44 protein-coding genes and 3 pseudogenes (1 of these 47 only partly in view) are annotated in these 57,671 nt (G+C 59.6%); 23 read left to right on the forward strand and 24 right to left on the reverse strand.

Going from position 1 to position 57,671, the window contains the following annotated elements:
- Positions 1–408: 408 nt before the first annotated feature.
- Positions 409–849: an RES family NAD+ phosphorylase gene (locus tag ACYAS9_RS09175; protein ID WP_463567989.1), complete on the reverse strand. Its 441-nt coding sequence runs from the start codon at positions 847–849 to the stop codon at positions 409–411.
- Positions 846–1,286: a type II RES/Xre toxin-antitoxin system antitoxin gene (gene parS, locus ACYAS9_RS09180; RefSeq protein WP_463567990.1), complete on the reverse strand. Its 441-nt coding sequence runs from the start codon at positions 1,284–1,286 to the stop codon at positions 846–848. Before parS ends, ACYAS9_RS09175 begins: the two co-directional genes overlap by 4 nt.
- 180 nt (positions 1,287–1,466) lie before the next feature.
- On the opposite strand from parS, the gene ACYAS9_RS09185 reads away from it, so the two are divergent.
- From ACYAS9_RS09185 to ACYAS9_RS09195, 3 genes are read left to right on the forward strand one after another with little or no spacing between them, the layout of a single operon-like run.
- Positions 1,467–2,858, forward strand: a complete 1,392-nt coding sequence (locus ACYAS9_RS09185) for an MBOAT family O-acyltransferase (protein WP_463567991.1) — start codon at positions 1,467–1,469, stop codon at positions 2,856–2,858.
- Positions 2,845–4,020 (forward strand): SGNH/GDSL hydrolase family protein, encoded by a 1,176-nt coding sequence (locus tag ACYAS9_RS09190; protein ID WP_463567992.1) that lies wholly within the window; start codon positions 2,845–2,847, stop codon positions 4,018–4,020. Before ACYAS9_RS09185 ends, ACYAS9_RS09190 begins: the two co-directional genes overlap by 14 nt.
- A complete protein-coding gene (locus ACYAS9_RS09195) occupies positions 3,989–5,224 on the forward strand; it encodes an SGNH/GDSL hydrolase family protein (RefSeq protein ID WP_463567993.1) in 1,236 nt (411 codons plus the stop codon). The genes ACYAS9_RS09190 and ACYAS9_RS09195 overlap by 32 nt, the downstream gene beginning before the upstream one ends.
- A 128-nt stretch (positions 5,225–5,352) precedes the next feature.
- On the opposite strand, the gene ACYAS9_RS09200 is transcribed toward ACYAS9_RS09195, so the two are convergent.
- Together ACYAS9_RS09200 and tynA are read right to left on the reverse strand one after the other, a co-directional pair.
- The gene (locus tag ACYAS9_RS09200) at positions 5,353–5,733 is read right to left on the reverse strand and encodes a lysozyme inhibitor LprI family protein (protein ID WP_463567994.1); all 381 of its coding nucleotides are present in this window, start codon (positions 5,731–5,733) and stop codon (positions 5,353–5,355) included.
- A gap of 639 nt (positions 5,734–6,372) precedes the next feature.
- A complete protein-coding gene (gene tynA / locus ACYAS9_RS09205) occupies positions 6,373–8,646 on the reverse strand; it encodes a primary-amine oxidase (protein ID WP_463567995.1) in 2,274 nt (757 codons plus the stop codon).
- Between the two features lie 384 nt (positions 8,647–9,030).
- Here tynA and ACYAS9_RS09210 point away from each other — a divergent pair, with 384 nt between their 5' ends.
- Positions 9,031–9,957, forward strand: coding sequence for a helix-turn-helix domain-containing protein (locus tag ACYAS9_RS09210; protein ID WP_463567996.1), 927 nt, complete (start codon positions 9,031–9,033; stop codon positions 9,955–9,957).
- An 86-nt stretch (positions 9,958–10,043) separates the two neighbouring features.
- Positions 10,044–10,961, forward strand: coding sequence for a transcriptional regulator FeaR (feaR, locus tag ACYAS9_RS09215; RefSeq protein ID WP_463567997.1), 918 nt, complete (start codon positions 10,044–10,046; stop codon positions 10,959–10,961).
- Positions 10,962–11,037: 76 nt separating this feature from the next.
- Here the strand turns inward: feaR and vapC are convergent, their stop codons facing one another.
- From vapC to wecB, 9 genes are all read right to left on the reverse strand, one after another.
- Positions 11,038–11,448 (reverse strand): type II toxin-antitoxin system tRNA(fMet)-specific endonuclease VapC, encoded by a 411-nt coding sequence (gene vapC, locus ACYAS9_RS09220; protein ID WP_463567998.1) that lies wholly within the window; start codon positions 11,446–11,448, stop codon positions 11,038–11,040.
- A complete protein-coding gene (gene vapB, locus ACYAS9_RS09225; protein WP_463567999.1) occupies positions 11,448–11,678 on the reverse strand; it encodes a type II toxin-antitoxin system VapB family antitoxin in 231 nt (76 codons plus the stop codon). Before vapB ends, vapC begins: the two co-directional genes overlap by 1 nt.
- Positions 11,679–11,838: 160 nt before the next feature.
- Positions 11,839–12,681, reverse strand: a complete 843-nt coding sequence (locus tag ACYAS9_RS09230) for an alpha-amylase family protein (protein WP_463568029.1) — start codon at positions 12,679–12,681, stop codon at positions 11,839–11,841.
- A gap of 17 nt (positions 12,682–12,698) precedes the next feature.
- Complete coding sequence (locus ACYAS9_RS09235; protein WP_463568000.1) at positions 12,699–13,673, reverse strand: alginate O-acetyltransferase AlgX-related protein; 975 nt, start codon at positions 13,671–13,673, stop codon at positions 12,699–12,701.
- Positions 13,670–14,320: an alginate O-acetyltransferase AlgF gene (locus ACYAS9_RS09240; RefSeq protein WP_463568001.1), complete on the reverse strand. Its 651-nt coding sequence runs from the start codon at positions 14,318–14,320 to the stop codon at positions 13,670–13,672. The genes ACYAS9_RS09235 and ACYAS9_RS09240 overlap by 4 nt, the downstream gene beginning before the upstream one ends.
- Positions 14,321–14,329: 9 nt before the next feature.
- A complete protein-coding gene (locus tag ACYAS9_RS09245; RefSeq protein ID WP_463568002.1) occupies positions 14,330–16,921 on the reverse strand; it encodes an NfrA family protein in 2,592 nt (863 codons plus the stop codon).
- Positions 16,918–19,026, reverse strand: coding sequence for a glycosyl transferase family protein (locus ACYAS9_RS09250; protein ID WP_463568003.1), 2,109 nt, complete (start codon positions 19,024–19,026; stop codon positions 16,918–16,920). The genes ACYAS9_RS09245 and ACYAS9_RS09250 overlap by 4 nt, the downstream gene beginning before the upstream one ends.
- Positions 19,027–19,039: 13 nt before the next feature.
- Entirely contained in the window at positions 19,040–21,229 is a 2,190-nt protein-coding gene (locus tag ACYAS9_RS09255; protein ID WP_463568030.1) for a hypothetical protein, read from the reverse strand.
- Positions 21,230–21,327: 98 nt separating this feature from the next.
- Positions 21,328–22,575, reverse strand: a complete 1,248-nt coding sequence (gene wecB, locus ACYAS9_RS09260) for a non-hydrolyzing UDP-N-acetylglucosamine 2-epimerase (protein ID WP_463568031.1) — start codon at positions 22,573–22,575, stop codon at positions 21,328–21,330.
- 901 nt (positions 22,576–23,476) lie between these two features.
- Here wecB and ACYAS9_RS09265 point away from each other — a divergent pair.
- A complete protein-coding gene (locus ACYAS9_RS09265; RefSeq protein WP_463568004.1) occupies positions 23,477–24,496 on the forward strand; it encodes a response regulator in 1,020 nt (339 codons plus the stop codon).
- A gap of 4 nt (positions 24,497–24,500) precedes the next feature.
- Positions 24,501–25,451, forward strand: a complete 951-nt coding sequence (locus tag ACYAS9_RS09270) for a sensor domain-containing diguanylate cyclase (protein ID WP_463568005.1) — start codon at positions 24,501–24,503, stop codon at positions 25,449–25,451.
- A gap of 61 nt (positions 25,452–25,512) precedes the next feature.
- Here ACYAS9_RS09270 and ACYAS9_RS09275 read toward each other — a convergent pair whose 3' ends face one another.
- Entirely contained in the window at positions 25,513–26,541 is a 1,029-nt protein-coding gene (locus tag ACYAS9_RS09275) for a YrzE family protein (RefSeq protein ID WP_463568006.1), read from the reverse strand.
- Positions 26,542–26,783: 242 nt separating this feature from the next.
- Here ACYAS9_RS09275 and ACYAS9_RS09280 point away from each other — a divergent pair, with 242 nt between their 5' ends.
- Entirely contained in the window at positions 26,784–28,040 is a 1,257-nt protein-coding gene (locus ACYAS9_RS09280) for a 3-phosphoshikimate 1-carboxyvinyltransferase (protein WP_463568007.1), read from the forward strand.
- Positions 28,041–28,362: 322 nt separating this feature from the next.
- Positions 28,363–28,587, forward strand: a complete 225-nt coding sequence (gene relB, locus ACYAS9_RS09285; protein ID WP_463568008.1) for a type II toxin-antitoxin system RelB family antitoxin — start codon at positions 28,363–28,365, stop codon at positions 28,585–28,587.
- A gap of 77 nt (positions 28,588–28,664) precedes the next feature.
- Here relB and ACYAS9_RS09290 read toward each other — a convergent pair whose 3' ends face one another.
- Positions 28,665–29,525: a replication initiation protein gene (locus ACYAS9_RS09290; RefSeq protein WP_463568009.1), complete on the reverse strand. Its 861-nt coding sequence runs from the start codon at positions 29,523–29,525 to the stop codon at positions 28,665–28,667.
- Between the two features lie 602 nt (positions 29,526–30,127).
- Between ACYAS9_RS09290 and ACYAS9_RS09295 the strand changes: the two genes are divergently transcribed.
- Complete coding sequence (locus ACYAS9_RS09295; protein ID WP_463568010.1) at positions 30,128–30,490, forward strand: hypothetical protein; 363 nt, start codon at positions 30,128–30,130, stop codon at positions 30,488–30,490.
- A 30-nt stretch (positions 30,491–30,520) separates the two neighbouring features.
- On the opposite strand, the gene ACYAS9_RS09300 is transcribed toward ACYAS9_RS09295, so the two are convergent.
- The 3 genes from ACYAS9_RS09300 to ACYAS9_RS09310 all read right to left on the reverse strand — a co-directional run bounded on the left by ACYAS9_RS09300 (position 30,521) and on the right by ACYAS9_RS09310 (position 33,172).
- Positions 30,521–31,405, reverse strand: a complete 885-nt coding sequence (locus ACYAS9_RS09300) for a glucurono-1,5-lactonase (RefSeq protein WP_463568011.1) — start codon at positions 31,403–31,405, stop codon at positions 30,521–30,523.
- Between the two features lies 1 nt (position 31,406).
- Positions 31,407–32,228, reverse strand: a complete 822-nt coding sequence (locus tag ACYAS9_RS09305; protein WP_463568012.1) for an NAD-dependent epimerase/dehydratase family protein — start codon at positions 32,226–32,228, stop codon at positions 31,407–31,409.
- A gap of 155 nt (positions 32,229–32,383) precedes the next feature.
- Positions 32,384–33,172: a substrate-binding domain-containing protein gene (locus ACYAS9_RS09310; protein ID WP_463568013.1), complete on the reverse strand. Its 789-nt coding sequence runs from the start codon at positions 33,170–33,172 to the stop codon at positions 32,384–32,386.
- A gap of 411 nt (positions 33,173–33,583) precedes the next feature.
- On the opposite strand from ACYAS9_RS09310, the gene ACYAS9_RS09315 reads away from it, so the two are divergent.
- From ACYAS9_RS09315 to ACYAS9_RS09335, 5 genes and pseudogenes are all read left to right on the forward strand, one after another.
- Positions 33,584–34,216 carry a hypothetical protein gene (locus ACYAS9_RS09315; protein ID WP_463568014.1) on the forward strand — a complete coding sequence of 211 codons (633 nt, stop codon included), beginning with the start codon at positions 33,584–33,586 and terminating at the stop codon, positions 34,214–34,216.
- Between the two features lie 466 nt (positions 34,217–34,682).
- The gene (locus ACYAS9_RS09320) at positions 34,683–35,606 is read left to right on the forward strand and encodes a type II toxin-antitoxin system RelE/ParE family toxin (RefSeq protein ID WP_463568015.1); all 924 of its coding nucleotides are present in this window, start codon (positions 34,683–34,685) and stop codon (positions 35,604–35,606) included.
- 24 nt (positions 35,607–35,630) lie between these two features.
- A complete protein-coding gene (locus ACYAS9_RS09325) occupies positions 35,631–36,593 on the forward strand; it encodes an alpha/beta hydrolase (RefSeq protein WP_463568016.1) in 963 nt (320 codons plus the stop codon).
- Positions 36,594–37,234: 641 nt separating this feature from the next.
- Positions 37,235–38,209, forward strand: a pseudogene (locus tag ACYAS9_RS09330) (methyl-accepting chemotaxis protein); the annotation flags it as partial.
- A complete protein-coding gene (locus tag ACYAS9_RS09335; protein WP_463568032.1) occupies positions 38,204–39,067 on the forward strand; it encodes a methyl-accepting chemotaxis protein in 864 nt (287 codons plus the stop codon). The pseudogene ACYAS9_RS09330 and the gene ACYAS9_RS09335, both read left to right, overlap by 6 nt.
- 141 nt (positions 39,068–39,208) lie before the next feature.
- Here the strand turns inward: ACYAS9_RS09335 and ACYAS9_RS09340 are convergent, their stop codons facing one another.
- Positions 39,209–39,709, reverse strand: a complete 501-nt coding sequence (locus ACYAS9_RS09340; RefSeq protein ID WP_463568017.1) for a GAF domain-containing protein — start codon at positions 39,707–39,709, stop codon at positions 39,209–39,211.
- A gap of 480 nt (positions 39,710–40,189) precedes the next feature.
- A pseudogene (locus tag ACYAS9_RS09345) lies at positions 40,190–41,956 on the reverse strand (HAMP domain-containing methyl-accepting chemotaxis protein); the annotation flags it as partial.
- 424 nt (positions 41,957–42,380) lie between these two features.
- On the opposite strand from ACYAS9_RS09345, the pseudogene ACYAS9_RS09350 reads away from it, so the two are divergent.
- From ACYAS9_RS09350 to ACYAS9_RS09360, 3 genes and pseudogenes are all read left to right on the forward strand, one after another.
- Positions 42,381–43,358: pseudogene (locus tag ACYAS9_RS09350) on the forward strand (cache domain-containing protein); the annotation flags it as partial.
- 180 nt (positions 43,359–43,538) lie between these two features.
- Complete coding sequence (locus tag ACYAS9_RS09355) at positions 43,539–44,264, forward strand: methyl-accepting chemotaxis protein (protein WP_463568033.1); 726 nt, start codon at positions 43,539–43,541, stop codon at positions 44,262–44,264.
- 249 nt (positions 44,265–44,513) lie between these two features.
- On the forward strand, positions 44,514–45,719 hold the full coding sequence (locus tag ACYAS9_RS09360) for a tyrosine-type recombinase/integrase (protein ID WP_463568018.1): 1,206 nt from the start codon (positions 44,514–44,516) through the stop codon (positions 45,717–45,719).
- On the opposite strand, the gene ACYAS9_RS09365 is transcribed toward ACYAS9_RS09360, so the two are convergent.
- From ACYAS9_RS09365 to ACYAS9_RS09375, 3 genes are all read right to left on the reverse strand, one after another.
- Complete coding sequence (locus ACYAS9_RS09365; protein WP_463568019.1) at positions 45,691–46,722, reverse strand: DNA replication terminus site-binding protein; 1,032 nt, start codon at positions 46,720–46,722, stop codon at positions 45,691–45,693. The two genes, ACYAS9_RS09360 and ACYAS9_RS09365, sit on opposite strands and share 29 nt — an antisense overlap.
- A 262-nt stretch (positions 46,723–46,984) precedes the next feature.
- Positions 46,985–47,284: a hypothetical protein gene (locus ACYAS9_RS09370; protein ID WP_463568020.1), complete on the reverse strand. Its 300-nt coding sequence runs from the start codon at positions 47,282–47,284 to the stop codon at positions 46,985–46,987.
- A complete protein-coding gene (locus ACYAS9_RS09375; protein ID WP_056835692.1) occupies positions 47,281–47,913 on the reverse strand; it encodes an AAA family ATPase in 633 nt (210 codons plus the stop codon). Before ACYAS9_RS09375 ends, ACYAS9_RS09370 begins: the two co-directional genes overlap by 4 nt.
- A 1,217-nt stretch (positions 47,914–49,130) precedes the next feature.
- Between ACYAS9_RS09375 and ACYAS9_RS09380 the strand changes: the two genes are divergently transcribed.
- The 5 genes from ACYAS9_RS09380 to ACYAS9_RS09400 all read left to right on the forward strand — a co-directional run bounded on the left by ACYAS9_RS09380 (position 49,131) and on the right by ACYAS9_RS09400 (position 56,661).
- Entirely contained in the window at positions 49,131–49,877 is a 747-nt protein-coding gene (locus tag ACYAS9_RS09380) for a replication initiation protein (RefSeq protein ID WP_463568021.1), read from the forward strand.
- 509 nt (positions 49,878–50,386) lie between these two features.
- Positions 50,387–51,997, forward strand: coding sequence for an alpha/beta fold hydrolase (locus tag ACYAS9_RS09385; protein ID WP_463568022.1), 1,611 nt, complete (start codon positions 50,387–50,389; stop codon positions 51,995–51,997).
- A 245-nt stretch (positions 51,998–52,242) separates the two neighbouring features.
- Positions 52,243–53,997, forward strand: coding sequence for a type I secretion system permease/ATPase (locus ACYAS9_RS09390; RefSeq protein WP_463568023.1), 1,755 nt, complete (start codon positions 52,243–52,245; stop codon positions 53,995–53,997).
- Between the two features lie 7 nt (positions 53,998–54,004).
- On the forward strand, positions 54,005–55,339 hold the full coding sequence (locus ACYAS9_RS09395) for an HlyD family type I secretion periplasmic adaptor subunit (RefSeq protein ID WP_463568024.1): 1,335 nt from the start codon (positions 54,005–54,007) through the stop codon (positions 55,337–55,339).
- The gene (locus ACYAS9_RS09400; protein WP_463568025.1) at positions 55,336–56,661 is read left to right on the forward strand and encodes a TolC family outer membrane protein; all 1,326 of its coding nucleotides are present in this window, start codon (positions 55,336–55,338) and stop codon (positions 56,659–56,661) included. The genes ACYAS9_RS09395 and ACYAS9_RS09400 overlap by 4 nt, the downstream gene beginning before the upstream one ends.
- 907 nt (positions 56,662–57,568) lie before the next feature.
- Here the strand turns inward: ACYAS9_RS09400 and ACYAS9_RS09405 are convergent.
- A protein-coding gene (locus ACYAS9_RS09405) for an O-linked N-acetylglucosamine transferase, SPINDLY family protein (RefSeq protein ID WP_463568026.1) crosses the window boundary here: on the reverse strand, positions 57,569–57,671 show its final stretch. It continues 1,724 nt past the right edge of the window; 103 of the gene's 1,827 nt are visible here — the last part of the coding sequence; its start codon lies off the right edge, out of view — the gene reads right to left on this strand; its stop codon occupies positions 57,569–57,571.

A 57,671-nucleotide genomic window follows, 5' to 3' on the forward strand; every position in this document is an offset into this window, starting at 1 on the left:
TTATCTCTTGGCTTGTCGCGGTTTTATCTCTTGGTTTCGCGCGATTCTGTCTCGTAGCTCTGAATATTTATCGTGGTTTTATCTCTTGGCTTTTGCATGAATCGAGTGCCGGCTTGTTTTTTTCAGAAGATTAAGCTGCTTTTTGTCTCTTGGCTGTTCGCCATTTTCGACGGTTTTATCTATTGGCTATCGGACCAGGCCTGTGGATAAGCAGGCTTTAATTGATCAAAAAATGATCATCTTTTAATTGCGCGTGTTTTATCTCTTGGCTCCGGAGTAAACGTCCGCCCAACTCACCTTACGTATGTCTGCCCGGCATCCACTGATGCGGTAGCAGCTGCTCGATCTCACTGGCCCTGTCGCCACTGGTGCTGGCGTTAAGTACGTATTTTTTATATAGCTAGATATCTAGCTATATATATTGATGGCCGTCTCAACCACCGCTGCAAACCCCGGATGACGGGGGTTCAGCAGGTAATTGACCTCATGCGGCACCAGCACGCTGGGCACGGCCAAGGCCAGGCTTTGACCGGACTCAAGCCAGTGATCGCCCAGCCAGGCGGTGGTCGCCGGGGCCGGTTCCCGACGCCAGTCTTCGGGCAGGCTGGCGGGTGGCAGGTTGATAATCTGCTCTTGGGCCAACTGCAGTTCGATCATCACAAAGTGACGCATGACCGCGCTGTCGTTCAGGTGCGTAAGCATTTCGAGGCGGGCCAGTGCCTGGCTGCCGGCGCAGTACACGCACGCTCGGCCCTTGCTGTTCCAGCGCCCGCCATGACGGCTGGCGAGTTCGCCATCGAAGGCTTGTTCCAGCCAGCGGCGTTTGACCAGGCGATAGGCGCTGATCACACCATCACTCCGTGTTCCAGGCGACCAATCAGGTCCAGCACGGCCTGGGATTCGGCCGAGGTGATCAGCATGTCCAGCGGGCAGCGCTGGTCCAGGCCCGATACGGGGTGGATCAGCCAGCGTCGCACGGTTTCCACGCGGCCCTCGAACAGGTCCATGGCGGCGGCGTAGATCGAGGCCAGACGAAACAGCCGGTCGCTTTCTTCGACATTGAAGCGCCGTGCTTTCAGGCGCCGCTGCAGAGTGGCCGGGGCGATGGCCAGGTAATCGGCCAGTGTCGAGCGGTTGATGGCGATGGCGTCGGCCAGATGATCGAACACCGCGTAAGGCAGGCCTTCGCGCAGGGCGTTATGCAACTGCACACCACGCGGTGAAAGATTTAGACGCTGCCAGAAATCTTCGGCTGCACTGGCTGTCCGAGGGGAGTCGAGAAGCATGGGGGAATTCCGTTTTACCCAAATGTTCGAGGCGCTGTGTAGCACAGATGAATAGATATCTGATCGATTGGTTACATATTCCTATCCATTTGAATACATCCTGTTACATATACCCCGGCTCTGACATAATCGCGCCGCATCGCCCAGCCCGCTTGATCTTTGAAGTAACGGACTACGTTGATGAGCTATTTTTCGATCGAATTCGGTCTGTGTTTCCTGCCTTTCTTTATCCTTTATTGGTGCCTGTGCGCCAGCCCGCGCGTGCAGAATGCGCTGCTGCTGGTGGCCAGCTACGGCATTCTCGCCACCTTCAGCATGAATTTTCTCTACGTGCTGTGGGGCTACACCCTGGTGGTGTGTGGCCTGGGGCATTTGAGTGCGCGCTGGCCTGGACGCTGGTTGACCCGCGGGTTGATCCTGGCGGTCGTACTGGGCTGTTTCTACGTCTTCAAGTACCAGGATTTTGTGGCCAGTACGGTACAGGCTGCAGGCCTGCCCATTGAGTGGCCGGTGTTGCAGCTATTGCTGCCGGTGGGGCTGTCGTTCTACGTGTTTCACTCGGTCAGTTACCTGGTGTCGATCAACCGTGGCGAGCTCAAGCCCGTTGCCTTGCCGGACCTGGCCTTGTACCTGGCGTTTTTCCCGAGCCTGATTGCCGGGCCGGTCAACCGCGCCTTGCACTTCATGCCGCAGATTCGCCCCACCGGGCTGCGTCAGGTACTGGACCCGTACCGCGCCCTGGGTCTGATCGGGCTGGCGGCAGTCAAGCTGTTTCTGCTCAGCTCGTGGCTGGCCAACGAGTGGGTCGACCCGGTGTTCGATACGCCATCGGCCAGTTCGGCCGAGCAGATTCTGCTGGCGGTCTACGGCTACTCGTTGCAGATCTACTTCAACTTCAGCGGCTACACCAACCTGGTGACCGGCATCGCGCTGCTGTTGGGGTTTCGTCTGCCGGAGAACTTCAACTACCCGTACCTGGCGCACAACCTCAAGGAATTCTGGGCGCGCTGGCACATCAGCCTGTCGCGCTTTATCCGCGACTACATCTACATCCCGCTGGGCGGCAACCGTCATGGGCTATGGCCGGGCATGGCCTACATGATGATCGCTATGCTGATCTCCGGGCTCTGGCATGGCGCCAGTGTCAATTTCATTGTCTGGGGCGCGCTGCACGGCGTGGGCCTGGCGATCTACAAGCTGTGGGCGACCTGGGGGCCGGGCGAGTCGGATACGCCAGTCGCGCGCCTGTTGGCCCGGTTGTTGACCTTCCATTACGTGGCGCTGGCGTGGATTTTCTTTCGCAGTGCGACCCTGGACGATGCCATCGAGATGCTCAAGGGCCTGGGCGGTTTGTCGCTGCAAGGGCTCGACAGCGAGGCCGGGATTGGCGTGCTGCTGTGCCTGGTGATGCTGGTGCTGTACCCGGCCTGGGTGAGTTTCTTGCGTGAGTTGTTTGCCGCCAGCCAGCGGATTCCGGCGGTGCTATATCCGGTGGTGCTGGGGCTGTTCATTTCCGTGATTATTTTTGCTTCGCCTGCCGGCGTGCCAGGTTTTATCTATGCCAGCTTCTGACACCATTACGGCCGGGCGCAGCCTGCGCGGTGCCTTGAAAACGCTGGTGATGCTGCTGGTGGTCATCGGCATTCTGAGCTGGCTGAATCAGGATTCCATGCGCTTGTATTGCCAGCAGAAATACCACAGCGGCTGCGAGTTGCCGGGGCTGGGCGAACTGCCGGCGTGGCGCCTGGGGGCGGACATTACCCGGGCGCTGGGGCAGGGCCGCGAGGCGTTCATTGCCGGGCTTTCGAGCAGCGATACAGTCGCCGACAAAGACGCCGAGTCGCCGCTGCCGGGCCTGCCGGTCGTGCAATTGCCGCCGACGGTCGAGGCCGTCACGGTCATTGCCGGAACCCGTGAAACGCCGGGTTTTGTCGCGCCCGTCGACGGCGCCGCCTTGCCTGCCGAGCCGCCCAAGCCCGTTCCGGCGCCCCCCGCGCAGGTGTCACCGCCTGTCCCTGCTCAAGCGCAGGCCGTGGTGATCCAGCCGCCCAGACTGCGGCCAACCGGTGCGCAACAGGTGGTGCTGGAGCCGGGCGATGAGGTGTTCTTCGTCGGTGACTCGCTGATGCAGGGCGTGGCGCCGCACCTGGCCAATACACTGCTCAAGCGCTACAACATCAAGAGCATCAACCTCAGCAAGCAAAGTACGGGGCTGGCTTATCCTGGTTTCTTCAACTGGCCGCAGACGGTGCATGACACACTGGAGGCGCACCGCAACATTCGTCTGATGGTGATATTCCTGGGCCCCAACGATCCGTGGGACATGCCCGAGTCGCGCGGCAAGCCGTTTCTGCGCTTCAAGAGCGAGGCCTGGGAGGCGCTGTACCGTCAGCGCGTGCGCTCGATCTTCGAGCAGGCGCGGCAGTTCGGTACACAAGTCATCTGGGTCGGACCGCCGAACATGAACGGCCCCAAACTCTCCACCGCCATGCAGTACCTGCGCGAGCTGTACCGCAGTGAGGCGCAGCAGTACCAGCAGATCTACCTGTCGGCCAACGATGTGTTTGGCTATCAGGCAGAAGAGTTCTCGTTTTACATGACCGATGACGCCGGCAAGAAGAGCAAGATCCGTGTGGATGACGGTATCCATTTCACGACATCCGGCCAGAAGCTGATCGCCAACAAGGTGCTCACCCTGATCGATGTCCACCAACCTGGCCTATCGGAGCGTTGAGTTGAAGCACGCCATTTGTTTGCTGCTGTTGGGCCTGTCGCTGGGCACCAGCGTGGCCCGGGCCGAAGTGCCCGAAGCGCCCAAGCGCATCGTCACCAAGGCGTGGACGCCGCTGCTGCCGGCCAACCGTCAGGACCCGAACCTGGCGCTGTTGGTCAACAAGCTCAAAGCCTCGAAGAGCAAGCTGGTCAATATCGTCCAGCTGGGCGATTCGCACACCGCAGCCGACTTGTTCAGCGGCGAAATGCGCCGGTTGTTTCAGCAAGACTACGGCAACGGCGGCATCGGCTTCATTGCCGCCACGCCGGTGCCCGGCACCCGTTATGACCAGGTGATTATCACCACCGGCAAACGCGAGTGGGAGCTGGTGTCCAGCCGCAACCAGCAAAGCTCGCAATTCCCGCTTGGGGGCTATTTGTCGATGCCGATCAGCAGCCGCCCGAGCGTACGCCTGGCCAGCCGCGAGCCCGATGAACAGCGTTACAGCCTGTCGACGCTGTACCAGGCCAATCGCAGCACGATTCTGCAGGCCCGCGACAGCATCACCCAGGCCAAGGCGCTGCCGGCCACGCAAGGCCAATGGCGCTTCAGCCAGCCGATCAACAACGTGCGCCTGCCGGTGGACCTGAGCTTTGCCAGCAACAGCGGGCTGGCCGTCGGCGGCTGGTTGCTGCAATCGCAACGCAATGCCGGAGTGCAGTACTCGGCACTGGGCATCAATGGCGCGACCTTCGATGTGGTCGACAAATGGCAGGCCGGCTGGCTGGACACCCTCAAGGCCCTGCGCCCGGACCTGTTGATCCTGGCCTACGGCACCAACGAGGCCTATGACGACAGCCTCGACATTGCGCTGTACGAACAACGCCTCAGAGAACGTCTGCAAATGCTGCGCAAGGCGCTGCCCGGCACCGTGCTGCTGGTCACCGGAGCCTCGGACTCGGTGCGCAACAAACGTGCGGCGCGCTGTGAAGACAAACAAGCCAATAACCTGCGCCCGGTGATCCAGACTCAACGCCGGGTGGCGGCACAGAGCGGTGCGCTGTTCTGGGACTGGCAGGCGTTCATGGGCGGCAACTGCTCGATCGAACGCTGGTTCGCCCGCGATCTGGCACGACCGGACCTGGTGCACCTGACCGCCGATGGCTACCGGCAGAGTGCGCAGGGGTTGTATGGGTATTTGAAAGGGGTGTTGGGGCGGCGTTGAGGGGGCTCAGCCTGGATAATCATTACCTGTAAATATAGCTATCTATATATCTAGCTATATTTACAGGTGTCTGGTTTTGCTCAGATCAACACCAGAACCCTTTGCCGGATGAGCCCACCACTGCCGAATCACATGCCCGCAATCGCTTCCAGTTCATCGGCGCGGCGCGCCGTGGCGTCAAGTACGCAGCTGCTGCTGTTGATGCGGTCCATCGTGCCGCCCGTCTGTTGCGCATAGAACATGCAGTTGGCGTCGCGGTACTTGAGCCACTGGCGCTGGGCATCGAGCAGCAGGCCTTTTTGCGGTTCCTGCAGGGTCGCCATGGCGGCTTTGTATTGCGCATTCAGGCGGCCATCGTGGCGTTTGATCTCGGCACCGATGCACTCGACCATCGAGCTGGTCACACCGCCTGCGGTGTCGATGCAACGGTCGTAGGTGGTGCTGTATTGCGGCTCCTTGGCGTGGACGGGCAAGGCCAGGACGGCGAGCAGCAGAAGAGAGCGGCGCATGGGATAGGTCCTTCTAGCGGGCAGGATGATCGGGCAGTCGCCAGCATACTGGCTTACGTCTGACCTTGCTTCCTGAGGATCTATCCCGGCACCGCAGATAGGGCATCTGACAGCGAATTGTAGGAGCGACCCTGGTCGCGACTGAGTGCGCAGCGCTCACAGAAATCGTTGAAACGCTGCCAATCTACGACGGCTAACGCGGCCGATCGCGAGGGTCCGGCATTCCGGCAAGCTCGCGAAGGCTAGGGTGCAGTCACCCTCGAATGTGCTGATTTCACTGGCCCTTTCGCGAGCTGCGCTCACTCCTACGCAATGTGTGCCGTACTCAGTATCAAGGCCTGCCCAAAATCCGTGGGAGCGAGCGCCAGCTCGCGAAGGCCAAGTTGCAGTCACCCTCAAATGTACTGATTTCACCGGCCCTTTCGCGAGCTGCGCTCACTCCTACGAAACTTGTGTCGTACTCAGTATCAAGGCCAGCCCAAAATCCGTGGGAGCGAGCGCCAGCTCGCGAAGGCTAAGCCGCGTCGTGGCAGTCCCTTGCCTGGCATTTCCTGCTCTCTATCCCATTTGGACGGCAAGATTGATGTACGGCTTAGACTTGGCTACGGCACAGGCTTTTCAGGGTATGTCATACCCCCATCAAGGCTTTTTCACCGCCCCCAGTGTCGGCGTTTCATCAAAGAAATTCCACGGCTTGAGCAGCACGTTGACCCATTCGGTCGGCATGATCGGCCACTCCTCGGCGCGGGCCACGTGGGTGGTGCCGGTGGTCAGCCAGACCACGTTGTCGGTGTTCTCGATCGGCTGGTTGTCGCCGGTGAACTGCGCAAGGCCGGTGTCCTTGCCGGAGCGGTTCGGGTACAGGCCTTCGGGGTAGAGTTCCTGCGGGTTGTAGCGCGACACCCAGATCTGCTTGTCCATGAAACTCAGGCGGTTGTAGATCCATTCATCCTTGCCGAAGTTGGCGCCCTGGGCCACCGGATGGGTGCCGCCGGCATAAGGAATCAGCTGATAGGAAACCGGGTTGCCGACCTTGTTTTCCTTGCTCGGGTTGCTCAGCAGGCGAATGGTCGAAGGGTCGAATTTCTGCGCGGCCTGTTGCTCGTTGGCCACCGTCTTCTGCTGGACCTGCATGGTGCTGGTGCGCGGGCCGCCACGGTCGTTGCCAAGCACCACCGGGTTCATTTCGACCAGCGAGTTGTTCTCGCCGTCGACGTCCATGTCCAGGCGGAAGTTGTAGATGTGCTGGTGGGTGGTGCCGACGATGTTGTGGTCGATCAGCGTGCCGTACTGGGTGTCATGGGCGGCGGTCTTGTCGCGCATGGTGCGGGTGGTCACGCCCTTGACCGCTTCGATACCGGTGGCGCCGGCATTGATGCCGATGGTGCCGTTCTGTTGGAAGACCCAGTCGAAAATGTAGTCGTAGTTGCCCACGGTGCTGACCCAGCGAATCACCAGCTCGCGGCGCTCGACGCTGACGTTGGGCTGGCCCATCTCCTGGTGCTTGTACTCAGGTCCCGCGTAGCGCTCGAAGATTGCCATGGCGCGCGGGATAGTGGTCGGTACGCCGGTGTAGTCGGCGATGGTCGCATCAAGCAGCACGGCGTTGTCCGGTGCATCCTTGCCGGGCTGGATCGGCGAGGTGAGGGTGCCCATGCCGTATTCGCCCGAATCCAGATAGGCCTTGAAGTACCAGCCCACATCCGGGTCACCGTAGGGCACGACCATGCCGCCCAGGTTGCCCTGGTACATGACTTTGCGCCTGGTGCCCTTGTCGTTGTAGCTGACGGTGGACAGCACCGGCCCGACCCGCGAGTCCAGGCGCACGTGCAAATCCCAGTTCTGCCAGTGAATGCTGTTGCCCTTGATGGTGTAGTTCTTGCCTTCGGGCTCGATGATTTCCAGCGGCTTGACCGTCGCCTGAACACGATCGCTGCCGTTGTAGGCACGCGGCGCCAGCGGCACCGGAATCACGCCCTCGTCTTCGATCTTGATGATCTTCTTTTGCTCCAGATCGACCACCGCCACTAGGTTCTCGATCGGGTGCGCCCAGTAGTTGCCGTCGCCGACATCCTGATACGCCACCACTTTGAGCAGGCGCTTGTCTTGCTCAAGGCCGTCCTTGTTGTCGAAGTAACCGACGGTCAACGGCGTGCTGATGACCTTCTTCATGTCGGTGATGCCGCGCTTGGCCACGGCTTTGGCGTATTCGGGACTGCTCTCGATGATCGACTGCAGCGTGCCGAAGTCATCGATCAGCACCATGCCGTGCACGCCCTCGACCGGCTGCCACGACAGCAGCTTTTTAGTCGCCAGGTCGACCTTCGCCTCGATGACATGCGGGCCATGCAGCATCGTCACGTTGACCTGGCGCGGCTGGTTGAGCGCCTTGCCGGTCAGGGCAAAGTCCCAGACTCTGGCCTTTTCAGGCTCGCTCAGGGTGATCTGGCTGAAGCGCAGGTCGGGTTTGTTCTTGTCCGAGGCCTTGATGATGGCCACGGCCTGCTCGATTTCCTGGGCGCTCAGCGGGTTGAGCGGGTGTGGCAACGACTCGACGACAAAGGTCTTGTCGAGCCCGGACTGGAACACCTGGTTGATGAAGTCCTTGGACATGTAGGCGGTCTTGCCCTTGAACACCACCGGCACCTCCAGTGGCAGGCGCTTGCCATTGAGTTGCGCCACTGCGGCGCCTGGCTTGACCTTCACGTAGGCGCCGTCCTTGGTGATCACGAACAGGTCGGCGTAATCGTCCCATTTAACCCGCGCGCCGAAGGCTTCCAGGGTCGATTGCAGCGGCACCATCTCGGCGGCTCCACCATGGGCTTGGGCCAGCGCGGGCACGGTGGCGATGGCCACGGCCAGTGCCAGACGTTTGAGCGCCATACGCGGGGCGGTCATTAATTGAGTGAGCATGGTGTGTGTCCTCGAAGCCGGTCATAAAACGTTTATGGTTCTTTTAGTAACAACAACGGCCACTCTTTTTTGAATGCCTGCCAGACAGTTTGTTGTGCGTGACACGCGGCGTCTGGTCATTGTTTCGAAGAGCGTTTTGATGTGCCGCTGACTGTAATCCGCCGGCGTCGTGGGCAAGTAACACAAATTGGCAATTGATGAATACGTGCGCGGTAAGAGGCCCGGAATAGAAACTTGCACGGTTCAGGTGCGCTAAAGCGGCACAACAGTGCCAGCCCGGCGCTGTTTAATCGTTAGTTGCACGGGCGGGCGGGGGAAAAGAGCGGCGGCATGACTGTTGCAACATTTTGAAATAACCGTAATGACCTGCCGAGAGGCTGCTGCTTGGATACCTTCACGCGCCAATGGGTGCACACCACCGATATCGTCGAGCACGCCAACGCCCTGCCGGGCTGGCAGCAACGCTATGACCAGCTCAGTGCCGGCCGGCTCGACGGCTGGCTGGCCATGACCCAGGTCGACGACGTGCAAGTGTTTCGTGAACGCCTGAACCGCTCGGCCGTGCAGTCGATGCACCTTCCTGCGCAGGCCTTGAATATCCTCGTGCCGCTGGCCTGGCCGCAGCACGACGAACACGCCGACATTCGCGCCTGGCAGCCGATGGTGCTGCCGGATCTTGAGCAGTTGCGGGTGGTCAGCCCGGCCGGCATGGACGTGCTGTGCCTGTCCATTCCGCTGGCCACGCTGGCAGGCGTGCTGGATGACGAAGTGCTGGCGCGGCTGCGTGGTGCGTCTGCCCTGCAGCGCATCAGCGTGCCACCTGCACGGTTTATCGCCGACATCGGCCAACTGCTGGTGCTGCTCGATAACCCTCAGGCTGACAGCGCACAACCCGCGCACCTGAAATCACAACTGGTGCTGCTCGCTGCCAGCTGGCTGGAAAGCCTGGTCAGTGAGCCGCGTACCTTGCCGTGTGCCGGCACGCGGCGCTATATCGTCGAGCGCTGTCACCAATGGCTATTGGAGCAATACCAGGAACCGCCCAGCGTGCTTGAACTGTGCCAGCGCCTGAAAGTGTCGCGGCGTACGTTGCAATACAGCTTTCAATCGGTGGCCGCCGTCAGCCCGGTGCACTATTTGCGTTCTATACGCCTTAACGGCGCGCGCCGCAGCATGCATCAATACCCGCAACTGGGCATCGCCGACATTGCCGCGCGGTGGGGATTTGAACACCCCAGTTACTTCAGTCTTGAATACCAGAAGTTATTCGGCGAGTTGCCGTCGGTCAATCGACGCAGTGCAGGCGGATAAAAAACCGGCAGTGGACAACCGCGCAATTAATCAGGATAACGATGCAATAAAGCACAACAACAAAACAGGTGAGGCCGGAAAACGCCATGGCGACGTTACACACCACACAGGCCGACCAGTTTCATGCCTGGCTGCATGACGTCAATCAGGCCTGCGGCGCCTTCGCCGCCCGCCCCTTGGGTGCCCAATACGGCGGCGCCCTGCGCGAACACCGCAGCGGCGCGCTCAAGCTCAGCGTCGTCGACTTCCATGATGTGCAGCTCTACCGCGGCGCGCGCGAACTCGCGCATGGCGACGACAACCACTATTACGCGGTCTTTCAATTGCAAGGCAGTTCCAGCCTGGAGCAGGAGCACGACAGCGTCGTGCTGCAGCCCGGCGACATCAGCCTGGTCGATGCGGCCCGCCCGACCAATCTGGTGTACGGCGAAAATGTCCGGCAACTGTCGTTGATTCTGCCGCGGCCGCTGGTCGAACAGAGCCTGCAATTTGCCAACGTGCGTTGTGCCCAGCGCATCCCCGGCAGTTCACCGCTGGCCAGCCTGGCGAGCCGCTTGATCATCGACTCGACGCAGCAGCCGTGCCTGAGCTTTGCCGAAAGCGAAGCCATTCTGGGCGCCGTGCTCGACCTGCTGCGCCCGGCCATCGGCGTGGCCCGCCGCGAGACCGACAGCCATGAACGCCTGCTGCGCAAGGCGCTCGACTTCATCGACGAACACATCGCCAACGAAGCCCTGTGCCCGGACCTGCTGGCCCGTGAAGTGGGCGTCTCGGTGCGCGGGCTGTACCGATTGTTCTCGCGTAAAAACCTGGTCATCGCCCAGTACATCAAGAACCGCCGTCTGGACCTGTGCGCCGAATCACTGCGCAGCGCACACCACACCCAGACACTGTCGACGCTGGGCTATGCATGGGGGTTTTCGGATTACAGCTACTTTTCGACGGCCTTCAAGGCGCGCTTTGGCGTGTCGCCGAGCGAGTACCGCAAGCGGTATCAGGGCTGAGGAGCAGATGTTCGAGAGGGTTCAGATTCCGGTCTGAGCCGAGACGCCCTGGCGGACGCTTTCAAAACGCGGGTGTTCAATCCGGTGTACTGACCCAGTCCTCAACGCGCAGGCCCGGTACTCGTTCAAACTCTCGAAGGTTATTGGTGACCAGAACCAATCCCTCTGAACGAGCATGTCCGGCAATCATTTGGTCGTAAGGCCCTATCGGCGTTCCTGCCTTTGCCAGTTCAGCACGAAGCTGACCGGTATGCGCGGCAGCGGCCGGGTCATAATGGAGTACTTCCAGGCGTGCAACGAACCCTTCGATGTCCGCCAGATCACGCTCAGGTCTTGAGGACTTTTCTGCTCCGTAAACGAGCTCCATCAGGGTGATTGTGCTGATGCACATTTGCCCATGATGCCGTCTGAAAGTCTCCCGGACCGACTCAGGACGATTTTTGATGGTGAAAATACAGATATTGGTATCGAACATGTACTTGACCATCAGAACGACTCGCGCTCCTGATCGGCGGGTTGTTCCCGGTCAGTCATAAAGTCACGTGTCACGCCTTCGCTGTCGAACCAACTGTCCCAGGACTCTCCTGCCGGGGTGATGATTCGGGTTCTGCCGATCGCAACCACATCGACCCGTTTGACATCATCAGGAAGGGCAACAGCTTTCGGTAAACGAATAGCCTGGCTGCGATTACTCAGGAAAACAGAACCTTGTTCCATGTGACACCCGCCGGATATGTCTTTTGTATATCCCATGGTTAGTGCCTCAAATAGCTGTGTCAACGATGTCGGTGATCTTATGGATCTGCTTGCTTGTGCGCTTTACAGACCGGCGTTTGCGGTGCCAAAGCACTGTGTCAGTGACTACGTGCCGGTTCGGTCAACGCGCCAGCTGCTCCACCAACTCCGGCGTCACGTAATGCGGGCCATCGAACAGATACAACGGGTACCCGTCATACGCCGCCAGTTGCGGTTTGAGTTCGCCCACGGTCGCCGGCCGAAAGCCGCCGCCGACCTGTGGCCGAAAGGCTTCGGCGATCAGTCGCACGCGGTGTTTGCCTAGCCGCTGGCTGAGCGCGTCGGCATAAGTGCGGGCCACCGGGGCGCTGCGGGCGTAGACGCCGACGCCGTCCTGGAAGAATACGCCGATATCGTCCGGCAACCATTGTTGCAGCCAGTCGGCGGTGGCAGCCGGGCCGATGTTGGCGCCGTCGTAGACGCTGATCCACAGTGGTCTGGGCAGCTTGGCCAGCAGCGCCGGCAGTTCTTTGGCGCGGGTCCAGCTGGGGTCGACTTCGGCCGGAAAGTACCAGCCGGTGACGTGCAGCGGCGTTTTGATCTTCGCGACTTTTTCCGACAGTGCGGCCAGGTGTTCGATGTTGTCACGTGAGCGGTTTTCGCTGAAATAACCGGCCAGCCCCAGAATCACATCCTGCGCCCAGGGCTCGCCGGCGATGCGCTGCCAGTCGGGCATCACCGGCACGCCGGGCAGGTCGCTGCCGGGGATGAAGGCTTGATCGTCGACCACCGACCATTGCACCAGCAGCTCTTTGGCGCCCAGTTTTTGCCAGTCGCCCCGAATGCCCACGGTGGCGTTGTCGGGCTGCCAGACGATGCCGACAATGCCCGGTTCCAGCGGCTTTTTTGCCGTGACGTAGAGCAGGGCGGCACCGGTGACGAAGGTCGCCGCCAGCAACACGAGGCCTGCGGTGGTGCGGCTCAGGGTTCGGCCAAGAATGTTCACTGGAGCGCCTTCTGGATGCGTTGCTGCCACTGACTCAACGAGGTCACGCCTTTGGCGTTCCACTGTGCGCTGGCGTCCGGCCCTTGATGAAACTGGCCTTCATTGAATTGCCAGACGATGACCTGCGGTTTGTGCGCGGCAAAGTCCGGTGATTCCAGGTACTGCAGCAGCGTTGCCCATGGACCGATGTCGCCGGGGTTCCAGGTCAGGTTGACCGGTCGATCCAGGGCATTGGAGAGCTTTTGCGTAAAGCCCAGGTACGGCTGCACGAAGCTGTTGCCGATCACTTGCACCGGCGCCGGTTCGTCATCGATCAGCAGCTCTTTTTCGACCTGATGACGCACCGTGTAAATATCGCGACCAATCGCCTTGCGCTTGACGGCGGGCAAGAAGTTGGCGGCCAGGTCACCGAAAGCGCGCTTGTCGAACCAGTCGCCCAGCACGGCGCCGCCGCCAGGCTCGCCTTGCAGGCGGTAGCGGCTATTGATCAGCCTGGCGGTGGCGTCGGCGGTGTTCTCGGCGCTCCAGGCGGTCCAGTGGTAGTCGGCGCGGTAGAACGCGGTCTGCTTACCGTGTTCGGTCTGTTGCAGGATCGGCTTGATGTCGAGCGTGGTCAGCCCGGCCTTGTTCAGTTCGCCCTGCAGGCGCTCGTAGCGCTGTGCCACGGCCGGGCTCACGGTTTGACCGGGTGCCAGGCGCTGGACGTACAGCGGCGCTTTCATGGGCACCACCAGCAGCACCAGGGCAATTTTTTCCCGCTCAAGGCGCTGCTGCACCTGTTTGATCAGCGTGGTGCTGCGCGCGGTGCCGGCGTTGTCGACCTTGCTCAGGCTTTCCCAGGCCGGAAACAGCCAGCCGTCCTGGCCGACGATCACCGCTGAAGCGGCATGGGCCGCGGTGGCCGACAGGCTGAAAAACACTGCCGCCACGAGGGCTGGCAGCGAACGGGCAGGCTTTACCAACGCTTTCATGGCGCGGTCTTGTCGACAAGGCCGACCAGGCGCGGGCTTTGCGCCGGGCCTACCAGAAACAGGCTGTAGCGTTCACCGGCCTGGAAAGGCTCAAGCTTGAGCGGCAGGCTGACGCCGGGCCCGCACTGGGCAATCAGGGTCGCCTGCACCGGGTTGATGGTGCGTTGCGCCTGGCCCTTGGCGGCAATCTGACTCATGACACTGGCACCGCTAGCTAGCTTGATATCAGCCTGTGCGCAGCCGTTGCTGAGGTTATAGGCATTGAGTTCGGCCTTCAGGTCCTTGCCTCGCGGCGGCGGATCGATCACCAGGCGCGGTGCGGCGGCCGGGTCGCTGTCCAGAATCAGGGTGACGAAGGCGTTGGCAGGCGCCTTGAGGTCTTTGAGTTCACGGCCGTCGACGCTCACCCGCAGCGGCTTGCGGGCATCCACCGCCTGGAACGGGCTGGCGACGGTCGATTGCGCCGACAAGGCCTGTGCAACCCCTTCGCCTATGCGCACCTGTTGCACGTTGTCGGCGGGGTTGACCACCCGCAGCCAGGCCGAGCCTTCGGGCAGTTTGGGCGCGTAGAGCTGGGCGATGCCGGCGGCCTGGGTCACGGTCGATGCCAGACCAAGGCCTAGCCATAAACAGATACGGGCGTACATGAGCAGTCCTCAATAAGAATAAGTCAGTCGGGAGAACACGCCTTTGGCACGGTCGTCGCCAAGGACTCTCAGGCGGTATTGCAGAGAGAAATCGACGTAAGAGCGTGGCGCGTTGTAAGCGTCTTCGCGGAACCAGTAGCGCACGTTATTGCCGATGCCCAGGCCGCCGGCGGTGCCGGAGGAATAGTCGGTGCTGCCGTCGGCCTGGGTTTCGCCGTCCATTTTCGAGTCATAGTCGAAGGCGGCGACCACATGCGGGAAGCTCACCCAGCGCGAGCCGGTGCCGCCCAGCGCGTAGCTGCGCCCGCCTTGCCACTCGCTGTTGAAGTACGTGCGCGAATCGTTGATGTAGCGTCCGCCTTCGGCGAAAAACTGCGAGGTCCACCAGCTGGGCGTGTCGACGCGCAGGTCGGTACCGACGCTGGCGCCATAGCCCAGGCGCACCAGCCAGTCGCCGTCGACATCGGAGGAGCCCAGTGGAAAGGTGCGCTCAAGGGCCGCCACCACGTTGAGCGACGAGAACGGTTTGACCCGCGCGCCCAGTGCGCCTTGCAACGCATCCAGGCCGGTGTCCGAGTCGCTGTCCTTGGCCCACAGCGTGTCGGTGAGCCGGGCATAGACTTCAACGTAACGCGCATTGCGGTAACCGAGCGGACGCCAGGAAATTTCAGTGCTGTTTTGCAGGCTGTCGTTGCTGCGACTGCCGCTGCTGCCGGCGTTGTTGTTGCCGGTGCTGGGCGCCGCACTCAAGCCACTGGCCGAGCTGTTGCCGCGGTAACTGGTGGTGCTGGTCAGGCCCACGCTGCGCGAGACGTCGGCCACCGTACGCCGGGTGTCGAACAGTTGCTGGGCCGGCATGGGCAGTTCGCCGGCTTTTTCGGCATCGACGACGCGCTTGAAGTAGTCGACGGCGCCCTTGTCGTCATTGACGCGCATGGCGGTGTACGCCGCATCCTGAGTGGCCGCCGGCGGCAAACGGCTTTCGCTGTCGGCCTTGGCGAATGAGGCATGGGCGGCGTCATCGTCGCCGGCCTGCACCGACAGATAGGCGACCTGCAATTGACTCATGGCATTCAGTTCGCCGGCTTCGCGCGCCAGTTGCAGGCGCTCGCGGGCAGTCTGTTGCTGACCGAGGGCTGCATACAGGCTGGCTTCTTCGTAGCTGGGCAGGCTGCCCATGGCCAAGGCCTGGCTGAAGTCCTTGCGGGCGCCGGCATCATCATCGGTTTGCTGACGCAGGCGGCCACGTTGCGCGAGCAACCGGGCGTCGTCGCCGGCTTCTTGCAAGCCCTGGCTGAGGGCTGCGATGGCCTGAGGCACCTGTTTCTGATCGCTCAAGGCGGTGGCCTTCAGGCCGTAATACGTCGGGTTTTTCGGCGCCCGGCGAATGGCTTCATCGGCCAGCGCCACCGCTGTGGCAGCATCCTTGCGCGCCAGGGCGGCATACGCCTGCACGGCCATGTCGGTGCCGGCGTCGCGCTGGTTGCCCGGCCAGATATCGCAGATCAGGCCGAACGCGCTTTCCTGGCAATTGAGCGCCGGCGGCGGAAAGCGTACGGCGGTTTGCAGGCCGTTGCCCTGTTGGCGTACGGCGGCCTGGGCGGCGGCGCGGCGGCGGGCCAGTTCACCGCTGTCGTCGTCGGGCAATTGGCGCAGGTGCGCCAGCGCCTGCTGCGGTTGTTGGTTGAGCAGCGCCAGGTCGGCGGCGAAGAAGCGGATCTCGCGCACCTCGGAGTCGAGCAAGCCCTTGATCGCCAGCGCCTGGTTCAGGTCGCTCTGCGCCGCCTGAGTCTTGCCCTGACGGTCCTGGGCATAGCTGCGCAGAATCCACGGCGTGATTTCGCCATCGTCCTGGGCCAGGGCGCCGGTGGCGGCTTGTTCGGCCCCGCGATAATCCTTGGCGGCCAGTAAAGCGCTGATCAACAGTTCCTGATTGGCCGACACCTCCGGCGCCCAGGCCACGGCCTGACGCGCCTGATCCACGGCAAGCGTCAGGTTGCCCTGTTGCAGCGCCCGGTAACCGGCAATCGCCAGAGGCGCGGCCAGTTGCCGGCGAATGGCTTCGCGGCGCATCAGCAAGGTGTCGTCGTCGGGGAAGCTGCGCAAGGCGTCGGTGGTGGCCTGGTCGGCGGCGTTCAGGTCCTGTTGGCGCTGCAAGGACTCGATCAGCAGCAGGCGGTAATCCATGCGTCCCGGCGCCTGGGCGATGGCCTGGCGGGCGGCGCGGGCAGCGCCTGTAAAGTCTTCGCGATCGTAGGCCTTGAATGCCTGGCCTGCAGCGGCAAAGCCGGGCCCGGGACGCGCTTGCGGGTAGCGCTGCGGATGATCGCGGCGATCCTTGTCGCGTTCGGCCAGGGCCACCAGGGTCTTGAGTTGCGCCACATCGGGGCGTTGGCGCAGGGCTTCGCGGGCCTTGGCGATGGCCTGGTCGTAGTCTTTGCGGTCGTAGGCGCGGTAGGCCTCGTTGGCCAGGTGATAAGCCGGGCCGCTCAACGGCAGCATCAGCGTCAGCGGCACCTTTTCGGCAAGCGCGCTCAGCGGCAACAAAGCATTGGGCAGCACGGCCAGCGCCGCCAGCAGGGGCAATAACGGGCGCTTCATGACGCAGGCTCCAGAGGGGCAGGACGGTGCTGGCGAGCAACGGCCTGTTCGATGGTTTCGCGGGGCAAGACGCCCAGGTCCACCAGGTAGTCGCCGATGCGGCCATGGTGCTGCGGGCGATAGTTGAGCATGGCGCGGTCGAATACCTGGCGGTCGATCAGCCCGGCTTCGATCAGCAAGTCGCCGAGCAGCGGCGTGCCGGCAGCCGGTTGTTGTGCGTCCGAGCCGCTGCCGATCTGGCGCAGGCGCGCGACGATTTCGCCTTCGCGGGCGATCAGTTGCAGCGGTTCGCCGCCCATGGCGTTGCTGATCTGTTGCAGGCCTTCATCGGGCAGCGGGCTGGTCACCGCGATGCGCGGCTGGCCGTTGGCCGCCGGTGTCAGCGGCACGGCGCGCCAGCGCAGGCAGAACTCGTCGTCGAGTGCGCCGTCCTGGCGGTTGGCGTCCAGTTCGAAGATGCGCGGCAGGTCGTTCTGGAACGCGATGGCCTCGGCCAGCGTTTCGTCGTCCAGCCAGCCGCGCCCGAGCAGGATGCGCCCCAGCGGCAGTGGCCGGCTTTGTTGTTCGTCCAGCGCGCTTTGCAGGTTGGCGTCGGTAATGGCCTGCCACGACAGCAGCACGCTGCCCAGCTTGCGCGGCGCAGCAGCGATCAGGTCAGTGGACGGGAAGTCGTGCATGGTCTTGTCCCAGACCAGTTTGCGGCCCAGCAACTTGCCGATCAGGAACATGCGCCAGGCGCGGGCGGCGGCCATGAAGTTGACGAAGTTGCCGACCACCATGCGCGGAATCGACAGCAGACCGTGCTGCCAGCCATACAGCACGCTGGTGAAATAGTAGCGGTGCAGCATGCGCCACAGCAGCGCGATGCCGTTGGCCAGGAGCAGCGCCTGAAGCAGGTCGTTGTCGTCGAACCAGGCTGGAAAGCTGACGTCCCACAGGCCGCTGTAGCGCAGCACGATCAACGCCACCAGTTGCAGCAGAATCGCATAGGCCAGAATGCTGATGAACGAGGTGACGATGCCTTTGCGGTCACGAAACAGCAGATAACGGTTGGCCAGCGAACCGCTCCAGCCCATCTGCTCCCAGCCTTGCAGACCGATGCCCAAAGTCCAGCGGGCCTTCTGCCGAAAGGCAGTGCGGAAGGTGTCGGGAAAGAACTCGCGCACGCACAGCGGCATGTTCAGGGTCGACTCGTAGGGCTTGCGAAACCACGATTTGCGTAGCACCCGGAATTGCACCGGAAAGCGCACAAAGATCGCGTTCATGCCGTATCTGGCCAGACGCGCGCCGACGTCGTAGTCCTCGGTGAGGCTGTCGGTGTTGAACGGCTGGTTCTGGTTTTCAGCGGCCAGTACTTGCAGGGCACGGTGCGAAAAACAGGTGCCGACGCCGGCCGAGGGCACGGTGTCGGTCATGCTTTCACGCACCACCAAGTCCTTGCCGTGCCACTCGGCGAACTCGTCCATGTAGGTGCCGGCCACCCACTCGTACCAGTTGCGTTCCAGCGACACCACCGGCAGCTGGATCATGTCCTTGCGCGGCAGCAAGTAGTTGAACAGGCGCAATTCCAGCGGGTGCAGCACGTCTTCGCTGTCGTGCAGCACGGTGCCGGCGAAGGTCATGCCGTGGGTTTTCTCGTGCAGGAAAATGGCCTGGATCACCCAGTTCAGGCAGTCGGCCTTGCAGGTCGGCCCGGCGTGCGGCACCTCGACCCGGTGCAGTTGTTTATAACGCCGGCGCATGCGCTCGACTTCATCGATGGTGCGCTGGTCGTTGATGTAGGTGCCGACGAACACCACGTAGTTCTGGTAGTCCAGCGTCGACACCATGTTCTCGATCATCGGCGCGATGACATCGTATTCAAGCCACGCCGGCACCATGATCGCCAGCGGTTGCTGATCGCGGTCCAGCAGTTGCTGTTCGGTCAATGGCCGGTAGCGGCGTTCGGCGGTGAACTTGCGGTACAGGCGGCGCGCCCAGTACCACAGGTCCACGATCAGGTCGTCCAGGCTGGAAATCAGGATCAGCACCGCGACCACCAGGGTCGCGGCTTCCAGGAAGCTGTAGTAATGCGCCAGCCAGTACGGCCAATAAAGCGAGGTCATCGACGGACCTCATTCATTGACGATTACGGCGAGCGCGACGGCCCGCCAGCAGCAGGAGCAAAAACAGCAACACGCCAGCCGGGATCAGCCACAACAGTGATGGCGTACGCCAGGCATCGAGGCCACGCGGTTCGTCGGCATCGATCAGCTGGCTGCCGCTTGGGTCATGGGTATCGAAGGTCGACAACGCGCCCTCGGCGCCCAGAATCGAAGCGTTGCCACGGGTCAGCAGCAAGGGGTCTGCGAACTGCGGCGCATGGGCGCCCAGGGTGCGATACACCACACCCTGCTGGCTGCCGGACTTGACCACTTGCAGGGCGGCCATGTTGTCCAGTTGCTGCAGGTCCAGCAGGCGCTGTTCCTTGTGGTTGATCAGCAGGCGGCCCTGATCGTTGACCTGCAGCGCTTCGCTGGCGTCTTTGACCGGCAGCTCGAAGGCCAGGAACGGTTTGTCCGGGCTCACGGCGGTCTTGCCGTCGGCCTGCACGCTTAGGTGCGCACGCAGCGGCGAGACGCCGGTGGCGTCGGCAATCTTGATCAGGGTCGGCAGGCTGCTGGCCGGACGCTCCAGCCAGGCTTGCGGCACCAGGACCTGGCCGTCCTGGGCGAAGCGGGCGGCCATGCCGGCAAAGTCGCTGCCCGGCTGACTCTTTTCCAGCACGATGTGGCTGGTCGGCAATACGCTGACCGGGAACGCCTGCGGGGTTTCCAGGCAGCGGTTACTGACCGGCTGGCGCTGGAACGACACGCGCAAGACGTTGCGCGAACCCAGGGCATAGGCCGGGATGCGCGCTTCGATGCGTTGTTTCTGGCCGTCGCTGACCAGTTGGGCGGCGCCAATCAGGTAGTCGTTGAGAAATATCGAGGCCACCGGCGCCGTGCTGGAAGCACCGGGCGCGCTGCTCAGGTCGACCACCGCTTTGACCGGCAAGCGGCCGTCATAGGCGACGTTGCCCAGCGGGAAGGTGGCGCTCCAGTCGCTCTTGGCCAATACGTCGAGGCTGCCGGGCGAGCCGCCCAGGCGTGACAGGGCCAGGCGGCCGTCCTGGGTCAGCGGCAATTGCGCTTCGGCAATGGTCAACTGGCGGTTGCGCGCCAGCTTGTTCCAGGCCGAATTGAACAGGGTCATGGCTTTGACCGTGGCGGTGGGCGCAATCAACAGCATGGGCCGGGTGCCGATCAGTGCCAGGCGCGCTTCGTCCTTGCCCAGCGAACCCAGGCCGGTGCGCACGTGCTGTTCGCGCCATTGCACCAGCGCTTGAGCGGCCTGGGTGTCGAGCGCCTGCACCTCGGCCTGCAAGGCATCCAGTGCGGTGTCGATAGCCTTGAGCAGTGCGGCATCGTCGATGGCCAGGTCGGCCTGCACGCTCGGGCTTTTGCCCAGCACCAGCAAGGCGCCGACTTCAGCTGCACTTTTCAGGGTGTAGCGGCCCTGGCCGTCGAGGCTGGCGAAGGCCGGCACGCTGCGCAGGGCTTCCGGCACACGCTGTGCGTTCAGTTCGACCGTATCGCCAACGCCGGGCAGCGGCAAAATACGCGCCTGCTTGCCAATACGTTCCAGCGCCACGCCCAGGCGCCAGGCGGCGTCATAGCTGGCGGTCGACAAAGTGCCCGGTGCGATCAGCACGCCGGGCTTGCCGGGCAGGGCATTCCAGGCAGCGCCGATGTCACGCAACTGGCTGGCGTCGTAGCTGTAGGTCAGGCGGGTGTCGGGCTGAATGCGCAACACGTTGCCGATGACGCGCTCCTCTTCGCACAGCTCACGCGCGACCCGCGATGACCAGGCTACGCCCAGGCGCACCGAGCCGGTGTCGCGTGGCGCCTTGTCGACGCCCAGTGTCGTGCTGGCGTCGCCTTCGGGTTCGTTCAGGCCCAGGGCGCGCACCGGATAGCCGTCCAGCGACAGCAGCAAGGTATTACGTCCGCCTTCGCCGTTCAGGTAACTGGCGTCGAATGCCAGCGCCGCATCGGTCAGCGGCACACCGGCCGGCACCGGCAAATACAGTTCGCGCCGCGCATCGCTGGCGCCCAACACGATGGGGTCGTTGATGCCCAGGTCGTCCAGACGAATCTCGCGCTCCTGACGCAGGTCGGCATTGAGCCGGGCGATGGCCTGGGTCAGCGGGCTTTCGGCCGCCAGGGTGTGGGCCGGCATGAGCGCGAGCAGGCTCGCACCCCAGGCAAGGGCGCTGAAGGCGCCCATGTGGATGGACTTCATCGACGTGGTCTCGAACGAGTAATAAACGAGTAGCAATGGTTGGCCAGGCGAGCGGCGCGGCCGCTCGCCTCATGGCGGTGCCGCTAGCTGATCTGCGGTCGGCTGTGTGGAAAACGTGCCGATGGCGGGGCACTGGCGATGCCTTGCAGCGGCTCAAGACGCTGCCAGTCCAGTTGCCCTGGCACAAAGTCGTCGACCGGGCGCCCCATCAAGGCATCGACGATGCGGCTGCAGGCCTTGCCATCGCCATACGGGTTGCTGGCCTGTGAAGCGCGGCGCCAGAGCAGCTCGTCTTCATACAGGGCCGTGACGCCCTGCACGATCGACTGCGGCGAGGTGCCTACCAGGCGCACGGTGCCGGCGGCCACCGCTTCCGGGCGCTCGGTCACCTCGCGCATTACCAGCACCGGTTTGCCCAGCGAAGGCGCTTCTTCCTGTACGCCGCCCGAATCAGTGAGGATCACATGGGCGCGCTGCATCAGGCGCACGAATGACAGGTAGTCGAGCGGCTCGATCAGGTGAACGTTAGGCAAGCCGCCGAGGTGCTCGGTCACCGGGCCCTTGACGTTGGGGTTCAGGTGCACCGGGTAGACGATCTGAATGTCCGGGCGTTGCGACAGGGTGTTCAAGGCCTTGCAGATGTCCAGGAAACCGTCGCCGAAGTTCTCCCGGCGGTGGCCGGTGACCAGCAGCAGCTTGCGTCCGGGCCGCAGGAAATCGAACTGCGCATCCAGCTGATCGCGCAACGTGCTGTCACGCTCGATGCGCCGTGCGGTCTGTTGCAGGGCATCGATCACGGTATTGCCGGTGACGAACGAACGGCCTTGTTGACGCTCACCCAACAGGTTGCGCCGCGCTTCGGCGGTGGGTGCAAACAGCAGGTCGGCCGTCATGTCGATGCAGCGCCGGTTCATTTCTTCCGGCCACGGCTGGCGAATGTCGCCGGTGCGCAGGCCGGCTTCGACATGGCCCACCGCGATGCGCCGATGGAAGGCGGCCATCGAGGCGACCATCGCGGTGGTGGTGTCGCCGTGTACCAGCACGCGGTCGGGCCGGGCGATGTCCAGCATCGGGTCGATGGCATCGAACAGGGCGGCGCTCAGGGTATTGAGCGTCTGGTCGGGACGCATCACATCCAGCGTGTAATCGACTTTAAGGTCGAACAACTCCAGTACCTGCTTGAGCATGTGCTGGTGCTGGCCTGTTACGCAGACGCGCGACTGAACACCCGGTTCGGCAGCCAGAGCCTTGACCAGCGGGGCCATCTTGATGGCCTCGGGGCGGGTTCCGAAGATGGACAGAATCTTGAGAGGGGGATGGTTGCTAGCGATGATGGCCTCCTGCGCGATAACGCGCTTACAACAGCGGGACCGCCAAAGGTCCAACTAGTGATATGGGTTCTATCGTAGTACCGGGGTAAACAGAATCATCACTGGGGGTCACATCATGTGAATAAACTGCATTGCCTTGCATCCCGGAAGTAGGACGATTATTAGCATTGAATGTTTCAATTGCAAATTTTAAATATTGATTTTTACAGCTGAACAGACCGAAACTTTTCTAAAACATTGCAGTCAGGCGGCACTGTGTATGAGAGTTTACTTGCATCAAGGTAAATATAGTAAAGCCATAAATCGTTGATTTTTAAGGTTTTATCCAAAGAAAATAATATGACGCTTCGATCAGGACTTGCGCAGGAGTTCGCCGCGCGCCTGCTGCCGATAATTGGCACGGCGTGACGTCCCGGTGGCGCCTGATAATTGGCAGGGTGTTGGGCGCAAGAGGATGTCGTATTAATGGCGTCGGAAAAAGTTCAATAAAGTTTCAATGCCGTCGAAAGGGGACAGCGTTAAAGCGGAAAAGTTTCAGTGGCCTGTGCGTGCCACCTCACGTTTTTAATAGCCGTTATTGAGGACTGTGTGCACATGAAAGAGTGTAGGCGATGCGCATCGGCGGGCCGGTTTTAATACGGTGCCATTTGTCGGCCATTATTGGGCTGGGGCGCCGGGACAATAGCCCGGTATGCGAGTGCGCAGGCCATGAATGAGCACGCTAATTGCATCGCGATCAATTGAAAGAGAAAAAGGGGAATATTCAACCCATCGTGCCTCTTCGCAGCCATTGGCGAGTGTTATAGGCTCCGGGGCGGTTCGTTTTTTTAAGTGCTGTCAGATTTGCCAACCGGTTGCCTGCGGTTGGCCTGAAACTTTCTTTGTAGTGAGAAACCATGCAATGCCCACGATTGCGCTACTGATCTGCGATGACTCGAATATGGCGCGCAAGCAGTTACTGAAGGCACTGCCGGCCGGCTGGGATGTGTCCGTGACCCTGGCGACCAATGGCCTTGAAGGTCTGGGCGCGGTGCGCAGGGGCGCCGGTGAAGTGGTGTTGCTGGACCTGACCATGCCGGTCATGGATGGCTACCAGGCGCTGGCAGCGATCCGCGACGAGGGCCTGGAGACCAAGGTTATCGTGGTCTCGGGCGATGTTCAGGAAGAGGCCGTCAGGCGCGTCATGGAACTGGGCGCGCTGGCATTCTTGAAAAAACCGGCCGACCCCGATGAGCTTGCCGCCACGCTGGTGCGTCTGGGCCTGTTCAATCAGACGGTGGCGGCTCAGGCGCCCAGCGTGCCTGTGCCTGCCGTGTCGCCGCGTAGCAGCGAAGGCACCATCAGCTTTCAGGACGCCATGCGCGAGACGGTCAACGTCGCCATGGGCCGTGCCGCGGCCTTGCTGGCCAAGGTGCTGGGCGTCTTCGTGCAATTGCCGGTGCCCAACGTCAACATGCTGGAAGTCGGCGAGTTGCACATGGCGTTGGCCGACACCCAGGACGGCCAACGGCTGACGGCGGTGTGCCAGGGCTATATCGGCGGCGGTATTGCCGGCGAGGCGCTGTTGCTGCTGCACGATTCGGAAATCGCCGACATCGCCCGCTTGATGCACCGCGATTCACCCGACTACAGCGACATGGAAGTGCTGCTGGACCTGTCGACCATCCTCATCGGTGCCTGCCTGAGCGGTATCGGCGAGCAGATCGATGTGCCGTTTTCCCTGGGCCACCCACAGATCCTGGGCCAGCAGGGCGGCAGCGACGCATTGATCAACGTTCGCCAGCAACGCTGGAAACAGACCCTTGCCGTGGAAGTCAGCTACAGCGTGGAAGGGCACGACATTCATTTTGATTTGCTGATGTTGTTCACCGAAGACTCGGTCGAGCGGCTCTCGCGCAAACTGGCCTACTTGACGAGCTGATGTGATGAACGAGCAAATCGATATCAAAGAGCTTCACTGGCTGCTGGCCGTTACCCAGAACATCGACGTCGGGATTGTGGTGCTGGATCGCAACTTTCATGTGCAGGTGTGGAACACCTTCATGGAAAACCGCTCCGGTGTGGTGCCGTTCGATGCCATTGGCCATTCGTTCTTCGACCTGTTCCCGGAGATCAACCGCGCCTGGTTCAGCAAGAAGGTCGAAAACGTCGTCACCCTCGGTACGCCGGCGTTCACCATCTGGGAGCAGCGGCCTTACCTGGTGCGGTTCAAGAACTACCAGCCGATCACCGGGCAAGAGCCGTTCATGTACCAGAACACCACGCTGTTTCCGTTGCGCAGCACCAACGGTCAGATCAGCCATATCTGTCTGGTGATCTACGACGTGACCGATGTCGCGACCAACCGCCATCAGCTGCTCACCGCCAACACCGAGCTGCAACGGTTATCGAGCACCGATCGCCTGACCGGCCTGAGCAACCGTGGTCACTGGGAAGAATGCCTGCGTCACGAGTACGCCCGGCACACCCGTTATGGCAGCGAGGTCTCGATGGTGATGATCGACATCGACCACTTCAAGCGGGTCAACGACACCTGGGGCCACCAGACCGGCGACAAGGTGATTCAGGTGGTGGCCGAGGCCATGCGCACGCACATACGCAGCGCAGACATTGCCGGGCGTTATGGCGGTGAAGAGTTCTCGGTGCTGCTACCCGACACCGACAAAGCAGGCGCCCAGGTGTTTGCCGAGCGGCTGCGCAAGGCGGTCGAGGAGCTGTATGTGGATCACGATGGGCAGCAGATTCGCTGCACCATCAGCCTGGGCGTGGCCGACCTCAGTCAGCCGTCCAGTGATTACAAGGCGCTGATCGAAGCCGCCGACCAGGCGCTGTACCAGTCCAAGAAAAACGGCCGCAACCAGGTGACAGTGGCGTAGTACGGTCGGGCGGCGATCCGTCGGGCGGCGATCCGTCGCCCGCCCGTACTACAGTCAGCAATCAGCGGGTGGTGACGATCTTGTCGGCAGGCTGGGTACGACGACCCAGAATGCCGGCACCGGCTGCGACCAGACCCGAAATTACCAAGGTGATCAGCAGAATCCAGGCACCTTGCGAAACGCGCTTGGCGGTCACTTCAGCGGCTTCACGGGCTTTCTGCTCGGCCTGGGCCTTGAGTTCCTGGTACTTGGCGTAAGCCTGGCGATAGCTGGCCTGGGCCTGATCGACGATCTGGTTGGCTTCGGCATCGGTCTTGTTGCCGCGCGCCTTGATCAGGTTGACCAGCGCCTGGCGATCAGCCGCATCCCATGCTTCGTTGCCCTTGGCTTTGATACGGTCCAGCAGGCCACCGATCTGTTCGTCGGCCTGTTGTGGATTGTTGGCACTGCGCTCGGCCGTATTCTGGGCATCTTCCTGGGTGGCCTGGGCTTCTTGTTTGACATTGTCAGGGTTCAGCTCTGCCTTACCGGTCTGACGCATGGCCAGTTCGATTTCACCTTGAATATCGTTGAGGTTGAAGTCGATGCCCTGTTGTTTCAACTGATCCTGAATCTTGTCGCCCAGTGCCGGCGCGACTTGCGCAATGCCGCTGCCCACTGCCGACAGGCCGCTGCCGGCCAGGTTCAGGCCGCCACGTACCACACCGGTCACGGCGCTGGAGACCAGGTAGACGGTGATCAGCGACACCGAAGCCCAGACCAGCAGGCCATGAAAGGCGCCTTCACGCTGGGCCAGGCGCCCGGCAGCCCAGCCGCCGATGAACAGCGAGATGACAGCGCTGACGACTACCCAGATACCGGCGCCGGTGCCGAGCCCGGACACCGGATTGGCTTCTTTCAGCGGGTCGATGCTGGCACTGCCGATGGCGGTGCCCAGCAGGTTGAGCAACAGCGAAACGACCAGGGCGAGAACGACACCAGCCAGAATAGCGCTCCAGGAAATACGTTTGAGTAATGGCGCCACAGTGTTGTGCGTGGCGTAGTCAGGCGCGGCGTATCCAGCCGTCGAAGTGCGGTCGTCACGAATCATGGTGTGCATCCTTTAAGCAATGGCAGGGACACCGAACAGTGGTGTACTTAGCAATGACTCACGCCGGACTCAGGAAGTTTGAAATTTATTTAAAATAAATACACAGGTTCAGAAGTTGTTAAAAGTTCGTTACGCCTGCTAAAAAAAGAGCACTGAAAGTGCCTGTTTTTTTACCGGTTATATGGGATCCGCCGGGTCATGCTAGGATCGCGATTTTTCCGCCACTCTTCATCAGGGCCATCATGCAACCTCATTCCACGCTCACCGTAGTGCCTGTCAATCGCCCACTGACCGGTCGGGTCAGCCCGCCGGGTTCCAAATCCATCACTAACCGCGCACTGCTGCTGGCCGGTCTTGCCAAGGGCACCAGCCGCCTGACCGGCGCGCTCAAAAGCGATGACACCCGGGTGATGTCCGAGGCGTTGCGGTTGATGGGCGTGCAGGTCGATGAGCCGGATGACAGCACCTTTGTGGTCACCAGCAGCGGCCACTGGCAGGCGCCGGGCCAAGCGCTGGTGCTGGGCAATGCCGGCACCGCAACGCGCTTTCTGACCGCCGCGCTGGCCAACTTCGACGGCGAATTCGTGGTCGATGGCGACGAATACATGCGCAAGCGTCCTATCGGCCCGCTGGTCGATGCCTTGCAGCGCATGGGCGTCGAGGTCAGCGCACCGACCGGCTGCCCGCCAGTCGCGATCAAGGGCCGCGGTGGCCTGGCGGCTGGACGCATCGAGATCGACGGCAACCTGTCGAGCCAGTACGTCTCGGCGCTGCTGATGGCCGGCGCCTGCGCCCAGGGCCCGATCGAGGTGGCGCTGACCGGCAGCGAGATTGGTGCGCGTGGTTATGTGGACCTGACCCTGGCGGCCATGCAGGCCTTTGGCGCTGAAGTAGAAGCCATCGGTGACGCCGCCTGGCGGGTGTCGGCCACCGGCTACCGCGCCACGGACTTTCATATCGAGCCCGATGCTTCGGCGGCCACTTACCTGTGGGCGGCCCAGGCGCTGACCGGCGGCAGCATCGACCTGGGCGTGGCCACTGACGCCTTCACTCAGCCCGATGCGCTGGCCAGCCAGATCATCGAGCGTTTCCCGAACATGCCGGCAGTGATCGACGGCTCGCAGATGCAGGACGCGATCCCGACGCTTGCGGTGCTGGCAGCCTTCAACAATCAGCCTGTGCGCTTTGTCGGCATCGCCAACCTGCGGGTCAAGGAATGCGACCGCATTCGCGCGCTGTCCGATGGTTTGCGTGCCATCGACCCGGCACTGGCGGTGGAAGAGGGCGACGACCTGCTGGTCAATGCCAACCCGGCCTTGGCCGGGCGCACGGTCGATGCGCTGATCGACACCCACTCCGACCACCGCATCGCCATGTGCTTCGCCCTGGCGGGCCTGAAAGTCGCCGGTATCCGCATTCTTGACCCGCTGTGCGTGGGCAAGACCTATCCGGGCTACTGGAAAGCATTGGAATCACTGGGTGTGGAGTTGCAGTCGTAGGAGCAATGCCGATCAGTTAAGACGGTTTTCGCCAGTATTTCGTCTGGCGCCAAATCCGTGGGAGCGAGCGTAGAGCTCGCGAAAGGGCCCGTGCAATCGGACTACGTGCTGTGTCTGTACCCCAGCATTCGCGAGCTAAGGGGGCGGCCATCCGCCTCACTCCTACGGATTTGGCGCCAAGCGAACATCAGGATTGCCGATGGTCGGTCTTTACGCCCGGTAATACCGGACGAACTACTTTTTATAGCCGGTAATTGGGCTATCGAGTAACCAGCCTTATGGCTGCTATACGCATATAACACATGCCATTTGGAGTCTGTTTATGCTCACTATCCGCCTGCCTGCCGATCTTGAAGCTCGCTTGGGAAACCTTGCCAAAGCGACTGGTCGCACCAAAACCTTCTATGCCCGGGAGGCCATCGTCGCGCATCTGGACGACCTGGAAGACTTGTACCTTGCGGAGCAGCGTTTGCTGGACAACCGAACGAGCCGAGCGGATTCCGTTCCCCTTGAAGAATTGATGGAACGCTATCGCTTGGCGGATTGAATTCGACCGCGCCGCAGCATCCAAGAGGCCTTGAAAGGCTCGCGCTTAGGCGATTTTTGGAAGTGTCGCGTGAGTGATTATCGCTTGATATACGCATTCAAACGGCTCAGGGCGTCAGTCAGGCTCTCTCCCTTACGCGCCTGGTGGCTGAGTTCGTAGGCAGAGAGAGCCACCTTTTTAGGTGGCTTGCCCTCAGCAATACGCTTTGCGCAGGGCGTATCAAGAGCGACTGCCGGCTTTGTAGCAGGCACCTGCTTGTGACCAATGACGAAATTCAGATGTGTGATCTTGCGACACGTACGCTTTAACTCGTAATGCACCTGCAGCCGGCTGTGCTCGTTAACCTGGCTGACAGCGGGCTCTATGACATACCGACGCAGGTCAGCCATCAACGTGTACTTGTCACGCAGTTGGAGCCATTTGCGCAGGTCTTCCAGGGCGATTTCTCGGGAACCGATGGTGGTGTACTGGATTAGCATCTCAAACAGCCTGATCCCGTACATGCTGGTCATTCTGGCCACTTCGGCCATGTCGTAGCGGGTGAACTGTTCTTTGAGTTCGGTCAAAAAGGGCAGCATGTCCTTGTTGAACCGCAGATTGATCACCCCGTCCCGATGGCTGTAGACGATGCTCTGCACCCAACTGGCTTCCAGGGTCTTGGATTTACGACCGCCACCATTGGGCTCCAGGTCGATGCTCACCTCTCGTCGGCGTAGCTTGCGCGCGGCTTCAAACAGCTCTTTGTAAATGGACTTGCTGTCCGAGTTGGTAGCCTTGGCGATGCGCGCAACCGGGATGCGGTACATGACCTCATCGGTGATAGGCGCGCCGCGATCAACCTGGGCGATACAGGCCAGCAGGATCCGTTGTTCAGAGACGGAAAGCGTGTAGGACGCCTCAATGAGCGCGTTGGATTTGTAGATTTTTTCGTCGGCCATGATCGTAATGTGGAAATCCCTTATGTCTTTTCATGGTGACCCTGAATCTCTCCACATTACAACCCTGAATCCCTCCACATTTGCCCCTGAATCCCTCCACATCTCACCCTGAATTGCTCCACATTACGACGCTGGAGGCCACGTAGATCAAGGCCTGTAGCGGTCGTAAAAGCTTTAAAAGGAAAAAGTATAAAAAAGGGTTTCAGGCGAAAATCGCCGTTTCTGAATAGGGATGTTGCAAATGTTTCCAGCGCGGTAACCCTGAATCACACCACATCAGGGTGTTTCGAAAAACGTAGGCGAGGCAGCCAATGCAAGGCAAGCCCCCCGGTGATCCAGTTACAAACGGTCCGGCCACCCTGAACCGGCTCCCCATGCGTAATCAGTGACTAAGCCAACCTCGGCAGAGTCGACCCTGAATCCTTCCACATTACGCGTAGGAAGGGTCGCCGGCATGAGCAGGAATATTCCAAACCACCGATGGTCGGTCTTTACGCCCGGTCATACCGAGCGAACTATTCTCGTGAGGGAGTGTTAGGGATAACGCGGCACAAGAAGCGTTTGCGGCTAACACCATCCGAGAAGTCCAGGAGGGATGAATCATGCCCCATGTCATCAGGCAACTGGCCCTGAGCCTTTGCCCTCTTCTGCTGTGTGGCCATGCCGTTCAGGCATCCGCCAATACCTGTCCCGAAGTGTCCAGCATTGTCCAGCAGTCAAGCGCCGATGGAGGCTTTACCTATAGCGCACCGGCCGGCGGTAGTCTCCAGTGGATCGGTGAGAAAACCTACAGAGACAAGCCGGCGCTGGACAAACTGAAGTTCGAATCCGCCCTGTCGACCCCTGATAAGAGCGGCATTCTTTGCCAGTACAAAGAAGGGCAGAACAGCCTGCTTCTGGAGCTCAAGCGTGAGGCGCCGTTCTGCGAAAACGGCATTGAAAGCTGCCTCTTCTCGGTAACCTGAGTCCGGCCCGATAGCCAGCGGCTCAAGGGGTCAGACTGCAAATACCGGCTCTTGCAACCCTTGCACGCCCGGTTGCAGGGCGAACACGCCACCGGCCAGCGGCTGATCGCTGAGGTCGCCGCCCGGGCGGATCGAGGTCACGAACAGCGTGTCCAGGTTCGCCCCGCCAAAGGCGCACATGGTCGGCTTTTTCACCGGCACGGCCAGTGAGCGGTCCAGGCGCCCGTCCGGGGTGAAGCGGTGGATCAGGCCGGCATCGTTGGCGCAGATCCAGTAGCCGCCATCGGCATCCACCGCTGCGCCGTCGGGACGGCCCGGATGCTGCTGCATGTCGACGAACAGTCGCTGGCCGTGCGGCACGCCGCTGTCGGTGTCGTAATCGAAGGCCCAGATCTTCTGCACGTCGGGGTGTGAGTCGGACAGGTACATCGTCCGCCCGTCCGGGCTGAACGCCAGGCCGTTGGGTACTACCAGATCGCTCAGTTGCGCGGTCAGCGTCTGCTCGCCGGCGCTGTAGCGATACATGGCGCCCACGCGGGCACCGGCGGCCATGTCCATCAGCATCGTGCCGGCCCAGAAGCGTCCCTGACGGTCGCAACGGCCGTCGTTGAAGCGCATGCCGGCGCGGGCATGCCCGACCTCGACCAGCAGCGTGCTGCTCAGGCTGCCATCGGCCTGGGGCTGCAGATGAAACAGGCCGTTTTCAAGGCCCGCAATCCAGCCGCCCTGAGCGTGAGCGGCGATGCAGGCGAGCATCTGCGGCGCCTGCCAGCGTTGCTCGCGACCGTCGGCCGGGCTCCAGCGATTCAGTGTGCCGGCCGGGATGTCGACCCAGTACAGCGCCTGTTCGCTGACGCTCCAGACCGGGCTTTCACCGGTGGCATTACGCGCATCGAGAATCAGTTCAGCACTCATGTCATTGGTCTCCGAAAGGGCCACTGGCGGCAAAGGCGCCGCCCTGGTAAAGGCGTGCCGGGTCATCGGCGGCTGGCAGTGGCTGGCGCTCGACCTGGGCACGGAAGGCTTCGGAACTGTCCTTGGGCTGATAGCCCAGATGGCTGGCCAGGCGGTTGTCCCACCATACGGCCTGGTTGGCCGACACGCCGTAGACCACGGTATGGCCGACATCGGGTGCGTACAGGGCGCGTTCGATCAGTTGGGTCAGGTCGTCATAGCTGAGCCAGGTGTTGAGCATGCGGTGGTTCAACGGCTCGGCGAACGAAGAGCCGATGCGCAGGCTGACGGTTTCGATGCCGTAGCGATCAAAGTAAAAGCTGGCCATGTCCTCGCCATACGACTTGGACAAGCCGTAATAGCTGTCCGGGCGGCGCGGCGAGTGGGCGTCGATGACCTGGTCTTGCCCGTAAAAACCGATCACATGGTTGGAGCTGGCAAAAATCACCCGCTTGACGCCATGCCGGCGGGCGGCCTCGTAGATGTGGAACACACCGCTGATGTTGGCGCCGAGGATCTCCTCGAACGGCCGCTCGACCGACACGCCGCCAAAGTGCAGGATCGCGTCGACGCCTTCGACCAGCGCATGCACGGCCTGCTTGTCGGCCAGATCGCAACGCTGGATTTCTTCATGGGCGCCTGCGGCGGGTGCCATCTCGCTGATGTCCGACAGGCGCAGAATGTGTGCATAAGGCCGCAGCGATTCGCGCAGGATTTTGCCCAGGCCACCGGCAGCACCGGTGAGCAGCAGACGATTGAAGGGCGTGGGAGACGGCTGGGACATGAGTAATCCTTGTTGTTGTATGTCGTCATATAACCTGGGCGAATTATTCGTTTGCCCATGGCCGCTTGTCAACGCTTGATGGGGCACGCGTTTTCGCAACAGGCAACGGCTGCGCACAACGTTAAATAGCGCAGTGTTGTCATACAACGCGGGGCCTAACGCACCACCGGCTCCAGCCCGCTGGCACGTATTACCGCCGCCGCCTCTGTCGAGGCCAGGTAGTCGAGCAGCGCCCGCGCATCTTCAGGGTGGCTGCTGCGGCTGGCCACGGCGCCACAATACAGGGTCATTTGCTGAGCCTGGTCGGGAATCAGGCCGACAATCTGAATGCCTTGTGCCTGCTTGAGTTCGCTGAGCTGCTGAAAGCCCAATTGCGCCTCACCGCGCGCCAGTACATCGCCCACCGGCTCTGCGCTGATCATCTGGCTTTTACCCTGCAAGCGTTCGGCGATGTGCATCTGGTTGAACATCACCCGCGACACGTAAAGGCCGCTGGAGCTGTCTGAATAAGCGATGGAGGCCGCGTCCAGCAGGGTCTGGCGGAAGTTCTCCATGGTGCTGATGTCCGGCTTGGCTGCGCCGGCAGGGACCGCCATGGCAATGAAAGCCTTGCCCAGCTCGACCCGGCTGTCGGCATTGGCATGCCCGTCCTTGATCAGGCGCTCCAGCGCCGGGCGGCTCAGTAGTACAACGTCGGCCGGCTCCTGGCGGGCCAGACGGTTAGCGATAGAGTGCGGCGCATTGCCCGCCGAGGGCGCCAGTTGGGCGATGACGCGCACTCCGGTGCGTTTTTCATAGTCGGCGCTCAAGGTTTGAAAGGCGCCCATGGTGGCGCTGGACGCCAGGACAACCAATTGCAGGGGCTTGGCGGTGGCGGCATGAACAAAAGACAGCGGTAAAAAAGACAGAACACCGCTGAGCAGCCAGGGAAGTAATGTTTTCAATTGAAGATGAACCTTGCTGAACTGGAACCGGGAAGTATGTGGCAAAACTACGCAAGCGTTGGACCTTTGCTGAAGATGGCGGGGCTGATCGTGGAAACGCTAGTGGGCCATCCATCGCCTGCCCAGGCTGGCAGGTTAGTTGGCTGCCACACTGTCAGACAATCGTATCTTGTACTTGCGGGCCTGTTATGGCCAACGATCAGCACATGATTGACGCGCGCGCGGTGGCATTGCTACAGCCGCGGTAGCCTTGATCGGCCATTAACATAAACCGTGTTAAAGACCTGACTATATCCATTGATTCGTGGGCCGGTAATCAAAAAGATCTTCTTCGACTGGAGGGTCGATACAGGCCAGCCGATAGGATATTTCAGGCCGTCTTATTCACCCTACTGACAGTCGGTTACACCCATGAACACTGAGTCTGAAATCGATATTTCAGGCCTGAGGTGTTACGACAAACGTGTCGATGATGTCACCTATAGCGTTCCACGCGGCATTACCCGGGAAACCCGGGGCCGGGTGTGGATCGTTCGTGTCCTGAAAAACAAAACAGTGCAGGTGGCCGCGCGGTTCACCGATCTGCGTTTCGGTGGTACCCGACGCGCACTGAATGCCGCCATCCTTCATCTGCTTCACAGCGGCCATGCCTGGCGCCGCGACGATGTCTTGCAATTGAACGAACGCGCTGCGGTTCATTGGCGCAAACGCAGCGGCGTGGGGTTATGCGCCGTGGCCTATGTCACCAGCCGCGGCCCTGGGCGTGGCGAAACCTTCTTTCTTTCAACCTACCGGCGAGTGGCCAGCGGCCGGGGCATGGAGAAATTTCGCGGCAAGCTGGTGAGTGTCCTGGAAAACGCCTGGGAGCGGGTTCACGAGGTCACGAGCACGCCTTACACCGTGCAGAAAAGTATTCGCCAGGAGGTGGACAGCTTGCTCGGCAGTGAGATTTTTCATCGCTTTCAACGGGCCGGCAAGCGCAAGGTCGACCAGATTGCCGTGACCGAATATGTCCAGTCGCTGAGTCGTTACAAGGCGCACTGAGAAGTAATGGTCATGTAACGCAGGTAATAAGATACAGGGCGTTACAGAGGGATTGAAAATGTGATCAAGACCGATTAGTCACCCGTTTTTTTCGGAAATTATTTCCGACTTAATACAAAAGCCCGGCACTTGAACAGTGCTGACCGATGGTCAATAATCGCCGCGCCTTGGAAACAGACCGTTTACAGGGCGCGACGCCGGGAACCAATAATTAGGGTCTATGTCAATTTATCGAGTTGCACAGAGTGCGTTGTTCAACTACATAAGTATGGCGATTTAATATTGTTTTGCCATTTCTGCAGGCCTTGTAGTGAACTGGATCGCAAAATGACGGTGCTGTGCAAGGTTTCACTTATTGGCCTTTGTCGGGCACCGGATAATCGATAGCAGGATATTTCCCATGGCGCCTGATGCTTCAGTCACCGGCGCCGACGGGCACACAGCGCAGAGAATCGAGGCAGGCATCATGCTGAAAATGACACGCAAGGCCAGCTTGGATCTGGATGAGATATTCGAGCATTACAAAGAGCTGGTCGGCCCCGAACAGGCCGAAGCCATTGTCGATGACGTCGTGGCCGAGAGCACAGCCCTGGAGCGCTCAAGCGCCTTGAACCACGCACACTTGCAGCAGGTGCCGGCGGTCTGTGAACTGGCGCTCAAGCGCTGGCCATTCCTGACAACCTTTCATGTCACCCCGGAGTCGGTGCAGATCCTGCGTTTTCTGCACCGTAACGGCCAGCCCATCAACCAGCCGCTGGAGCCGGGCACCGAGGCACGTGTGCAATCGACGGTCAATGTCGACAGCCTGCGTTGCTACGACAAATCCATCGACGGGCTGACCTACAAGGTGCCACGCGGTATCAGCCGCGAGATACGCAGCGCGACCTGGGTGGTGCGGGTGATGCGCGATAAACAGGTCCTGTTGCAGGCGCGCTTTGCCGATGCCTCGTTCGGCAGCACGCTGGGCGCACTGGACGCGGCAAGCATCCACCTGATGCACAGCGGTCATGCGTGGCTTGAAGAAGACATTCTGCAGCTTGACGAGCACTCGGCGGTGCATTGGCGCAAACGCAGCGGCGTGGGCCTGTGTGCGGTGTCCTATGTCGCCAGCAAGGGGCCCGGGCGTGGCGAAACCTTCTTCATCTCGACCTGGAAACGCGTAGAAAGCGGCCGCGGCCTGGACAAGTTTTGCACCAAGCTGGTCGAGACCCTGGCCTGTTCACATGCCTTGCAGCATGGCCTCGACACAGCGCCTGAACCGGTGCTCAGACACCTGCGCGCACAGGCCACAAAACTGATGGCCGGTGCGGCCTTTCAAGCCTTTGTGCAAGCCGGTAAACGCAAGGCCGAACGCATTGCGGTCGAGGAGTATGTCGAGAGCCTCCAGTAACTTATCCCATAAGGAAACAGAGCATTGGATAGCCAAGGGTTTTGGTGTTCTGAGCTGGAAATAGCGCAAGCGCGGCGGTTTAACAAAAAGCTCGCCTGGCTGCCGCGTTTTCGCATCAGAAACCGCATCACGCCTCTGGCGATTCAGGCGCTTCTGCGAACCAGCCAGATCGGTGGCGCCGGCAAGCTCGCCCGGCATGGGCTTGGCGCAGAGCGCAGGATTGTGAGGGTCGGTGAGGCCGCCGTTCCGGTCAGAATCATCCGGCCCACCGGCAAGGCCAAAGGCGTTGTGCTCGACTTCCATGGCGGCGGCTGGGTCATCGGCAACGCGCAGATGAATGACGAACTGAATGTTGGCCTGGTCAAGGCCTGCGAAGTGACGGTGATTTCGGTCGATTACCGACTGGCCGTGTCGACGCCCCTTGAAGGCCTGATGCAGGATTGTCTTTGCGCCGCGCGCTGGCTACTGAGCGACAAAAACACAGAATTTGCCGACCTGCCTGTCACCGTCGTCGGCGAGTCCGCGGGTGCGCATCTTGCGGTGGCTACGCTGCTCGAGCTCAAGGCATGGCCCGACCTGCTGCGGCGTGTCAGCAGTGCCGTGCTGTATTACGGCGTCTTTGACCTGACCGGCACACCCAGTGTGCGCGCCGCGGGCCGCGACACGCTGGTACTGGACGGCCTAGGCATGGTCGAGGCCTTTCGCACCCTCACGCCCGGCCTGAGCGACGCGCAACGCCAATGCGCGCCGGTGTCGCCGCTGTATGGCGACTTCAGCGACTTTCCGCCTGCCTTGATGTTTGCCGGTGAACTGGACCCGCTGCGCGACGACACACTCGGCCTGGCCGAGCGTTGGTCGAAATCGGCAGACGTTGACATGCACCTGTTGCCGGCCGCACCGCACGGCTTCATCCACTTTCCGACGGCCATGGCGAGCAGGGTACTGGTGTATACGCGGGAGTGGGTCACAAAGCGGATGGGTGGCTGACCAGATCATGAAGGGTGGCAGCTGTACGAAGGCGTGCCCTGCAATCGCCGTGTCGTTATCACCGATCAGCCCGTAGCGCATGTCCGCGTAGGTAATAGCGGATATGACAATGCGGTTCTTGCGCGCTGTCTGCTCAGCGAGAGATAACCCGTCAGGCCGCGCTATGCGCAAGGTGATGGTATCCAGCTCGGCAATACCCTCATAAGCCGTGTCGGCAGGCAGGCTAATAGCCTGATTGCTGCCGTTTTGAAGAGAGAAACTGTACGCACGATTCATGCTCGCGCATGGACATACACAAGCAAATACAGAATCACGAACATCGGTATAAAGGATCCAATTGCGCCATTAATGAAACTATTCGGAACGCTCAAAGCCGCAAATAAACGGCATCGGGACAATGGACTATCAAGGCAGTTTGAAAGATCCGCAGCGTTTGAAAAAAATATTTATTAATAGGCTTAATTACAAAAACACGCTTAAGTAAAGCCTGGAATCGCCGATAGTTCACCCACACGCAGCGCTGGCTGCCAAATGGCATTCATTCTTATCAAGGTAGTACTATGCACCCGAGTCGCTGGATAATGCTTAGCAACCTAAGTGTTAGGGCCAAACTTATGCTTGGATTCACACTTCTCATCGGCATGATTTTATTGGTGGCCTACACCGGCTGGAAGGCGACGGAGACTTTGCGCGATCGCAGTGAGCGGATAGAAGATATTGCAAAATTCAGCACCCTGGCCCGAGACATAAGAATAGAGCGGCTGGTCTATATTATTAATGGCACCGATGCACAAGCCGAAAAATGGTCCGTAGCATTGGGGAAGGCAGAAACACAGTTGTATGCAATCAAACCCAATTTTAATTCGGCAGAAAACCGTACACTCTTGGCCGAAGCAGAGACCATTTTAAAACGGTACCGTGAATATTATAATCAGGTCGTGGCGTCTACACGTGAACGGGCCAGTGCACGCCTCGACGCATCGGCCTCAGCAGAGTCTATAAATACCCGGTTATTGGGTTTGGCGGAGATTGCCAACGCGGACGCGGGAAACTTCTCTGAGCGTCAACAGTTAGCGCCGATCTTCATAGCTGTTCAACGAATGCGCGTCAGCTTTCGTACGTACGCGGTGTCGCCCAGCAAGGAAGCCGAAGAAGATGTTCGTAAAACGATTGGTAACGCCAGGGAGCTGGTAAAGAGGTTAGAGTCAACTTCCTTACCGGTTGCTTCTGTAAGTGCTCTGTCTCTGGACCTCCTGGCTTATGAAAAACAGCTGCAGGCGCTGGTGACAACTCAACATAACGTGGACACGGCGCAGGCAGGTATTACATCGTCTATTACAGCGCTGCTCAACCTCACTGAGAAAATGACGGACATTCAAGTGACGTTCAGGTTGTCTGACGTCACCGAGGCTCAGCAGAAGCTGTTGCTGTGGCTGGTGCTTGCCATTTTACTTGGCTTGACGGCGGCCTGGCTGATCACAGGCTCTATTGTAAAGCCGCTTCAGGAGACCGTTATGATCGCGGAAACTGTGGCCAAGGGCGATTTTACATATAACACGCGGGTCAGCAGAAAAGATGAGCTGGGTGCATTGCAAAACAGCATGCAACTCATGACGACTGGTTTGAGAGGGTTGATTGGTGATGTTCGTGACGGCATCGTCCAGGTGTCGAGCGCTGCTGAGCAATTGTCGGCCGTCACTGAACAGACCAGTGCAGGCGTGAATGCGCAAAAAACTGAAACCGATCAGATAGCCACTGCCATGCAAGAGATGACAGCCACGACCCATGAGGTGGCTAGAAACGCTGGCCTGGCTGCAAAAACTGCGGTGGATGCAAGCCGTCAGGCCCTGCAAGGGGACGAGGTCGTTGGCAAGGCGGTCAACCAGATCGAGCTACTGGCCGATGAGATGGAAACCACGAAAGACGCCATGCTCACGTTGCGCAGTAACGCCGACAGTATCGGAGGTGTACTGGACGTTATCAATGCGGTGGCCGAGCAAACCAACCTGCTGGCGTTGAACGCCGCAATCGAGGCTGCACGCGCCGGTGAAGCAGGACGGGGGTTTGCGGTAGTTGCCGATGAAGTTCGCAGTCTCGCTATCCGTACAAGAACCTCGACGGACGAAATTACTCAGTTGATTGCCGGTTTGAACCGCAGCACAGACCGTATGAGCACGGTGCTGCTCCAGAGTACGCAGTTAACGGACAGCAGCGTGCAACACTCCAGGGAAGCGCGCGCCATGTTGAAAGGCATTACGGAGTCGGTCAAGAACATCGAATCGATGAATGAGCAGATTGCCTGTGCAGCTGAACAGCAAAGCGCGGCGGGCGAAGAGATCAGTCGAAGTGTTACGAGCGTCCGGGATATTTCGGACCAGACCGCAGCGGCCAGTGAAGAAACGGCTTCATCCAGTATGGAACTTGCCAGGATCAGTGTGCAACTTCAGGAAATGACCAACCGATTCAAAATCTAGGGGGGTATACGTGGCGTTGACACGAAGCGGCATTTTTTAAATGCCGCGTTTAGCGCACTTGGCAGGTGTGCGTATTCAACGGAAAGTCGATGTGCATTTTTACTGGCTGGAATCACACAAAAGTTGAGGTGTTGCGAAACTTCAAGCGGTCGTTAAATTGGCGAAGAAAATACACCCGATGAGTTTCGAAAAAATAGACAGCGTCTCTCGCAGGTCAGGGTCTTCGAATGAAACAGCTTCGGAATCCAGCACGCACAAGGCGCCAAATAAACGACCATCCGGTAAAAAAATAGGCAGTCCTACATAGCTTTCCAAGTCAAAGCGCCTGACGATAGGGCGAATAGCGTGTCGTGGGGATTGACTGATCTGGGGAATAAACAGGGCTTCCGGATTAGCAAAAAAGTCGCTGCAAATGGTTGTTTCCAGATCAAAGGCACTGCCGGCTTCAATGCCTAAATGGGACGGGTCATAGACAGAACACGTGATCCATTGCTTATCGTTGAACTTGGCAATCGCGGCAAAACGCATTCTTGTCAAACGGGTGACCAGCCTTAGAATATCCGTGGTGGCTTCAATCTCTGCAATGGCTGCACGTTCTTCAAACGAAAGTAGACTTTGAGATAAGGTATTTTCAGTGTCCATATATTTCGACTCTAACGTATTCAGCAAGGAGGCCATTTTATTCTAGCCCGCGAGTATACAGGTCGACCCGTACCGAGAGGCAACGGCCTGATCAGATGGCGTCTCGAATGGGGCCTATCATCGCACAGACACAGCCTGTTACTGCAAGACGTTAAGCCTTATCCAAAGGGCTGTTTAGGATCCGTTTTAAGAATTCACATGCTTCTGAATACTCAGGCGCGTCCCCAGTGTATAGGCAACGACCAACTATACGATTGAGTACGAAGCGCCCCGGAAAGCGATGAAACGTTGAAATTTTACGACGCTGACACGATGAGGCGCGGGCAGTGATAAATCGCTGCCCGCGCAGGTTCCTGTTTGTCGAAGCGTTTAAACCCTGAAGCGGCTGACCATGGTCTGCAACTGGCCGCCCAGACGCGCCAGTTCGACGCTTGAGGCCGCAGTTTCTTCGCTGGCGGCGGCGGTCTGTTCAGACACGTCGCGCACGTTGACGATGCTGCGGCTGATTTCTTCGGCCACGGCGCTTTGTTGCTCGGCAGCGGCGGCGATTTGTTGGTTCATCGACTGAATGTTGGACACCGTCTGGGTGATGCTGCCCAGCGATTCGCCGGCTTTGCGGCTCAGTTCCACGCTGCTGTTGGTCAGCTCGCGGCTGCCGAGCATGATGCTCGACACCTGGCGGGTGCCGCTCTGCAGGCCGGCGACCAGGCCTTCGATTTCTTCGGTCGACTGCTGGGTGCGCTGGGCCAGGCCGCGCACTTCGTCGGCGACCACGGCAAAACCGCGCCCGGCCTCACCGGCACGGGCCGCTTCAATGGCGGCGTTGAGGGCCAGCAGGTTGGTCTGTTGGGCAACGGACTTGATCACGTCCATGACCTTGCCGATCTTGTCGCTTTCCTGTTCCAGCTCGGTCATGGCGTCGGCAGAGCGCTTGACCTCGGTGGCCAGGCGTTCGATCTGGGTAATGGCTTCACCGACGACGCGGTCGCCATCGCGGGCTTCACGATCGGCAGCCGAGGCGGCAAAGGATGCCTGTTCGGCATTGCGCGCCACTTCCTGAACGGTGACCGACATTTCGTGCATGGCGGTGGCCACCTGGTCGGTTTCGACCTTCTGGCTGTTAACGCCGGCACTGGTTTGTTCGGTCACGGCCGAGAGTTCTTCAGCGGCGCTGGCAATCTGGGTCACGCTGTCACGAATACCGGTGATCAGCTCGCGCAGGGTGCTGCCCATGCGCTGAATGCCTTGTTGCAGCACGCCCAGCTCGTCACGACGGGTGACTTCCAGGGTGTGGGTCAGGTCGCCCGAGGCGATACGCTCGACCACATCCAGGGTCTGTTGCAGCGGACGGGTGATCTGGCGGGTGATCAACACGGCCGCGACCACGCCAAGAATTAGGGCCAGCAGGGTGCAGATGATCTGCCACTGACGTGCTTCGGCGCTTTCGGCATCGCGGCGGTCCAGTTGCAACTGGTTCAGCGCGTCGCTGATCTTGACGATGTCCTGGCCTTGAGTGGTCATCTCTTTACGGGCCTGAACGATCTGCGCATCGGCAGACTTGAAGCCCTGAATGTCGTTACGGTAGCTCAACAGGGCGCTTTCAAGCCGCTTGAAACGCTCGGCCTGGGCACCGGCAAACACGCTGTTCATGCGCTCCAGGCTCTTGATGGTCGAGTCCAGCTGGCCAAGCACTTTCTGCTCGCCGTCGGCACTGGGAGCCGCTGCATAGCCGCGCATTTCATAGCGCACTTTGAGCAGGTCCAGTCGGGCCTGGACCATGACCTGATACTGCTCAAGCCGCTCGGCATCGCCTTGTACTTCGGCCACGGTCTGGTCGACCAGTTCGACGGCTGTCAGTGCGTGAGTGGCCATGTCGGCACGGGACTGGTTGCTGGTCTTGTAAGCACTGCGCATGCTGTTGAAGGACTGCTGGTAAGCGCTGTTGACCTGGCTCAACTGGTTGAGCATCTTGAGGTTTTCAGCGCTTTTGAAGGTCTTGAGCAGGTAGTCGATCTGGCCCTTGAAGCCATCGAACGAAGCCTGCACGGTGTCGGCGACCTTTTCGTCACCGTCGGCGAGCATGTACTGCAGACGGGTGACGCGCAATTTGGTCAGTTGGCTGTTGAGCGAGGCGATATCGCTCATCCAGTTACTGCGGTCAATGAGCTTGCCCAGACCGGTCCAGCTGACAAGGGCTAAAATGGCAGTAAAAACAAGCACCAGACCAAAGCCCAGAGCCAGTTTCATGTTGACGCTGATATTGGAAAACCAGCTATTCATTCGACGTTCTCCTGGAATGTCTGATTTTAATGAGTCGGGCCGCTGGGGATTGTTTTTGTGAGGCCATCGCAAGGTGTTACGCACCACACTATCGGCCGGCAAACGGCAGGCTGTAAGGCAAAAGCAGTAATTTTTTAAAAAAACGATATTTGGCTTTCACCCAGCTTTCATTTGTCGAAGGCCCCGTTTATAAAGGCCTTCAGGACCCTTCACAAAAACAACGCCATTGGGCCGATATCAAATGAAACGCTATTCGAAACTCGCCTATACTTCCGTTCATCCTCCCGTTGTTGTCGTACAACATGGTTTTTGTTCAAGAGAATGAAACTCCTGAACTTTAATATGTGCCTGTTGTTTTCCCTGTTCCTGCTCCTTGTTGAGAATACCCCTGATGAATTTGAAGTTTCGTCATAAGATCCTGTTGGCTGCGGCTGGCGTTGTGGTGTTGGCCTTTGCGCTGTTCACTTGGTACAACGACTACTTGCAACGCACCACCATTCGCCAGAACCTTGAGGCTTCGGTTGGCCAGGCCGGCGAGTTGACAGCCAGCAGTGTTCAGAACTGGCTCAGTGGCCGGATTCTGGTATTGGATAACCTCACACAGGACGTGGAACGCCAAGGTATAAAAAACAGTGATCTGGGCGGGCTGGTTGGCGCGCAGTCGCTGGTCTCGACCTTCCAGTTCACTTATGTCGGCGACAGCGACGGGGTCTTCACCCAGCGTCCCGACACGCAGATGCCGGCCGGCTACGACCCGCGCAAGCGGCCGTGGTACACCTCTACGGTGACTGCCGGCAAGACGATCATCAGCGCGCCTTATCAGGCGTCAGTCGGTGGTCTGGTGGTGACGGTGGCCAGCCCGATCAAGTCCGGCGGGCAGATCATCGGGGTGGCCGGCGGCGACCTGAGCCTCGATACCCTGGTAAAAATCATCAACTCTGTCGACTTCGGCGGCCTGGGGCATGCGGTGTTGGTCAGTGGCGACGGGCAGGTAATCGTCAGCCCTGACAAAGACCAGGTGATGAAGAACCTCAAGGACCTTTATCCCGGGCAGAACCTGACGCTGGACAAGCCACTGCGCGAGGTGGTGCTCAATGGTCAGGCCCGCTTGTTGTCATTCACACCTATTCCTGGCTTGCCGGGAGCCGACTGGTACATCGGCCTGTCGATCGACAAGGAAAAAGCCTATGCGCCGCTGACTCAGTTCCGCAGCTCGGCGCTGATTGCGGTGTTGATTGCCGTGGCGGTAATTGCCTTGCTGCTGAGCCTGCTGATCAGTGCGCTGATGCGACCGTTGACCGACATGGGCCGGGCCATGCAAGACATCGCTGAGGGTGAGGGCGACCTGACCCGACGCCTTAAGCTGCAAGGCAATGACGAATTTGCTGAACTGGGCAGCTCGTTCAACCGTTTTGTCGAGCGGGTGCATGCCTCGATCGTCGAGGTGTCGTCGGCCACTGTGCAGGTGCATGACCTGTCGCAACGGGTGGTCGAGTCCTCCAACTCATCAATCATCGGCTTTGACGAACAAAGCGCGCGCACCAACAGTGTGGCGGCAGCGATCAACGAGCTGGGTGCTGCGACCCAGGAAATTGCCCGTAATGCTTCCGATGCCTCGGTACAGGCCAGCGACGCCCGCGAGCAGGCCGAAGACGGTCGCCGCGTGGTCGAACAGACGATTCGCTCGATGAGTGAACTGTCGAGCAAGATCAGCGGCTCATGCGTGCAGATCGAGAAGCTCAACGCCAGTACCGACAACATCGGCCACATTCTCGACGTGATCAAGGGTATTTCGCAGCAAACCAACCTCTTGGCCCTCAACGCTGCCATTGAAGCAGCACGTGCCGGTGAAGCCGGTCGAGGCTTTGCGGTGGTGGCCGATGAGGTGCGTAATTTGGCGCACCGCACCCAGGAATCAGCGGACGAGATTCACAAGATGATCGGCGAACTGCAAAGTGGCTCCCACGATGCGGTGATCAATATGAATGAAAGCCAGGCCTCCAGCCAAGGCAGTGTCGAGGTGGCCAACCAGGCCGGCAGCCGTCTGCAGGATGTCACCCGGCGTATCGGCGAGATCGATGGCATGAACCAGTCGGTCGCGGCCGCCACCGAGGAGCAGACTGCGGTGGTCGAAACCCTGAACGTCGACATCAACCAGATCAACACCCTCAACCAGCAGGGTGTCGCCAACCTCAACGAAACCCTCAAAGACTGCGCCGCGCTTTCACAACAAGCCACCCGCCTCAAACAACTGGTCGACAGCTTCAAGATCTGATCGCCAGTACCAGGACGAGAAGCGCTTTGCTTTCTCGTCCTGCCCATCTTGCAGACGTCATCTCGCTACGCTCACCCTGGCGAACAGCGCACGATTTCAATGAGGGCCCGGCTGAGGGCTCAACTCCCATTATAATGCATAAAGCCCCATGAATGCTGGATATAATGACTTATGTACGCGGAGGGTCCCTCCGCGTACATTCAGGTTAAAACTTTTGCTGTTTGCGCGTATTACCCTTGTGAGAGAGAAATGAGCAAGCTGACCCAGTTGTTTGCCAAAACCGTAGAAAAGCCTGGCCGTTATCCCGACGAGCGTGGGTTGTTCTTGCGGGTCAGCGCCAGTGGCAGCAAGAGCTGGGTGCTGCGTTATCAACTTCATAAACGTCGTCACGATCTGGGGCTTGGCGCATTTCCTGGCGTTTCATTAAAGGCAGCACGTCTGGCGGCCGACACGTATCGGCTGGCGTTGTCGCAGGGCATCGATCCGTTGGCACAGCGACAGGCTGACCAGCAGGAAGTGGTGCCTGCCGCCGTTTCCGTGACGTTTCGGGTCGAGGCAGAACGTTATATCCAGACCCATCGCCAGAGCTGGAAAAACGCCCGGCACGCGCAGCAATGGGCGCATTCGTTGAGTGACCATGTTTACCCGCATCTGGGCGCGATGGCGGTCGAGGATATCGAGACCGATCATGTGCTGCAGGTGTTGGTGCCGATCTGGAGCCAGATACCGGAAACTGCGTTTCGCCTGCGTAACCGCATCGAACTGGTGCTCGATGCTGCCAAGGCCCGCAAGTTGCGCCACGGCGAAAACCCGGCGCGCTGGCGTGGCCATCTGGACAAGCTGTTGCCACGTCAAAAGCGCACCCAGGTTCCTTTTGCCGCGATGCCGGCCGATCATCTGGGCACGTTTGTGCGCCAACTCGACAGCCTAGACAGCACTGCCGCCCGCGCATGTGAATTGATCATTCATACCGCCTGCCGAAGCTCGGAAGTCTGCGAGGCCCGCTGGGACGAGTTCGACCTGGTCAATCGGGTATGGACCATCGACGCCGCCCGGATGAAGGCCGGCAAGTTGCATCGTGTACCGCTGAGTGAGGCGGCGTTGCAGGTGCTTGAGCAGCAGCGCGGCAAGCACCCTTTATATGTCTTTCCCAATGCACGGCGCAGCAAGGGGTTGCCTGGCAACGCCATTCGCCGGGTCATGGCGCAGTTGTGCGCCGATGACTATGTGCCCCACGGCTTTCGTGCAAGCTTTCGGACCTGGGCTGCGGAACACACCGACTTTCCCAGGGATGTCTGTGAAATGGCCCTGGCCCACACCTTGGGCGACAAGGTGGAAGCGGCCTATCACCGTGGTGATCTACTCGATAAACGCAGGCAGTTGATGCAGGCCTGGAGCCTATTCATCGAGCAGAGCAGCCGGCAAATCATGACTCATCTGCAGCCGGCAGAGTGAGGTCCAGTTGATCATCGCCCGGGGTCTGCGAGGATTGTGGCGATCGCACCCGGCTGTCTGAATATGTCGACGCGACCAGACTTGTGCGGCTTTGCGGCAACTGCGACTTGCTCATACCGACCAGGTCGTTCGGGTTGAGGTAGAGGTTCATCCGTGGAATCACCTCAATGCGCGCTTTCTTGTCCGGCCGCTCGGCCTGACGCGTGTGTCGATCAAAATCGCGTAGCTCATGCACGGTGATCGGTTCTTGACCGGCCAGCACGAACATCGGCAGGTTGCTGTGAATCATCGCGTCATAACGTGAGCTGGCAGAGAAATACAGCATGGCGCGCGGGTGCGGTGCGACCTTTTTGTATTTCACCAGCGTGGCGTGATCAGCCAGATTGACGATACGCCGCAACTCGGCGCCGGCGAGGGTTTCGCCTGGCGCAACATTATCGCGGTCCGATTGCTGCTCGGCAGCCTTGGCCAGCAACTCTCGCACCTTGCCCACCTCGATACGTTCGCCGCCGGTGGTGTGGCCAGCCCAGGTGAAGACAATCAAGCGCGGACAGCTATCGAAAGCCTGCGTATGCCGGCCTAACTGCTTCATGCTGAACTGATGCCCCAGCGCCTGGCGAAGGATTTTCGAGCGCGCCGTGGTGGCCAGATTGAGCTCCAGCCGGGTCTTTTCAATCATTGCCATGAGCTCATCCTTGAGGTCATTGATTTCCCGTACCCACGGTAAAACGCTGTCGCGCAGCGCAAAATAGCCAGGCAGGCGCATGACGGTTCCGGGCGCCTGGCCCACAATCCGCTCGAATGCGCTCATGGCATGTATGGCCGCCTCGATCGCTTGCTGGCCTTCAAGGCGTTGCGCATCAATCCGGTCAGGGGCTTTTTGTTCAGCCAGCACAGGCAACTTCCAGACCGTGCCACTGACGACCAGGCCGGGCCACAGCTGGTTAAAGGCATGCATCCTGGAAACAAGACGCTCATGGACCGAAACAATATCAGAAAGCATGGCTATTCCTTTTTAATACCACCCCTAAAATATCCAACACTTATAACACGCACCCCCTCGAGCCGCCTCCCCCTAAAAGGAGGGAAAGAAAAGCAGCTAACAGCTTTTAGCTTCGTGTGGGGTGGTATTAATAAAGGCTAGCTGGCTATATAGCTAGCTATCACCGTTGGTTGCTCTTCATATGCGTCAGGCAGGCACGTGCATCGTGCTTTTCTAACGATAGCTATCTATCTAGCTATCGTTAGAAAACGAAGGGTATTGGCTACTTGAGGTTGTAGTGCTTCTTGAGCAACTGCTGGACGATGTCTGTCTCGGTGACTCGTTTTCCACTTCTGGCCGACTCTTGCGCCGCGCCGATTTTCAGTGCGTTGGCAATGTCCCAACGCAGGCGAAACAGCTTCTGGATAGTCGGCTCTGGCTTGAACACTTCGATGACCGGTTCCTGGACAACGGTCTCCTCACGGACGACAACCTTGTTCAGTGCCTTATCGGCCTCCCCGCCTTCGAGAAATTCGTTCGGGTCTTTCTTGAAGCTTTTTATATCCGGCTTGGATTTGATCATGCCAGCACCTCAGCGAAGAACGCGTTCATTTCCTGGATAGCCGCATGATCACGTTTGAGCTCATGAACGATCGCGCCTTCGCTGATGCAGCGCCGAAAAGCGACACGCTCACAGATTTTGGTCTTGAACACACTGAAGGACTGCTCCTCCAGAAAGTGCAGCATTTCACCGGTGTCCTTGGTACGGGTGTCGACCCTGGACAGCAGCATCTTCACATTCAGGTCCGGGTTGTAGTCGCGAGCCAGGTCGACCACGGTCAGCAGATCAGTCATGGCAGCCGCATCGAATGAGCTGGCACCGACAGGAACGATCACCACTTCGGCCAGCAACAACGCCGAACGCAGTCCCACCGAGTCACGACCACCGGCGTCAACGACGACGTGTTCATAAGAGGTGGCCAACTGGCGGCCTTCCGAGTTGATCGCTTTGCCTTGCAGGCAGACGGTGGTCGGGCTTGGGCTGTACTCAGGGTTATCACGGCGCCAGGCGGCCCAACTTGCCGCGCTGGCTTGTGGGTCGCCATCGATCAGTAATGTTTTTCCCCGTGTTGCCAACATGGTTGCCAAATGCACGGCGGTGGTGGTCTTGCCGACGCCACCCTTGGTGTTGACGCATGCGAAAATTGTCACTGCAGTCTCCTTATTGTCGCGGCAGCTATATATAGGCAGTCATTTCGGCACTGATTATAGCTATCTATCTATATAGCTATCTATAGTCTTCGACCTATCTGTGACAGACTCTGCCTGTCAGCTCCGTGATTTCCGCGTGTAGGGAAAATCCCGGTTATTCGAAAGAATCTGCTTTTTGGCGAGGTGGGCTTTTGTCTGCTTTGCTTGTGAGTATTGTTTCTCGCGAAGGTGGTCAAAGCGCTGCTGCTGATTCGTGATTTCGCGCCTCCTGGCACGTATCCAGGCACCGATCAGCCGGGATTGGCACCTTGCGGTTCTGGAGACGGGAGGTTTTTCCAGGAATCGATGTAAAACGATTCTGTAAACAACCTGACAATGCCTCCATAAGCTCTTGAGAGGGTCTGTGAGCGATTAAAACGGTTTTTACACACCCGTCATGGTCGAAACAGCTGATTTTGTCCTGTGCGGCTTCTCAGGCGCTTTTATCGCTATTCGTTTTTGTTTTTCGCTTTTGGTTTTTATCAATCAGAAAAAAATGGTTTTTCGCGTGTGTTTTTAAAATCGTTTTTTCTTGTTTTTAAAGCTTGTTTTTAAAGCTTGTTTTTAGCACCGCTGGAGCCCTTGATTTACGTGGCCTGTAGAGGTGCAACGACTACAGATTCCGGCTATACGACTACAAATTTCGGCTATCACGACTACAGATTCCGGCTGTAACGACTACAAATTTCAGCTATGACGACTACAGATTCCGGCTGTTATCCACAGGCTGGAACCTGTTTTATTGGATCCGATGGTGAAGCCGATCCCGTTCGGCCAACAGTCGAATCGTTTGCTGCCAACAGCGGCTGATTCTCGCGGGAAAACCCTCAATTCTGCATCGACTACAAATTCCGGCTATGGCTGAAGGCCTTATGAAATCTGGCCTTCAGCCATGCCACTGCGTCTGACAGACCGTTCCTACGCCAAACACGATTGCTTACAACGACTACAAATTCCGGCTATGGCCAAAACGACGCTTAACGACTACAAATTCTGGCTACTGCCGAAAGTGCCCTGAAGACGGCACATTCCGGGTTACACGCTGAAACCTATCGACTACAAATTCCGGCTATAGCTCAAAGCCATCAACGACTACAGATTCTGGCTATGTGAAAACGAGACGAAAATCCCTCGGCAAGCTTGGTACTATCGACTCATCCACGCGCCAGGAGTAGTCGATGACTGCCAAAGAACCTTCGTCGCTACTTGTGACGAAAGCCAACGATCTGATCAGTGCTTCCTACCGCCTGACCCTTCAGGAACAGCGCCTGCTGCTGGCCGCAATCGCCCAGGTCGATCCGCGCAAACCCATGCCTTCCAAGATCACCGTCACGGCCGCCAATTTCGCGGACATCTACGGCGTGCCGATCCGGTTTGCCTACACCAATCTCAAGGAAGCCGCTGATTCCCTCTACGAGCGCGATATCCAGACGTTCGATGGCAAGAACCGCACTCGCATCCGCTGGGTCTACAAAGCGGCTTACGCGGAGGGTGAGGGCCGCGTCACGCTCAACTTCACGGTCGATGTGATCCCCTACCTGTCGATGCTCAACAGCAAGCTGACCTCGTACGATTTGCGCCGGGTGGCCAATCTCAATTCGATGCACAGCTTTCGCTTGTTCGAACTCATGATGCAGTTCAAGAGCACCGGCGTTCTGGTGATCGAGGTCGAAAGGCTGCGCATCCTTCTGGACCTGGGCGACAGCTACAAGCGCTTCAACAACCTGCGTCAACGGGTCATCACGCCCTCGATCAACGAGATCATGGCCAAGTCCGGAATCGCCATTACCTACGAGACGGTGACTGAAGGAAAAACCGTGAAAAGCCTGGTGTTTCGCTTCCATGAAGCGGCCCAGCTGCGGCTTTCCCTGGGCGATACCCTTGAGCCATTGCCAGAAAATCCACTCGAAATACTCAAAGATTGATTTTAAAAACAAAGGCTTATGATAAATATAGCTAGTTATATAGATATCTAGCTAGCTATGTTGATGGCTATCAGAAGCGACTTGGCCCATAGCCAGAATTTGTAGTCGATACCCTGATCGCTTGTTGCCTGAAGCGGCTTCAGGCCTCATGCGTTGCCCTCATCCTCTTTGGGCAAGTGGTCCAATTCTGAATGTACGTGAACCCATAAACCGCCATTTTCAGGGATTGATATAGGGTTCAGGCTATAAAGATAGTTATCTTGATATATATATAGCTATCAAGATAGCTAGAATTAGCCGTCACGTGCTGCGGCGATACCACACAAAACCCATAGCCGGAATTTGTAGTCGATAGGAGATGTTTCGGTTTGCACAGCTCTTGCCCGGAACATCAGACAGCCTGAGCAAGCGTCGATTATTCATGGTGAATAATTGGATAGTTCCTACATTTCAAACCGAACGCCCTTGCAATAATCGGCAGACTTCAAGTGCCGTCTGCAAGGGTAAATATGACGATTTACACTGTAATCAATCATCGGGCGATGTGGCGCAGCCTGTGTGTGATCAGTTTGTTGAGCGTCGGCGCCTGCGCTTCCAGCTCGCCACCTGAGCGGGGTATCAAGTGGTTGGCCCAATGCGAAGGACTGCCTGTTGCCGGACTGGATTCTCAGGTCGTTTCCAGGACCCAGTGTGGCATCGTCACCGTGCCGCTGGATCACCTGAATCCTGAGCTTGGGACTCTCGACCTGGATATCACCCGCGTCACTGCCAAGCGGCCAGAACAAAAAGAAGGTGCAATATTCACCAATCCCGGAGGCCCCGGCGCGAATGGCAATGACGTGTTCACAGTCTTCCTGGTCTCAATATGGAAGGGATACGGTGACAGGTCCGAAGGCGCGGCCTATCGACATCTGATCGATACCTATGACGTGATTGGCATTACGCCACGTGGGCAGGGCAGCACACCAGGGTCACAACTGGTCTGCCAGTCCGATGAGTCGATCGTCGCTCAAAACGACATAACCGAAGACCGTAGCGCTGCCAACCTCAAAGCCATACGACATAACACTGGAGTGCTGGCCCGAGGCTGTGCCAGCCAACGGTTGTCGCCTTACATCAACACCGATCAAACGGCACGAGACATGGAATTCGTGCGCATTATCTTCAATGAAAAAAAGCTCAACTATTTTGGCAACTCTTACGGTACCTGGCTGGGAGCCTGGTATGCCGGCCTGTTCCCCGCACAGGTAGGGCGGATGGTGCTGGACTCCAGTGTTGACTGGACCTCGACGCTCCAGAAAGCCAGTTTGAGCACCGCTCCAGAAAAAGAACGTGTCTTCACCCGCTTCGTTGCGCAGCATATTGCCAGCAACCCGCAGGCTTACGCACTGGGTAAAGATCCAGACGCTATACGCCAATCCTTTCTGACGCTACTGCCTCAAATCCGTGTCGCCTTGCGTTCTGACAACGACTTTTATAGCTCACCGTCCTATTTCCTTGCCGCGCAAGTACTCAACGACTGGCTGGAGAGTTCGCCAGACCTGCAAGACGCCGAACTGCAAGCGAAAGCACAAACCCACCGGTTCAGCCTCGACACAACGGTCGATCAATCGGCAAAAGATGCGTTTACGACGCTAGTGGCGGCCATGCGAAATCCACCCCAATGGAATGGTATTGCCCTCGGTCCATTGAAGTTGTCGCCGGCTGACTCTGTGCGCAGTAACGTTTTGTGCAATGACTCACCCTCCTCTGACGAAGCATTCTGGACCCGCAAAGAAGATATATATGCAACCCGATACCCGGTTGGCGGCAGCGTCTTTCATGCCAGGCATTGCGCCGGCTGGAGCGGTAAAGCGCACTCTGCAGTTCCCCTTCAAGCGCTGGCGCAGGTTGATAGCCTGTTGATGGTGCAGGCCGAATACGACGATCAGACGCCAACAAGCGGTGCTTTCAAGGCTTTCGAAAGCTTGCCCAATGCCCATATGACACTGCTCAAAGGCGTCAACCGGCATGGCGTTTCTTTTACCGATAGCAGCGACTGTGTAAACCGGCATGTCGGGCAATACCTGGCGTATGGCAAAAAACCTGAACGCCTCTCGACGTGCACTGCACCAGACTGATTCAAGGATTCGTCTGTTTCCCGTTATGTTTTTCAAGGCGGTTCAAGTGTTGCAACGTTCATGGACTGCTCATCGCCTTCAGCAAAACAGGTTCAAGATCAGGTCGGCCAAGCCGATTAAATAGGTGTATGGACAGGCCCTGAGCAGTTCGTCTGCCAAAGTGCTAGCATCGCCGGCTTCAAGCCTGCGGCGGCGTCTGGCGGGCTACTGTCCTTTTCCTATCGTGATTTTATCTCCTGGACTCTATGCGATTCTTTTTCGATCCCAAGCGAGATATCGACGCAGCACTGCTGCGTTATCGTCGTCTTTTCGGGGTGCTGGCCCTGTTCAGCGGGGTCATCAACCTGCTGATGCTGGTTCCTTCTGTTTATATGATGCAGGTCTTCGATCGCGTCCTGACCAGCCGTAACGAAACCACGCTGCTGATGCTCAGCCTGATCCTGCTGATCTTCTTCGCGCTCAGCTGCGCCCTGGAGTGGGTGCGTGGTCAGGTCATGATCAAGATGAGCGCCGGCCTGGACACCCAACTGGGCGAGCGGGTCTTCGACGCCGCCTTCCAGCGCAGCCTCAAGGAACACAGTGCCAACCCGGCCCAGGTGCTGAGCGACCTGAACAGCATTCGGCAGTTCGTTACCGGTCCGGCGTTGATTGCGCTGTTCGACGCACCGTGGTTGCCGATCTATGTGATTGCCACTTTTCTGTTCCATCCCTTGCTCGGGGTCTTTACCGTCGTCGGCTCACTGATCCTCGCGGGGCTGGCGATCTGGAACGAGCTGACCACGCGCAAGAGCATGAGTGAAGCCAACCGCTTGTCGGTGGCCTCTTCCAGCTATGTGAACGGCACCCTGCAAAACGCCGAAGTCATTCAGGCGATGGGCATGCTCCAGCCGTTGCGCCGCCGCTGGTACAACGTTCAGCAGCGGGTCATCAACGAACAGGGCGAAGCCAGCGACCGTAGCTCGCGGATTGCCGCGATTTCACGGTTTATCCGCATGACCTGGCAATCCCTGGCCCTGGGCCTGGGCGCGGTGCTGGTGATCGAGAACCAGATTTCCGCCGGCGTCATGATTGCGGTGTCGGTGCTGCTGGGGCGGGCCATGGCGCCGGCCGAGGCGCTGATCGGTTCATGGAAGCAAATGGGCAATGCCAAGAGCAGCTATGAACGCCTCAACCGGTTGCTCAACGAGTTTCCCAAGGACACGCCGCGCATGCCGCTGCCGGCACCGACCGGTGCCCTGAGCATCGACAAGCTGGTCATCACCCCGCCCGGCATGCAACGCCCGGCGGTCAATGGCGTGACCTTCAAGCTGGCGAAAGGCGAAGTGCTGGCGATCATTGGTCCCAGTGCTTCGGGCAAGTCGTCCCTGGCGCGGGCCATGGTCGGCATCTGGCCGGCGAACCATGGCTCGGTGCGCCTGGACAACGCTGAAGTCAGCCAATGGTCGCGCGAGGCACTGGGCCCGCATCTGGGCTATCTGCCGCAGGACATTGAGCTGTTCGACGGCACCATCGCTGAAAACATCGCCCGTTTCGGCGCGGTGGACTCCGGGAAAGTCATTGAAGCGGCGCAGATGGCCGGCATCCACGAAATGATCCTGCACTTTCCAAAAGGCTACGACGCGATGCTGGGCAGCGGCGGGCTGGGCTTGTCGGGCGGCCAGAAACAACGCATCGGCCTGGCCCGTGCGCTTTACGACGCGCCTTCGCTGGTGGTACTCGACGAGCCCAATTCCAACCTCGATGAAGCGGGCGAAGCCGCACTGGTGCAGGCGGTGCGCAAGCTCAAGGACAAAGGCAGCACCGTGGTGCTGGTGACCCACCGGCCGAACATTCTGGGCGTGGTCGACAAGCTGTTGTTCCTCAAGGAAGGCGTTCAGCAACTGTTTGGTCCGCGCGACCAGGTGCTCAAGACCCTGGTTCCGTCGTCGGCCCCGAAAGCCGCAGTGGCCAGTGCCAGCCCTGAAGCCAGCAACCCTGAAGCCAGCAATCAAAAAGCCTGAGGCATCCATGCAAGCCAGTCAGAACGACCTGTCGACCCCGGTCTCGACGCCCGATGCCGATGCCACCAAGATTGCCCGTATTGGCGTCTGGTGCTTGCTGCTGGGCCTGGGCGGTTTTTTTCTCTGGGCCGGCTTTGCCCCGCTTGATCGTGGTGTGGTCGGGCCAGGTTCTGTGGTGGTGGCCGGCGAGCGCAAAACCGTGCAGTCGCGCAGCGGCGGCATGATCGACCGGATTCTGGTGCGTGAAGGCGACCAGGTGCAGCAAGGCCAGGTGGTCATGCAGCTCAACACCGTGCAGACCAAATCGCAGCTCGACGTTGCCATGGGCCAGTGGTTGAGCGCACGGGCCGTCGAAGAGCGGCTGATGGCCGAGCGCCTGGACCGCGACCGTATTCAGTGGTCCGCCGATTTGCTGGCCCGCGCCGACGACCCGCGGGCCAAGGCCTCCATGGAACTGCAAGGCTACCTGTTCGCCACCCGGCGCGCAGAGCTGGCCAGCCGCTTGCAGATCAACCAGCATGAAATCGCCTCGCTGAACGAACAACTCGCCGGCTACGAAGAAATCAAGCGCAACCACTCGGCGCAGCTGCAGTTTCAGCAGCAGGAACTCAAGGGCCTGCGCGAACTGGCCCGCGAAGGCTATCTGCCGCGTAACCGCCTGTTCGAAGCCGAGAGCAATGCCGCCCAACTGAGCGCGCAACTGGCCTCGACGATTTCCGACATCGGCCGTACCCGCCAAGGGCTCAACGAAAGCAAGCTCAAGGTCCTGCAGCAAGGCCAGCTGTTTCGCAGCGATGCCGAGTCGCAACTGACCCAAGTGTCGGCCCAGAGCTCAAGCCTGGCCGACCAGATCAAGTCGCTGGAATTCGAGGTCAACAGCGCCGCCGTGGTTGCCCCGGTCACCGGTCAAGTGATGAGCCTTGCCGTGCACACCGTCGGCGGTATTGCCCAGGCCGGGCAAAAGCTGATGGACATCGTCCCGCAAGGCTCCAGCTGGGTGGTCAAGGCGCAATTCCCGCCGATGATGGCCGACCGGCTCAAACCCGGGCTGGTCGTTGACCTGCGCTTTGGCTCGTTGCAGCGCGTGCACACCCCGGTCATCGTCGGCAAGGTCACCACCGTGTCGCCCGACCAGTTGATCGACGAGCACACCAACTCGCCGTATTTCTCGGTAGAGGTCTCGGTCAACCCTGAGCAGGTCGAAGAACTGCACGACCTGGGCCTGGACATCAAACCGGGCATGCAGGCTGAAGTGCTGGTCAAGACTGGCGAGCGCACCCTGGCCAACTACCTTATGCAGCCGATCGCCGAGCGCATGGCCGGCGCCTTCAAGGAGGAATGACCGTGCGCATCCCTGTCGCTCTGCTTACGCTGCTGTGCTCGTGCCGTCTGCTGGCCGCCGATGATTCCTTGTCGCTGGTTGCGCTGTACGACGCCTCCCGTCTCAACGATGCGGCCTACCAGGTCGCCAACCATGACTACGAGGCCTCGCGCCAGGAAGAAGCCATCGGCCGCAGCGGCCTGCTGCCGCAAGTGGCGATCAACTCGCGCTACGGCCATGGCGGCAAATTCAACAAGCAATCGGCGGCCAACAGCGGTGAAGACCAGTTTGCCTCCGACAGCATTGCCCTGACCGTCAGCCAGCCGCTGTTCGACAAGGGCCGCTGGGCCGCCTATGAACAGGCCAAGGCCCGCGCCCGGCTCGGTGAGTTTCAGCATGACAACGCCGGACAAGCGCTGTACGACCGGGTGGTGCAGGCCTATTTCGATGTGGCGCAGGTCGAAAACGAACTGAAGCTGACCTCTCAGCAAAAGGCCTCGATCGAGGGACTGGCCAAGCAGTCAAAGCGCCTGTTCGAGGCGGGTGAGGGCACCATTACCGACCTGGAAGAAGCCCAGGCACGACTGGACGCGATCAAGGCCCAGGAAATCGAGGCGCAGGCCCGGCGCCGCGCCGCGTTGCGCAAACTCTCGGGCCGTGCCGGCATTGCCGTGAGCGACATCCAGCCCATGCAGGAACCGTCGCCGGCCAGCGCCTTGCTGGCCCCCGAAGAAGACCTCGACTACTGGATGCTCAAGGCCGATCAGGCCGCTGCCGAACTGGGTGTCAGCCGGGCCACGATCAAGGTCGCCGAGGCCAACCTGAAGCTGCAGAAGTCCGCGCATTACCCCACCGTCGCCCTGAGTGGCCGTGTGGCGCGGGTCGACCAGAGCGACATCAACGAACTGTCCCAGCGTCAGTCGACCTACTACGTTGGCGTGGTGGTCGATATTCCGATCTATCAGGGCGGCGGCGTCAACGCCTCCTCGGAAAAGGCCCGCTCAGCCCTGGAAAGCGCTCGCTCCAGTTATGACTCGCAACTGCAGCAACTGACCGAAGACGTTGAGGCCAACTATCTGGGCGTGGTGGCGGGCTTTGAAAAGATCAGGGCACTGATCACCGCCGTGCGTTCCAGCCAGATCGCATTGACCTCCGCCGAAAAAGGCTACCAGGCCGGCGTGCGCTCGACCCTCGACATTCTGGACGCACAACAACGCCTGTTCTCGGCCCGCCGCGACCTGCTCGACACCCGTCTGGCGGTGCTGCAAAGCTACGTCAACCTGCACACCCGCACCGGCCAGATGACCCGCAGCAAACTGGAAAAGGTGCAGGGGCTGTTTTAGCCCGGCGTGGTCCTTACAGGAGCGCGCTTGCCGGAATGCCGGACCACCGCGACCGAGTGCGCCAGTGCTCGAAAACTCTCGGAAACGCTGAAAATTGACGACCACTAACGCAGCCTGTCGCGGGCTAGCGCGCGCTCATCAAATGCAACGCAGAACTCTCTGATTAATCGCATTCGTAGCAACTGTGTTCTCAAGCCAAATGCGCGTCAGCCTTCAAGGCTTCGCGCATTCTGGCCTTGATACTGAGCACGACATACATTGCGTAGGAGTGAGCGCAGCTCGCGAAAGGGCCAGTGAAATCAGCACATTTGCAGTGACTGCACCTTCGCATTCGCGAGCTGGCGCTCGCTCCTACGGGTGTTGGGCTGGCCTTGATACTGAGCACGACACACATTGCGTAGGAGTGAGCGCAGCTCGCGAAAGGGCCAGTGAAATCAGTACATTTGCGGTGACTGCACCTCAGCCTTCGCGAGCTGGCGCTCGCTCCTACGGGTGTTGGGCTGGCCTTGATACTGAGTACGACACAAGTTACGTAGGAGTGAGCGCAGCTCGCGAAAGGTCTAGTGAAATCAGCACATTTGCGGTGACTGCACCTCAGCCTTCGCGAGCTGGCGCTCGCTCCTACGGGTTTTGGGCTGGCCTTGATACTGAGCACGACACACATTGCGTAGGAGTGAGTGCAGCTCGCGAAAGGGCCAGTGAAATCAGCACATTTGCGGTGACTGCACCTCAGCCTTCGCGAGCTAGCGCTCGCTCCTACGGGGCGCGGGTTTGCTGCGCGATAACGACTTTATGGCTGACCGGGAGCTACAGGAGTCGTCCTGAGTCGGTCCGGGAAATAGTCAAACTTCATAGCGCTCAACTATGACCCGTCCTGCGCTGCGCGCACCGGTCAATAACGTGCTTTCTACAACGCCACACGGCTGATCGCCGCTTCGAAATCGCGCACAAACCCCGGTGAATCGAACAGCGGTGATGTATCGCGCGCCTGCACCAGGCGCTGACGCAGC

This window comes from Pseudomonas sp. HP_08, assembly GCF_055284095.1.

Coding starts and splice junctions, on each gene's coding strand:
- ACYAS9_RS09395 (WP_463568024.1), top strand. CDS start 54,005: ATGCAAGCCAGTCAGAACGACCTGTCGACCCCGGTCTCGACGCCCGAT.
- ACYAS9_RS09390 (WP_463568023.1), top strand. CDS start 52,243: ATGCGATTCTTTTTCGATCCCAAGCGAGATATCGACGCAGCACTGCTG.
- ACYAS9_RS09365 (WP_463568019.1), bottom strand. CDS start 46,722: ATGCTTTCTGATATTGTTTCGGTCCATGAGCGTCTTGTTTCCAGGATG.
- ACYAS9_RS09240 (WP_463568001.1), bottom strand. CDS start 14,320: ATGTACGCCCGTATCTGTTTATGGCTAGGCCTTGGTCTGGCATCGACC.
- ACYAS9_RS09295 (WP_463568010.1), top strand. CDS start 30,128: ATGCCCCATGTCATCAGGCAACTGGCCCTGAGCCTTTGCCCTCTTCTG.
- ACYAS9_RS09380 (WP_463568021.1), top strand. CDS start 49,131: ATGACTGCCAAAGAACCTTCGTCGCTACTTGTGACGAAAGCCAACGAT.
- ACYAS9_RS09315 (WP_463568014.1), top strand. CDS start 33,584: ATGAACACTGAGTCTGAAATCGATATTTCAGGCCTGAGGTGTTACGAC.
- parS (WP_463567990.1), bottom strand. CDS start 1,286: ATGCTTCTCGACTCCCCTCGGACAGCCAGTGCAGCCGAAGATTTCTGG.
- ACYAS9_RS09255 (WP_463568030.1), bottom strand. CDS start 21,229: ATGGGCGCCTTCAGCGCCCTTGCCTGGGGTGCGAGCCTGCTCGCGCTC.
- ACYAS9_RS09270 (WP_463568005.1), top strand. CDS start 24,501: ATGAACGAGCAAATCGATATCAAAGAGCTTCACTGGCTGCTGGCCGTT.
- ACYAS9_RS09335 (WP_463568032.1), top strand. CDS start 38,204: ATGACGACTGGTTTGAGAGGGTTGATTGGTGATGTTCGTGACGGCATC.
- vapB (WP_463567999.1), bottom strand. CDS start 11,678: ATGGAACAAGGTTCTGTTTTCCTGAGTAATCGCAGCCAGGCTATTCGT.
- ACYAS9_RS09245 (WP_463568002.1), bottom strand. CDS start 16,921: ATGAAGCGCCCGTTATTGCCCCTGCTGGCGGCGCTGGCCGTGCTGCCC.
- relB (WP_463568008.1), top strand. CDS start 28,363: ATGCTCACTATCCGCCTGCCTGCCGATCTTGAAGCTCGCTTGGGAAAC.
- ACYAS9_RS09400 (WP_463568025.1), top strand. CDS start 55,336: ATGACCGTGCGCATCCCTGTCGCTCTGCTTACGCTGCTGTGCTCGTGC.
- ACYAS9_RS09265 (WP_463568004.1), top strand. CDS start 23,477: ATGCCCACGATTGCGCTACTGATCTGCGATGACTCGAATATGGCGCGC.
- ACYAS9_RS09370 (WP_463568020.1), bottom strand. CDS start 47,284: ATGATCAAATCCAAGCCGGATATAAAAAGCTTCAAGAAAGACCCGAAC.
- ACYAS9_RS09340 (WP_463568017.1), bottom strand. CDS start 39,709: ATGGACACTGAAAATACCTTATCTCAAAGTCTACTTTCGTTTGAAGAA.
- ACYAS9_RS09290 (WP_463568009.1), bottom strand. CDS start 29,525: ATGGCCGACGAAAAAATCTACAAATCCAACGCGCTCATTGAGGCGTCC.
- ACYAS9_RS09300 (WP_463568011.1), bottom strand. CDS start 31,405: ATGAGTGCTGAACTGATTCTCGATGCGCGTAATGCCACCGGTGAAAGC.
- ACYAS9_RS09190 (WP_463567992.1), top strand. CDS start 2,845: ATGCCAGCTTCTGACACCATTACGGCCGGGCGCAGCCTGCGCGGTGCC.
- ACYAS9_RS09275 (WP_463568006.1), bottom strand. CDS start 26,541: ATGATTCGTGACGACCGCACTTCGACGGCTGGATACGCCGCGCCTGAC.
- ACYAS9_RS09360 (WP_463568018.1), top strand. CDS start 44,514: ATGAGCAAGCTGACCCAGTTGTTTGCCAAAACCGTAGAAAAGCCTGGC.
- feaR (WP_463567997.1), top strand. CDS start 10,044: ATGGCGACGTTACACACCACACAGGCCGACCAGTTTCATGCCTGGCTG.
- ACYAS9_RS09235 (WP_463568000.1), bottom strand. CDS start 13,673: ATGAAAGCGTTGGTAAAGCCTGCCCGTTCGCTGCCAGCCCTCGTGGCG.
- ACYAS9_RS09200 (WP_463567994.1), bottom strand. CDS start 5,733: ATGCGCCGCTCTCTTCTGCTGCTCGCCGTCCTGGCCTTGCCCGTCCAC.
- ACYAS9_RS09385 (WP_463568022.1), top strand. CDS start 50,387: ATGACGATTTACACTGTAATCAATCATCGGGCGATGTGGCGCAGCCTG.
- ACYAS9_RS09185 (WP_463567991.1), top strand. CDS start 1,467: ATGAGCTATTTTTCGATCGAATTCGGTCTGTGTTTCCTGCCTTTCTTT.
- ACYAS9_RS09195 (WP_463567993.1), top strand. CDS start 3,989: ATGTCCACCAACCTGGCCTATCGGAGCGTTGAGTTGAAGCACGCCATT.
- vapC (WP_463567998.1), bottom strand. CDS start 11,448: ATGGTCAAGTACATGTTCGATACCAATATCTGTATTTTCACCATCAAA.
- ACYAS9_RS09320 (WP_463568015.1), top strand. CDS start 34,683: ATGCTGAAAATGACACGCAAGGCCAGCTTGGATCTGGATGAGATATTC.
- ACYAS9_RS09280 (WP_463568007.1), top strand. CDS start 26,784: ATGCAACCTCATTCCACGCTCACCGTAGTGCCTGTCAATCGCCCACTG.
- tynA (WP_463567995.1), bottom strand. CDS start 8,646: ATGCTCACTCAATTAATGACCGCCCCGCGTATGGCGCTCAAACGTCTG.
- ACYAS9_RS09250 (WP_463568003.1), bottom strand. CDS start 19,026: ATGACCTCGCTTTATTGGCCGTACTGGCTGGCGCATTACTACAGCTTC.
- ACYAS9_RS09305 (WP_463568012.1), bottom strand. CDS start 32,228: ATGTCCCAGCCGTCTCCCACGCCCTTCAATCGTCTGCTGCTCACCGGT.